At 64.7% G+C, this 56,792-nt stretch carries 54 protein-coding genes and 2 pseudogenes (1 of these 56 running past the window's edge); 30 read left to right on the forward strand and 26 right to left on the reverse strand.

Annotation, left to right across the window (positions count from 1 at the left end; genetic code table 11):
- Both GQ57_RS43945 and GQ57_RS38575 read left to right on the forward strand, forming a co-directional pair.
- Positions 1-88, forward strand: a pseudogene (locus GQ57_RS43945) (OmpA family protein); the annotation flags it as partial.
- Positions 89-232: 144 nt separating this feature from the next.
- The gene (locus GQ57_RS38575) at positions 233-1,039 is read left to right on the forward strand and encodes an EAL domain-containing protein (protein ID WP_063934609.1); all 807 of its coding nucleotides are present in this window, start codon (positions 233-235) and stop codon (positions 1,037-1,039) included.
- Between the two features lie 149 nt (positions 1,040-1,188).
- Here GQ57_RS38575 and GQ57_RS31000 read toward each other — a convergent pair whose 3' ends face one another.
- Positions 1,189-1,875: a GntR family transcriptional regulator gene (locus tag GQ57_RS31000; RefSeq protein ID WP_052001535.1), complete on the reverse strand. Its 687-nt coding sequence runs from the start codon at positions 1,873-1,875 to the stop codon at positions 1,189-1,191.
- 590 nt (positions 1,876-2,465) lie between these two features.
- On the opposite strand from GQ57_RS31000, the gene GQ57_RS31005 reads away from it, so the two are divergent.
- The 3 genes from GQ57_RS31005 (at position 2,466) to groL (ending at position 5,960) form a co-directional block, all read left to right on the forward strand.
- Entirely contained in the window at positions 2,466-3,236 is a 771-nt protein-coding gene (locus GQ57_RS31005) for a response regulator transcription factor (protein WP_034199853.1), read from the forward strand.
- Positions 3,237-3,979: 743 nt separating this feature from the next.
- The gene (gene groES, locus GQ57_RS31010; protein ID WP_004186661.1) at positions 3,980-4,273 is read left to right on the forward strand and encodes a co-chaperone GroES; all 294 of its coding nucleotides are present in this window, start codon (positions 3,980-3,982) and stop codon (positions 4,271-4,273) included.
- A 46-nt stretch (positions 4,274-4,319) separates the two neighbouring features.
- Positions 4,320-5,960: a chaperonin GroEL gene (gene groL / locus GQ57_RS31015; protein ID WP_031402778.1), complete on the forward strand. Its 1,641-nt coding sequence runs from the start codon at positions 4,320-4,322 to the stop codon at positions 5,958-5,960.
- Between the two features lie 109 nt (positions 5,961-6,069).
- Here the strand turns inward: groL and GQ57_RS31020 are convergent, their stop codons facing one another.
- The 4 genes and pseudogenes from GQ57_RS31020 to GQ57_RS31030 form a co-directional block, all read right to left on the reverse strand.
- Positions 6,070-6,519: a hypothetical protein gene (locus tag GQ57_RS31020; protein ID WP_152603395.1), complete on the reverse strand. Its 450-nt coding sequence runs from the start codon at positions 6,517-6,519 to the stop codon at positions 6,070-6,072.
- A gap of 4 nt (positions 6,520-6,523) precedes the next feature.
- The gene (locus GQ57_RS44440; protein WP_407638617.1) at positions 6,524-6,712 is read right to left on the reverse strand and encodes a hypothetical protein; all 189 of its coding nucleotides are present in this window, start codon (positions 6,710-6,712) and stop codon (positions 6,524-6,526) included.
- 106 nt (positions 6,713-6,818) lie between these two features.
- Positions 6,819-6,953, reverse strand: a pseudogene (locus GQ57_RS44190) (type VI secretion system tube protein Hcp); the annotation flags it as partial.
- Positions 6,954-7,336: 383 nt separating this feature from the next.
- A complete protein-coding gene (locus tag GQ57_RS31030) occupies positions 7,337-8,203 on the reverse strand; it encodes a hydroxymethylpyrimidine/phosphomethylpyrimidine kinase (RefSeq protein WP_031402775.1) in 867 nt (288 codons plus the stop codon).
- Positions 8,204-8,457: 254 nt separating this feature from the next.
- Here GQ57_RS31030 and GQ57_RS31035 point away from each other — a divergent pair, with 254 nt between their 5' ends.
- The 8 genes from GQ57_RS31035 (at position 8,458) to GQ57_RS31070 (ending at position 15,064) form a co-directional block, all read left to right on the forward strand.
- The gene (locus tag GQ57_RS31035) at positions 8,458-8,628 is read left to right on the forward strand and encodes a rubredoxin (RefSeq protein WP_004186709.1); all 171 of its coding nucleotides are present in this window, start codon (positions 8,458-8,460) and stop codon (positions 8,626-8,628) included.
- Between the two features lie 104 nt (positions 8,629-8,732).
- Positions 8,733-10,034, forward strand: a complete 1,302-nt coding sequence (locus GQ57_RS31040; protein ID WP_034199855.1) for a hypothetical protein — start codon at positions 8,733-8,735, stop codon at positions 10,032-10,034.
- Positions 10,035-10,216: 182 nt separating this feature from the next.
- Complete coding sequence (locus GQ57_RS31045; RefSeq protein ID WP_006491354.1) at positions 10,217-10,795, forward strand: YqgE/AlgH family protein; 579 nt, start codon at positions 10,217-10,219, stop codon at positions 10,793-10,795.
- Positions 10,792-11,241, forward strand: a complete 450-nt coding sequence (ruvX, locus tag GQ57_RS31050) for a Holliday junction resolvase RuvX (protein WP_031402773.1) — start codon at positions 10,792-10,794, stop codon at positions 11,239-11,241. The genes GQ57_RS31045 and ruvX overlap by 4 nt, the downstream gene beginning before the upstream one ends.
- Positions 11,228-11,740, forward strand: a complete 513-nt coding sequence (gene pyrR, locus GQ57_RS31055) for a bifunctional pyr operon transcriptional regulator/uracil phosphoribosyltransferase PyrR (protein ID WP_034199856.1) — start codon at positions 11,228-11,230, stop codon at positions 11,738-11,740. Before ruvX ends, pyrR begins: the two co-directional genes overlap by 14 nt.
- 73 nt (positions 11,741-11,813) lie before the next feature.
- Positions 11,814-12,845 carry an aspartate carbamoyltransferase catalytic subunit gene (locus tag GQ57_RS31060; protein ID WP_006476735.1) on the forward strand — a complete coding sequence of 344 codons (1,032 nt, stop codon included), beginning with the start codon at positions 11,814-11,816 and terminating at the stop codon, positions 12,843-12,845.
- Between the two features lie 52 nt (positions 12,846-12,897).
- Positions 12,898-14,187 (forward strand): dihydroorotase, encoded by a 1,290-nt coding sequence (locus GQ57_RS31065; protein ID WP_034199857.1) that lies wholly within the window; start codon positions 12,898-12,900, stop codon positions 14,185-14,187.
- A gap of 19 nt (positions 14,188-14,206) precedes the next feature.
- A complete protein-coding gene (locus tag GQ57_RS31070) occupies positions 14,207-15,064 on the forward strand; it encodes a lysophospholipid acyltransferase family protein (RefSeq protein ID WP_034199858.1) in 858 nt (285 codons plus the stop codon).
- A gap of 34 nt (positions 15,065-15,098) precedes the next feature.
- Here GQ57_RS31070 and GQ57_RS31075 read toward each other — a convergent pair whose 3' ends face one another.
- Positions 15,099-15,938: a symmetrical bis(5'-nucleosyl)-tetraphosphatase gene (locus GQ57_RS31075; RefSeq protein WP_031402769.1), complete on the reverse strand. Its 840-nt coding sequence runs from the start codon at positions 15,936-15,938 to the stop codon at positions 15,099-15,101.
- Positions 15,939-16,273: 335 nt separating this feature from the next.
- Between GQ57_RS31075 and rfbB the strand changes: the two genes are divergently transcribed.
- From rfbB to GQ57_RS31140, 13 genes are all read left to right on the forward strand, one after another.
- A complete protein-coding gene (gene rfbB / locus GQ57_RS31080; RefSeq protein WP_034199859.1) occupies positions 16,274-17,335 on the forward strand; it encodes a dTDP-glucose 4,6-dehydratase in 1,062 nt (353 codons plus the stop codon).
- Positions 17,336-17,346: 11 nt separating this feature from the next.
- Positions 17,347-18,240: a glucose-1-phosphate thymidylyltransferase RfbA gene (gene rfbA / locus GQ57_RS31085; RefSeq protein ID WP_031402767.1), complete on the forward strand. Its 894-nt coding sequence runs from the start codon at positions 17,347-17,349 to the stop codon at positions 18,238-18,240.
- The gene (gene rfbC / locus GQ57_RS31090) at positions 18,225-18,770 is read left to right on the forward strand and encodes a dTDP-4-dehydrorhamnose 3,5-epimerase (RefSeq protein ID WP_031402766.1); all 546 of its coding nucleotides are present in this window, start codon (positions 18,225-18,227) and stop codon (positions 18,768-18,770) included. Before rfbA ends, rfbC begins: the two co-directional genes overlap by 16 nt.
- A gap of 92 nt (positions 18,771-18,862) precedes the next feature.
- Positions 18,863-19,774, forward strand: coding sequence for a dTDP-4-dehydrorhamnose reductase (gene rfbD / locus GQ57_RS31095; RefSeq protein ID WP_031402765.1), 912 nt, complete (start codon positions 18,863-18,865; stop codon positions 19,772-19,774).
- A 446-nt stretch (positions 19,775-20,220) separates the two neighbouring features.
- Positions 20,221-21,069, forward strand: a complete 849-nt coding sequence (locus GQ57_RS31100; protein WP_031402764.1) for a glycosyltransferase — start codon at positions 20,221-20,223, stop codon at positions 21,067-21,069.
- Positions 21,066-22,031, forward strand: a complete 966-nt coding sequence (locus tag GQ57_RS31105) for an NAD-dependent epimerase/dehydratase family protein (RefSeq protein WP_034199873.1) — start codon at positions 21,066-21,068, stop codon at positions 22,029-22,031. Before GQ57_RS31100 ends, GQ57_RS31105 begins: the two co-directional genes overlap by 4 nt.
- Before the next feature lie 2 nt (positions 22,032-22,033).
- Positions 22,034-23,029, forward strand: coding sequence for an MraY family glycosyltransferase (locus tag GQ57_RS31110; protein WP_034199860.1), 996 nt, complete (start codon positions 22,034-22,036; stop codon positions 23,027-23,029).
- A 121-nt stretch (positions 23,030-23,150) separates the two neighbouring features.
- Positions 23,151-23,942 (forward strand): ABC transporter permease, encoded by a 792-nt coding sequence (locus tag GQ57_RS31115; RefSeq protein ID WP_031402761.1) that lies wholly within the window; start codon positions 23,151-23,153, stop codon positions 23,940-23,942.
- 14 nt (positions 23,943-23,956) lie between these two features.
- On the forward strand, positions 23,957-24,700 hold the full coding sequence (locus tag GQ57_RS31120; protein WP_031402760.1) for an ABC transporter ATP-binding protein: 744 nt from the start codon (positions 23,957-23,959) through the stop codon (positions 24,698-24,700).
- A gap of 48 nt (positions 24,701-24,748) precedes the next feature.
- On the forward strand, positions 24,749-26,602 hold the full coding sequence (locus GQ57_RS31125) for a DUF4422 domain-containing protein (protein WP_034199861.1): 1,854 nt from the start codon (positions 24,749-24,751) through the stop codon (positions 26,600-26,602).
- Positions 26,603-26,762: 160 nt separating this feature from the next.
- Positions 26,763-27,944: a UDP-galactopyranose mutase gene (gene glf, locus GQ57_RS31130; protein WP_174923248.1), complete on the forward strand. Its 1,182-nt coding sequence runs from the start codon at positions 26,763-26,765 to the stop codon at positions 27,942-27,944.
- Positions 27,941-28,798: a glycosyltransferase gene (locus GQ57_RS31135; RefSeq protein ID WP_031402757.1), complete on the forward strand. Its 858-nt coding sequence runs from the start codon at positions 27,941-27,943 to the stop codon at positions 28,796-28,798. Before glf ends, GQ57_RS31135 begins: the two co-directional genes overlap by 4 nt.
- A 102-nt stretch (positions 28,799-28,900) precedes the next feature.
- On the forward strand, positions 28,901-30,772 hold the full coding sequence (locus GQ57_RS31140; protein WP_031402756.1) for a polysaccharide biosynthesis protein: 1,872 nt from the start codon (positions 28,901-28,903) through the stop codon (positions 30,770-30,772).
- Between the two features lie 37 nt (positions 30,773-30,809).
- Here GQ57_RS31140 and GQ57_RS42350 read toward each other — a convergent pair whose 3' ends face one another.
- The 8 genes from GQ57_RS42350 to GQ57_RS31175 form a co-directional block, all read right to left on the reverse strand.
- Positions 30,810-32,030 (reverse strand): polysialyltransferase family glycosyltransferase, encoded by a 1,221-nt coding sequence (locus GQ57_RS42350; RefSeq protein ID WP_152601935.1) that lies wholly within the window; start codon positions 32,028-32,030, stop codon positions 30,810-30,812.
- Positions 32,031-32,158: 128 nt separating this feature from the next.
- Positions 32,159-33,688 (reverse strand): glycosyltransferase family 2 protein, encoded by a 1,530-nt coding sequence (locus GQ57_RS38360; RefSeq protein WP_031402755.1) that lies wholly within the window; start codon positions 33,686-33,688, stop codon positions 32,159-32,161.
- 14 nt (positions 33,689-33,702) lie between these two features.
- Positions 33,703-34,836, reverse strand: coding sequence for a glycosyltransferase family 2 protein (locus GQ57_RS31150; RefSeq protein WP_034199862.1), 1,134 nt, complete (start codon positions 34,834-34,836; stop codon positions 33,703-33,705).
- Positions 34,837-35,084: 248 nt separating this feature from the next.
- Positions 35,085-36,200, reverse strand: a complete 1,116-nt coding sequence (locus GQ57_RS31155) for an MraY family glycosyltransferase (RefSeq protein WP_031402753.1) — start codon at positions 36,198-36,200, stop codon at positions 35,085-35,087.
- 27 nt (positions 36,201-36,227) lie between these two features.
- Positions 36,228-37,250, reverse strand: coding sequence for a UDP-glucose 4-epimerase GalE (galE, locus tag GQ57_RS31160; protein ID WP_031402752.1), 1,023 nt, complete (start codon positions 37,248-37,250; stop codon positions 36,228-36,230).
- 15 nt (positions 37,251-37,265) lie between these two features.
- The gene (locus GQ57_RS31165; protein ID WP_031402751.1) at positions 37,266-38,402 is read right to left on the reverse strand and encodes a glycosyltransferase family 4 protein; all 1,137 of its coding nucleotides are present in this window, start codon (positions 38,400-38,402) and stop codon (positions 37,266-37,268) included.
- A gap of 42 nt (positions 38,403-38,444) precedes the next feature.
- Positions 38,445-39,269, reverse strand: coding sequence for a glycosyltransferase (locus tag GQ57_RS31170; protein ID WP_034199863.1), 825 nt, complete (start codon positions 39,267-39,269; stop codon positions 38,445-38,447).
- Complete coding sequence (locus GQ57_RS31175; protein WP_031402749.1) at positions 39,266-40,522, reverse strand: lipopolysaccharide biosynthesis protein; 1,257 nt, start codon at positions 40,520-40,522, stop codon at positions 39,266-39,268. The genes GQ57_RS31170 and GQ57_RS31175 overlap by 4 nt, the downstream gene beginning before the upstream one ends.
- 268 nt (positions 40,523-40,790) lie before the next feature.
- On the opposite strand from GQ57_RS31175, the gene GQ57_RS31180 reads away from it, so the two are divergent.
- From GQ57_RS31180 to waaA, 4 genes are all read left to right on the forward strand, one after another.
- Positions 40,791-42,185, forward strand: coding sequence for a phosphomannomutase/phosphoglucomutase (locus GQ57_RS31180; RefSeq protein WP_031402748.1), 1,395 nt, complete (start codon positions 40,791-40,793; stop codon positions 42,183-42,185).
- Between the two features lie 246 nt (positions 42,186-42,431).
- The gene (gene waaC / locus GQ57_RS31185) at positions 42,432-43,427 is read left to right on the forward strand and encodes a lipopolysaccharide heptosyltransferase I (RefSeq protein WP_031402747.1); all 996 of its coding nucleotides are present in this window, start codon (positions 42,432-42,434) and stop codon (positions 43,425-43,427) included.
- 25 nt (positions 43,428-43,452) lie between these two features.
- Positions 43,453-44,337 carry a Kdo hydroxylase family protein gene (locus tag GQ57_RS31190; protein ID WP_031402746.1) on the forward strand — a complete coding sequence of 295 codons (885 nt, stop codon included), beginning with the start codon at positions 43,453-43,455 and terminating at the stop codon, positions 44,335-44,337.
- Between the two features lie 37 nt (positions 44,338-44,374).
- Positions 44,375-45,730: a lipid IV(A) 3-deoxy-D-manno-octulosonic acid transferase gene (waaA, locus tag GQ57_RS31195; RefSeq protein WP_031402745.1), complete on the forward strand. Its 1,356-nt coding sequence runs from the start codon at positions 44,375-44,377 to the stop codon at positions 45,728-45,730.
- Between the two features lie 61 nt (positions 45,731-45,791).
- Here waaA and ureG read toward each other — a convergent pair whose 3' ends face one another.
- From ureG to urtA, 12 genes are all read right to left on the reverse strand, one after another.
- Complete coding sequence (ureG, locus tag GQ57_RS31200) at positions 45,792-46,439, reverse strand: urease accessory protein UreG (protein ID WP_031402744.1); 648 nt, start codon at positions 46,437-46,439, stop codon at positions 45,792-45,794.
- Positions 46,440-46,456: 17 nt separating this feature from the next.
- Positions 46,457-47,137, reverse strand: coding sequence for an urease accessory protein UreF (locus tag GQ57_RS31205; protein WP_031402743.1), 681 nt, complete (start codon positions 47,135-47,137; stop codon positions 46,457-46,459).
- Positions 47,124-47,723, reverse strand: a complete 600-nt coding sequence (ureE, locus tag GQ57_RS31210; RefSeq protein WP_034199864.1) for an urease accessory protein UreE — start codon at positions 47,721-47,723, stop codon at positions 47,124-47,126. The genes GQ57_RS31205 and ureE overlap by 14 nt, the downstream gene beginning before the upstream one ends.
- Before the next feature lie 17 nt (positions 47,724-47,740).
- Positions 47,741-49,447, reverse strand: coding sequence for an urease subunit alpha (gene ureC, locus GQ57_RS31215; RefSeq protein WP_034199865.1), 1,707 nt, complete (start codon positions 49,445-49,447; stop codon positions 47,741-47,743).
- 39 nt (positions 49,448-49,486) lie between these two features.
- Positions 49,487-49,792 (reverse strand): urease subunit beta, encoded by a 306-nt coding sequence (locus GQ57_RS31220; RefSeq protein WP_034199866.1) that lies wholly within the window; start codon positions 49,790-49,792, stop codon positions 49,487-49,489.
- 7 nt (positions 49,793-49,799) lie between these two features.
- Positions 49,800-50,102, reverse strand: a complete 303-nt coding sequence (locus GQ57_RS31225; RefSeq protein ID WP_006491064.1) for an urease subunit gamma — start codon at positions 50,100-50,102, stop codon at positions 49,800-49,802.
- Between the two features lie 234 nt (positions 50,103-50,336).
- Positions 50,337-51,212, reverse strand: a complete 876-nt coding sequence (locus tag GQ57_RS31230) for an urease accessory protein UreD (RefSeq protein ID WP_034199867.1) — start codon at positions 51,210-51,212, stop codon at positions 50,337-50,339.
- Positions 51,213-51,368: 156 nt separating this feature from the next.
- Positions 51,369-52,061, reverse strand: coding sequence for an urea ABC transporter ATP-binding subunit UrtE (gene urtE, locus GQ57_RS31235; protein ID WP_031403707.1), 693 nt, complete (start codon positions 52,059-52,061; stop codon positions 51,369-51,371).
- A gap of 4 nt (positions 52,062-52,065) precedes the next feature.
- Positions 52,066-52,923 carry an urea ABC transporter ATP-binding protein UrtD gene (urtD, locus tag GQ57_RS31240; RefSeq protein ID WP_031403708.1) on the reverse strand — a complete coding sequence of 286 codons (858 nt, stop codon included), beginning with the start codon at positions 52,921-52,923 and terminating at the stop codon, positions 52,066-52,068.
- On the reverse strand, positions 52,920-54,104 hold the full coding sequence (urtC, locus tag GQ57_RS31245; RefSeq protein ID WP_031403709.1) for an urea ABC transporter permease subunit UrtC: 1,185 nt from the start codon (positions 54,102-54,104) through the stop codon (positions 52,920-52,922). Before urtC ends, urtD begins: the two co-directional genes overlap by 4 nt.
- A gap of 1 nt (position 54,105) precedes the next feature.
- Complete coding sequence (gene urtB / locus GQ57_RS31250) at positions 54,106-55,725, reverse strand: urea ABC transporter permease subunit UrtB (protein WP_034199868.1); 1,620 nt, start codon at positions 55,723-55,725, stop codon at positions 54,106-54,108.
- Between the two features lie 113 nt (positions 55,726-55,838).
- Positions 55,839-56,792: the 3' portion of an urea ABC transporter substrate-binding protein gene (urtA, locus tag GQ57_RS31255; protein WP_034199869.1), read on the reverse strand. 354 nt of this gene lie beyond the right edge of the window; only the last 954 of its 1,308 coding nucleotides appear in the window; the start codon falls outside the window, past its right edge; it ends in the stop codon at positions 55,839-55,841.

Raw genomic sequence — 56,792 nt, forward strand, 5'->3', positions numbered from 1 at the left:
CCGCGGCAAGGCCGATCCGGTCGCGACCAACGAGACCCCCGAAGGCCGCGCCAGCAACCGCCGCGTCGAAATCACGCTGCAGCATTGAGCGGGCGGCCGTCGCGCCGGCATGCCGTACCAGTGGAAGTAAGTCGTCGAGCGGTGATACCCCTGGGCGCGGAAACGTCCGGGGCGAGAGCAGGGCAGTGTCAGCGGACACTGGAGAATCTGATGTCGAGCACTGGAGATTGCTGTGGATAGTACGACAGAGTGCCGCAACCTTGACGATCTTGTCAGCGACGCGGAGCTTGGGTTGGCTCGGAAGGAGTTCTTCTTCGTTTATCAGCCCAAGCTTCGCCTTCAGACCGGATTGCTGTCCGGGTTTGAATCGTTGATACGCTGGCATCATCCGGAACATGGCGTATTGATGCCCTCGGTATTCATCGATATTGTCGAAAATTCACATCTGACACGCCGATTTACTGAATATGTCATTGCCGAATCCGTGCGGATACTCGCTGATTGGGCGACTCGTGGATATGATGAACTGTCGCTTTCTGTCAACCTGCCGGCCCATGAAGTGACACGGCCTGGAATGATAAAAAGGCTGTCCGCCATTCTTGATTCTTATGCCGTTCGGGCCGGAAATTTCCAGATCGAGCTCACGGAGTCCATCGATCCGGGCCCGATCGAGGCACTCGTCTCGGCGGTAGCGTCGATCCGGAGGATGGGCGCGAGTGTTGCAATCGACGATTTCGGAACCGGGTGCTGGTCGCTGACCAAACTACATCGCCTGGCGGTAGACACGCTCAAGCTGGATCGGTCGTTCATGCGTGACGTCGATGAACGTGCTGAATCGAGGGCGGTGGTCGAGGCGCTCGTTGAACTCGGCGCTCGCCTGGAGAAGCGCGTCGTGGTCGAGGGTGTCGAAACCGAAACCCAGTTCGAGTGGTTGAGGAAAATGCCCCGGGTTGACTGTCAGGGATACTACATCTCGGCGCCCGTTCGAGAGGAGCAGGTGAGCGGGCTGATCGAAAAATACCGGTTCTGTATCGAGTGAGACGACGGCGCGATCCTCTGCACTCCGGATCGACGCTCGCCGCCTTCTTCGCGATGCTTGATCGAGACCGACGATGTTGCGCCGATATCTGCAGCGTACTGCGAGCCTGCACGACATGAGGCCCGGTGCGGGCTCGATTCATCGAAGGCTTATCGAGCCGCGATTCGTGAATGATTCGGTTCGAAGTCGAGGGTAAAACAGTCCCGCGTAAATGCTTCGATATAGTCCATCATCTTGTCTGCTGCGAGTTCGGCTCCCTGTTCGTCACCGTTGGCTACCGCACGCACGATATTCGTGTGTTGCTGGCTTGCCGCCGGCAAATCGTTTAACCGCTTGTGATACATGAAGTAAAAGCGCCGGGACAAGGCATGCAACGGCGCGATTGCCTCGGAAGCGAATCGGTTTCGTGAGCACTGCGCGATAAGCTGATTGGTGGCGTACACGCTTCTCAAGTAGGCGACGATATCGTGTGATTCGCCTGCCGCGTCGAGTTTGTCCGCGATTTGGCCCAGTTCCTCGCGCTCCTCCGGCGACGCGCGGCGCGCCGCACGTTGCGCGATCAGGCGCTCGAGTTCGCGGCGCGTTTCGAGCACGAGCAACTGATCGTGAATGTTCGGGACAGTGATCATGATGCCGTGACGCGGCACGATCTGAAGGAGATGCGAGGCGGCCAATCGTTGGGCGGCCTCGCGAACCGGTGTTCTCCCGGTATTCAGCTTCTCGGCGAGAGAGGCCTCCGACCAGACGCTGCCGGGCGCGAGCTCCAGCGTCACGATGAGTTCTTCGAGTTTTTCATGAGCCTGTTCGGCAAGGGTGGTACCCGTCAGTCCGTTCATGTGTCTGAGTAGTCTTGAGAAATATTACTAACATACTAGACCGCTCGCCCCCTGTTTTCAACTTGTAGCTAAAAGGGCCGGTGCGGCAGCGTGCCCTTGCCTTGATTTTGTGCAAGCATCTTGACATCCTACTGATATGTCAGTAATATCCAATTAACATGCCTCGGGTGGCGAATGGAAATCGGGCGGGCACCGCATCGCCAGATCCGTTTTTTCGTTGATCGGGGCGTGGGGCGTCTGGATGCCGCAGATTGAGGGGCCCAGGCGCTTGGCGGTCTGTTGGCGTCTGTCAGGGAATTTGCGTCCCTGGAAGCTTTCCAGGGTCAAAGCCGATTCGGGGCAGCACCAACGGAGATGGCAGCGTATGTTCGCGATCTGATATCAGGACACTAATAACATCGGCCGATATGGCCTCTTCAATCCCGGTGAATGCGGTTTCGTTGAAATCGCATCCGGCACTCGCGAATTGACGTTGAATCATGAACGGTTTCAATCGCTCGACACATATTCGAAAAACACGGTGTTGGCGGGGTGGGTCGATTGATTCCAGGCATTTGAAATTGATTGGGTCGATGAAGGCTGGGGGTGTTATGAGTATCTTGTTGGTGGAAGGGGATCCGGGGCAGGCGTCAGCATTTCAACAAGCGCTGCGAGGATCAAATCGTGAAATTTCGCTGGCTTGCGATAGTGCGCGTGCCGTTCAGTTCCTGAGACAGAAGGCCGTGGAGCTGGTGGTGCTCGACTGGCGCATTCCGGATGCCAATGGCTTGAACCTGTTGCACTGGATTCGCGCCCATCTCGGTGACGAGCCCATCGTGCTGTTTTTGGCTGCGAGAACACTCGAGGCGGATATCGCCGCCGCACTGGACGCGGGGGCCGACGAGTACATCGGCAAGCCTTTTCGCGAGATCGAACTGGTGGCCCGGGTCAATGCATTGCTGCGTCGAAATGGCCGGAATAAAAAATCCGACAGCAGAATCGAGGTTGGGGCATACGTGCTGAATCCGCTTTTGCGCACGATAACCCTGCACGGCAAAGTCGTCGACCTGACCGCCAAGGAATATGCGCTGGCATGCTGCCTGTTCGGCAATCTCGGCAACGTGGTCTCTCGGGATTCATTGTCGACGCTGGCGTGGGGGCGAACGCTGGATGGATCGTCACGCAGCCTCGACACGCACATCTATCGGCTTCGGCAAAAATTGGCGCTTCGACCCGAAAACGGAATGCAATTGAACGCCGTATATACGCACGGCTATCGGCTCGACATGATCGACGAGCATTTGATGGCGGACAATTGCGCCGTTCCCGGCCAGTTTGCGCAGCGTGCGATTTCCGGCGGGAGTGCGGCTGGCCTGCTTTAGAAAAAACAGATGACGGGCGCAACAGCCACCGTCGCGACGACGGTGGCTGGCGTTCGCGGGCGCAGCACGTTTGACGTTGATGCGCCGGAAGTCATGAAGAGGGTGGGCGCGCAGCCCTCGTACGGCACGGCATTTCAGGCATGCTGCCAATGGTTGGCGTTTGTGGCGGGTTGCTCCTCGCCCGGCAGCCCGTCGGCCCCGCAACGGATGGATGGCTACCCATTCCCGCGAATGGACGACCGGTAGCGGCGAGCTTTCATGCGTCGGTCGCGAGGCGCAAGGGCGACAAACTGCTCCGATCCTGGCACGACGCCATCGTGACCGGCTGCCTGCGCCGTGAGCGCGATTATGTTGCCGACCCTCATTTATTCGAACCTGGTTTGCCCGGGGTGTCCGGGAATCCCCTGAGTGTGGCTGCCCAGGCCGCATGGCCGCGGCGACGGGTCGCGCACGCGACGCCCGGTATCCTTCCGGTCGGGCCGTTGCCGAACCGAATTATTTCTAAGTTGTTGTTTTTCCTGACTCTTTCATGCCGTGTCAAGGCTTGTCCCCCGCGCGCAAGGTTCGGGGTCGAGCGTTCCCTGGCGCCCTGAAAATTCCTCCGCTTCCCCCTTCTTGAATTTGTCAAAACCCGTCCATATAATTAGCACTCGCTGCACGAGAGTGCTAACAATTCTCTGCCGGGCGATAAGCCGGGCAGATTCCCTAAGCGTTCTTCAATCTCAGTCAAGAGAGGAGTGAATATGAACCTTCGTCCTTTGCACGATCGCGTGATCGTCAAGCGCCTGGATCAGGAAACCAAGACCGCCTCGGGCATCGTGATCCCCGACGCCGCTGCTGAAAAGCCGGACCAGGGCGAAGTCCTGGCCATCGGCCCGGGCAAGCGTGACGACAAGGGCGCACCGATCGCACTCGACGTGAAGGTCGGCGATCGCGTCCTGTTCGGCAAGTACGCTGGCCAGACCGTCAAGGTCGACGGCCAGGAACTGCTGGTCATGCGCGAAGAAGACATCATGGCCGTGGTCAACGCCAAGTAAGCGTCCTCCGACGGTACATATTCCCAAGAATTCAAGGAGTTAGAAGATGGCAGCTAAAGACGTCGTATTCGGCGATTCCGCCCGTTCGAAGATGGTCGAAGGCGTGAACATTCTCGCCAACGCAGTCAAGGTCACGCTGGGTCCGAAGGGCCGCAACGTGGTGCTCGAGCGCAGCTTCGGCGGCCCGACGGTCACCAAGGACGGTGTGTCGGTCGCGAAGGAAATCGAGCTGAAGGACAAGCTCCAGAACATGGGCGCGCAAATGGTCAAGGAAGTGGCTTCCAAGACCAGCGACAACGCAGGCGACGGCACGACGACGGCAACCGTCCTCGCGCAATCGATCGTTCGCGAAGGCATGAAGTACGTCGCATCGGGCATGAACCCGATGGACCTGAAGCGCGGCATCGACAAGGCAGTCGCAGCGGCTGTCGAAGAGCTGAAGAAGATCAGCAAGCCGTGCACGACGAACAAGGAAATCGCACAGGTCGGCTCGATCTCGGCGAACAGCGATTCGTCGATCGGCGATCGTATCGCTGAAGCGATGGACAAGGTCGGCAAGGAAGGCGTGATCACCGTCGAAGACGGCAAGTCGCTGGCTGACGAACTCGACGTCGTCGAAGGCATGCAATTCGACCGCGGCTACCTGTCGCCGTACTTCATCAACAACCCGGACAAGCAAGTTGCCGTCCTCGACAACCCGTTCGTGCTGCTGCACGACAAGAAGGTGTCGAACATCCGTGATCTGCTGCCGGTGCTCGAGCAAGTCGCGAAGGCTGGCCGTCCGCTGCTGATCATCGCTGAAGACGTCGAAGGCGAAGCGCTCGCGACGCTGGTCGTGAACAACATCCGCGGCATCCTGAAGACCGTTGCGGTCAAGGCGCCGGGCTTCGGCGATCGTCGCAAGGCGATGCTGGAAGACATCGCGATCCTGACCGGCGGTCAGGTCGTCGCGGAAGAAACCGGCCTGACGCTCGAAAAGGCAACGCTGGCAGAACTGGGCCAGGCGAAGCGCATCGAAGTGGGTAAGGAAAACACGACGATCATCGACGGCGCAGGCGAAGCCGTGAACATCGAAGCACGCGTGAAGCAAGTGCGCGCGCAAATCGAAGAAGCGACGTCGGACTACGACCGTGAAAAGCTGCAAGAGCGCGTGGCCAAGCTGGCCGGCGGCGTGGCAGTGATCAAGGTCGGCGCTGCGACCGAAGTCGAAATGAAGGAAAAGAAGGCACGTGTCGAAGACGCACTGCACGCAACGCGCGCAGCTGTTGAAGAAGGCATCGTGGCAGGCGGCGGTGTTGCGCTGATCCGCGCTCGCACCGCGATCGCAGGCCTGACCGGCCTGAACGCCGACCAGAACGCCGGCATCAAGATCGTGCTGCGCGCAATGGAAGAGCCGCTGCGCCAGATCGTCACGAACGGCGGCGAAGAAGCCAGCGTCGTGGTGGCGGCAGTTGCTGCAGGCAAGGGCAACTACGGCTACAACGCAGCAACGGGCGAGTACGTCGACATGGTCGAAGCCGGCGTCGTCGACCCGACCAAGGTCACGCGCACCGCACTGCAGAACGCAGCTTCGGTTGCAGGCCTGCTGCTGACGACGGACGCAGCTGTTGCTGAACTGCCGAAGGAAGATGCACCGATGCCGGGCGGCATGCCGGGCGGCATGGGCGGCATGGGCATGGACATGTAATCGACTTCGGTCGAAGGTGTCCGGAGCGCGCAGCAATGCGCGTTCCAGCCAAAAGAAAAGACCCGCAGCGATGCGGGTCTTTTTTTATGTGTGCGCCGGGCGATCGGAATCAGAACCCCGGCAGGTAGCACGAAGCATCGTCGTCTTCATCGTGAAGACCATAACTGCACGCGAATGGGTCGTGCCAGCCGTTGTTGCGGCCGTTGTAGAGATAGGCCGTGGCGCCGTTCGATGCCCATGTCAGTGACGCGGTGCCGCTGGAATAAACGCGCCACCTCGCCGAGCTGCCGTCCGGGAACGATACGGTGCCGCTCGAATTGCAGGGCGAGTAGTAATCTTGGGCCACAAACTTGCCGTCAATCGGCGTCGCCCTGGAAAAGAATCGCTTCAGCTGGTCGACGGTTGGCGTGAAAGTCCTGCAGGCGTCCCTGGTCAGCGGATCGTCCGGGGTCGATGTCTGGCCGGATTGCTCGACTATCACGGTGCTTACCCCTCTCGCCTGGCTGACGGCGATCGGGGCGCACAACGCAACGGCGAAGACACATCGCGCTAGATCCATGGCGTCACTCCCACCGTGCGGTACTTGCTTCGGTCGCGTTCTTGCGCCCGACTTCCGGGTGCCGATAGACCTCTCTCATCTCGACTTTCAGCGTCTCGGACAATTCACGAACCAGCCATTGGAGCGATGCATTTTGTTCGGTTGTGACGCTTTCGTAGACAGGTTCCGCGTTTTTTTCGTCGGGATAGTACATGCCGACAAGCTCGATTCCGATTGCGTCCGAGTTGGATGGATAGCGGTCCGGAAACGCCTTACGAGATTCGTGACGATGGGCTGCGGCGGGGCCGGTATTCAGTGCTGCCTCTACCCGAGCGCGTAGTAAGTGACTGGTCGGCGGACCAATCCCACGCCAATACTTCGATCTCGTCTGGATGAGAGGCGTCTCGAGATTCACCCCTGATGCCGGTCAGTTTCAGGAAAATGTCCTGCGCCATCGCCTACTCCTTTGCATCGGTCACATTGAATGAAATGAACCCTAGCATTGCGTGTGGCGCTCAATCTATTGGACCAGTTCGATTTTCGGCGAGCCTGGACGCTGAAATGTACGACGTTAATTCATCGGTCAGCCGAGACTCGATACGAGTCGGGCAGGCACGAACGCGGATTCGGCAGCGGCGACTGAATGGGCGGGATTTTGCAGGCCGAGGGATCGGCTCCCGGGCTACGCGGGGCGGAAAACCGGAGATTGGGACGGACGCGCCGAGCCGGCGGTCGTGCGTGCATCAGCGTCGATTTGTCGATGCGGGATGTGTACTGCCTGGACGACAAGAGGGGCGGCCGGCGTTCGAGTACTCAAGCGCCGGCCGCCCCAGGTGACTCAATGCCGGTGCGACGTCCGCGGCGCCGGGTCGGCCTTCACTGCCGGCGGCGTGTCCGAGTCTTCGTTGCTGCGCGCCCAGAAGAACCGGTCGGGCAGGTAGGCGCCCATGCCGGGCCGGAACGCGTCGCGCACGGCCTGGTACAGGTACTCCTGCGCCTCGCGAACCGCCTCGGGCGGCTCCTGGCCGTTCGCGAGCAGGGCCGCGATGGCCGCGCCCAGCGTGTCGGTGATGCCCATCAGCCGGTGCGGCGAGCGGTCCCACATGTCTTCGCGGAGCTGGCCTTCCTCGCCGTACAGCGTGTTGACGAGCCGGTGCGACCCCGTTTCGGACGACAGGATGTACTCGCAGCCCTGCGACAGCAGGTGCGAGACGGCCGCGTCGAGGTTCGGCGCCTCGGCGTCGCCGTCCGGCTGCGCGAGCGCGATCAGCGTGGCGTGGTCGGCCACCAGCAGCGTGGTTTGCGGCGCCAGCAGGTCGGCGATCGATTCGCGCAGGTCGTCGGCTGCCAGCACGTGCTCGTCGTCGAGCGTGAAATCCGGTGCGAGCACGAGCGGCACGCCGTCGTAGTCGGCGACGACCTCGGCGATCGCGCTGACGACTTCCGCGCGCGTCGCCGCGCCGATCTTGAACGCGGCAACCGGCATGTCTTCGAGCAGCATGCGCGCCTGGGCCGCGACGACGTCGGGATCGAGGCCGGTCACTTCGTCGCAGGCGGCCGAGTCGCGCACGGTGTAGCCCGTCAGGACGGACACGCCGTGACAGCCCATGCTCGCCAGGGTCATCAGATCGGCTTGGAGGCCGGAGCCGCCGGTGGGATCGGACAGGCCGAAGGTGAGGACGATCGGAGGGGCGTTGCTGGACATGTGGAAATGGGGCAAGAGAAAAACGGAAACGCGACGGAGATGCGGACGGCGAGGCGAAATGGGCATTTTCGGCCCTGTGTTGCCCGGCAGGCCGCACTTTTCAGTCATTATGCGGCGGAATCCGGCCCGGACGACGGATTTTTTAGCGCAGCGCAACGTAGTTGTCTTACTCCAGCGCGATTGCTAGGCAGTCCGGCCCCGACACGGTACCATCATGGCTCCCGAATTTACCGACTTTCCCGACGCGGCTTAAGATGGAATACAAGAGCTGGATGTGCCTGATTTGTGGCTGGATTTACGACGAAGAAGCCGGGCTGCCGGAAGAGGGCATTGCCCCGGGCACGCGCTGGGAAGACGTCCCGATCAACTGGACGTGTCCTGAATGCGGCGCCCGCAAGGAAGACTTCGAGATGGTCCAGATCTGACCGGATCCTTGGCCCACGGACACTCCGCTCAGGCCTCGCGGCCACCCGGCGCCCGCGCGCCGAGGTTCGCGCGAGCGACTTGACGATGACAGGCGCGCGTGTCCATGAGGCCCGAACCGGCGAACGTTCCCCACCCTGACGCACTGCCCAATCCACGCGGCGGGGCCGTGCCTGCGGCCGACGCCTGGCTTGCGGCGGCTGCCGACGCCTTCGAGCGGCGCGACGACGCGGCCGCGCCGCTGTCCGCGGCGGCTGCCGTGCTGGCGGAAGCCGGCTGGTTGCCGGCCGCGCGGTTCGCGGGGCAGTTGTCGTCTGCCGCGCCGCTCGTCGTCGACGAGCCGGCTTCGGCCGACTGGCGTGCCGCGCTGCGCGATTTCCGGGCGGCCGTCGGGCGCCACAATCTGCGCGAGCTCGCCTGCTCGCCCGTTCTCTTCGAACATTTTCGTGCGTTGCGTGCGCAAAGCGCCGCCGACCTGCATGCGGCCGCGCCGTTCGATGCGCTCGCGCTCGTCGGCCGCGCGGTGCCGCCCGCCACGCTGCGCGCATTGCCCGACGCGTTCGCGACCCGGATTCGCGCCCGCTACGAGCAGGCGCTGCTCGGCGTGCTGCGTGCGGAGCCCGGCGCGTCCGGCGCGGCGTTCGACGAACTCGACGCGATGCTGGCCGCACTCACCGACGACGGCCCCTACGATTTCTGGCGGCTCGCGAGCGCGTGCGCACGGGCGCTGCGCGCAAGCGGCGCGCCCGAGCTGAAGCGCTTTCTGGCCCGGACGAACCTGCTGCTCGGCGAGCACGCGCAGGGCCGGCGCAGTGCGCCGCCCGAGCTCGTGCGTGAAACGGTGGCGCTGCTGTGGCGCGATTTCGCGCTGTTCGGCGCGGCGGCCGAGGATGTCGCGTTCGTCGACGTACTGCACGACTACGGACTGACGGTCGACTGGCACGTTGCCGGCACGCCGGCGTCCGAAGCGCTGTGGGAGGCCGACGCCGCGCGGGCCGAGCACGACGCGCTCGCCGTCGCGCCGACCCGCGGGCTCGGCGTCGTGACGGTCAACGCGCATGCCTATGAGGATTTCCTGCAGACGGCCGATGCGTCGATGGCCGATCTTGCGGCCGACCCGGCCAGGGCCGACGCGGGCGCGGCGTGGCGTGCGTCCGGCGCCGCCTACCGGGTCGGAACGGCGGCGTGCGCGCTCGGGCTCGGCCACGCGGCGCTGCTGGCCGACACGCTGGGCCTGGCGTGGCGGCGTGCGGCGCACGGCGTGCCGTTCGCCGACGGCGGCCCGGACGCGCACGGCCATGCGTCCGACATGTTGCGTGCGGCGCTGCTGAAGATTGCGGCCGGCGTCGCGCCGCCGGATCTCACCGCGGCGTCCGGGGTGCTCGGCGCGGCGCTCGGCCGGGCCTGACCGACACGGGGCCGGACACCCGGCGGCGCCCCTTGCCGCACGGGCTCGCAACACGCTGCCGACAGCGCCCGCGCGCGTGTTAGAGTGCCGTGTGATCCGTGCGCGCCGTTGCCAGCGTGGTGCGGCGTTGCTTGTTGATCGCGGCCCGGTCAGGTCGCGGCGTCTTTGCTAAAATTCAAACCATGTCAAAGCCTTCCGATCGCATCAATCTCACCAACCAGTTCCTGATCGCCATGCCGAACATGGCCGATCCGACGTTCTCGGGAACGGTGGTCTATCTTTGCGATCACAGCGAGCGCGGTGCGCTCGGCCTCGTCATCAATCGTCCCACCGACATCGACCTCGAGTCGCTGTTCAACCGCATCGACCTGAAGCTCGACATCGAGCCGCTGCTGCACATTCCGGTGTACTTCGGCGGCCCGGTGCAGACCGAGCGCGGCTTCGTGCTGCACGAGCCGGTCGAGGGCGCGAGCTACAACTCGTCGATGTCCGTCGACGGCGGGCTGGAGATGACGACGTCGAAGGACGTGCTCGAGGCGGTCGCGACGGGTACCGGCCCGAAGCGTTTCCTGCTGACGCTCGGCCATGCGGGCTGGGGCGCTGGGCAGCTCGAGGAAGAAATTTCCCGCAACGGCTGGCTGACCGTGGCGGCCGATCCGCGCATCGTGTTCGACACGCCGGCGGAGGAGCGCTTCGAAGCCGCGCTCGGCCTGCTCGGCGTCAGCTCGTCGATGCTGTCCGGCGAAGCAGGGCACGCATGAGCGGCGCGAGCGCGCGCGATGCGACGCTCCTGGCGTTCGACTACGGCGAAAAACGGATCGGCGTCGCGATCGGCAATGCGCTGACGCGCTCGGCCCGTGCGCTCGTCGTGATCCAGAACCTGAACCGCGAACACCGCTTCAAGGCGGTCGGCGACCTGCTGGCCGAATGGCGGCCCGACGCGCTCGTCGTCGGCCTGCCGATGCATCCGGACGGCACGCCGCACGACATGACGCAGCAGGCGAAGCGCTTCGGCAACCAGCTGAACGGCCGTTTCGGCCTGCCCGTCACGTGGGTCGACGAGCGCTATTCGTCGGTCGAGGCCGAGGCCGGGCTGCGCGAGCGCAACGTGCGCGGCCGTGAGCGGGCCGGGATGCTCGATGCCGAGGCCGCGCGCGTCATCCTTCAACAGTATCTCGATCAATTGTCCGACCATGAGCACCATTGACGCCGAGGCGCTTTACCGCGTCCTGCTCGACCAGATTCGCGCCGCGTACGGCACGGCGTTCGCCGAACCCGGCGGCCCGCGGCTCGCCGGCATTCACAGCGGCGGCGCCTGGCTCGCCGGGCGCCTGGCGAACGATCTCGGCGCGCCGGCGTTCGGCGTCGTGAACGTCGCGCTGCATCGCGACGACTACGCGAAGAAGGGGCTTCACAGCCAGGCCAGCCCGACGTCGCTGCCGTTCGAGGTCGACGGCGCGCGCATCGTGCTCGTCGACGACGTGCTGTACACCGGGCGCACCGTGCGCGCGGCGCTCAACGAGCTGTTCGACTACGGCCGTCCGGCCGCGGTCGAGCTCGCGGTGCTCGCCGATCGCGGCGGCCGCGAGCTGCCGGTCGCCGCGCGCTTCGCGGGCGGCGCGCTCGACGTGCCGGCCGGCGCGACCCTTGTGCTCGCACGCGACGATGCGCAGTTCACGCTGCGCGTCGAGGCGCACGGCGCCTGAACGGCGCGCGAACCGTATCCCGGGCCGCCGGTTTGCACCGCGGCCCGTTTGCATAGTTGGAATCACGCACACCATGACCACCGACACCACTGGCCGCACCGGCAATCCCGCTGCGGCCGCGAGCCCCGACCGGTTCCGCTACGGCTTCCTGAAGGGCAACCCGCAGCTCACGAAAAACGGCGAGTTGAAGCACCTGCTGTCGATCGAGGGCCTGCCGCGCTCGATCGTCAACCATATCCTCGATACGGCCGAGCAGTTCGTCAGCGTGACGGACCGCGAAGTGAAGAAGGTGCCGCTGCTGCGCGGCAAGTCCGTGTTCAACCTGTTCTTCGAGAACTCGACGCGCACCCGCACGACCTTCGAGATCGCAGCGACGCGCCTGTCGGCCGACGTGCTGAACCTGAACATCAACGCGTCGTCGACGAGCAAGGGCGAATCGCTGCTCGACACGATCAACAACCTGTCGGCGATGCATGCCGACCTGTTCGTCGTGCGTCACGCGTCGAGCGGCGCGCCGTACCTGATCGCCGAGCACTGCGCGCCGCACGTGCATGTGATCAACGCCGGCGACGGCCGCCATGCGCACCCGACGCAGGGCCTGCTCGACATGTACACGATCCGTCACTACAAGCGCGACTTCACGAAACTGCGCGTGGCGATCGTCGGCGACATCCTGCATTCGCGCGTCGCGCGCTCCGACATCCACGCGCTCACCACGCTCGGCGTGCCGGAAGTGCGCGCGATCGGCCCGCGTACGCTGCTGCCGGGCGGTCTCGAGCAGATGGGCGTGAAGGTGTTCCACAACCTCGACGAAGGGCTGAAGGGCGTCGACGTGATCATCATGCTGCGCCTGCAGAACGAGCGGATGAGCGGCGCGCTGCTGCCGTCGGCGCAGGAATACTTCAAGACCTGGGGCCTGACGCCCGAGCGCCTCGCGCTCGCCGCGCCCGACGCGATCGTGATGCACCCGGGCCCGATGAACCGCGGCGTCGAGATCGACTCGCAGGTCGCCGACGGCCCGCAGTCGGTGATCCTCAACCAGGTCACGTTCGGCATCGCCGTGCGGATGGCGGTGATGGGCATCGTCGCCGGCAACAGCGACTGAGCCCGCTTTCGCGCCTCCTTATTCACGCAATCAACGCATTCACAGACAGCGCATGAAGATTCATATCAAAGGCGGCACGCTGATCGACCCGGTCGCCGGCACCGAGCGGCAGGCCGACGTATTCGTCGCGGCCGGCAAGATCGCCGCGATTGCCGACGCCGGCACGGCCGCGCCGGCCGATTTCGACGCCGAGAAGACCCTCGATGCAGCGGGCCTGATCGTCGCGCCCGGCCTGGTCGACCTGTGCGCGCGGCTGCGCGAGCCCGGCTACGAACACAAGGCGACGCTCGCGTCCGAGATGGCTGCGGCCGTCGCGGGCGGCGTCACGACCCTCGTGTGCCCGCCGGACACCGATCCCGTGCTCGACGAGCCGGGCCTCGTCGAGATGCTCAAGTTCCGCGCGGGCAACCTGCATCAGGCGAACGTGCATCCGCTCGGCGCGCTGACGGTCGGCCTCAAGGGCGAAGTGATCACCGAGATGGTCGCGCTGACCGAGTCGGGCTGCGTCGGCTTCACGCACGCCAACGTGCCGGTGCGCGACACGCAGGTGCTGCTGCGCGCGTTGCAGTACGCGAGCACCTATGGCTACACCACGTGGCTGCGCCCGCAGGATGCATTCATCGGCCGCGGCGGCGTTGCCGCGAGCGGTGCGCTTGCGTCGCGACTCGGGCTGTCCGGCGTGCCGGTCGCGGCCGAGACGATCGCGCTGCACACGATCTTCGAACTGATGCGCGTGACGGGCGCGCGCGTGCACCTCGCGCGGCTGTCGTCGGCGGCCGGCCTCGCGCTCGTGCGCGCGGCGAAGGCCGAAGGGCTGCCCGTGACCTGCGACGTCGGCGTGAACCACCTGCACCTGATCGACGTCGACATCGGGTACTTCGATTCGCAGTTCCGGCTCGATCCGCCGCTGCGCAGCGAGCGCGATCGCGAAGCGATCCGCGTGGCGCTCGCCGACGGCACGATCGATGCGATCTGCTCCGACCATACGCCGGTCGACGACGACGAGAAGCTGCTGCCGTTCGGCGAAGCGACGCCGGGCGCGACCGGGCTCGAACTGCTGCTGTCGCTGACGCTCAAATGGGCGGAGGAGACGCGCACGCCGCTCGCGCAGGCGCTGCGCCGCATCACGTCCGCGCCCGCCGATGTGCTGCAGTTGCCGGCCGGCCGCCTGAGCGAAGGCGGCGCGGCCGATCTGTGCGTGTTCGATCCGCGCGCCCACTGGCGCGTCGAGCCGGGTGCGTTGAAGAGCCAGGGCCACAACTCGCCGTTCCTCGGCTACGAACTGCCCGCCTCCGTGCGCGCGACGCTCGTTGCCGGGCGGATCGCGTTCGAGCGCCACTGAACCACGCCGGACCCTCGCCATGATCGCCCTTCGCAAGCTGCGTCTCGTCTTTCACCTGTTGCGCGGCATGGTGATCGTCGCGCTGCGTTTTTCGCACGTCACGCCCGCGCGGCGTAACGAGATGACGCGCCGCTGGTCGCTCAAGCTGTTGCGAATCTGCGGGATGCGCCTCGTCGTCCATAACGACGGCGCGCGGCTCGACGCGAGTGCGCTCGTGGTCGGCAATCACGTGTCCTGGCTCGACATCTATACGGTCTACGCGTGGCGGCCGACGCCGTTCGTGTCGAAGGCCGAGGTGCGGCAATGGCCGGTCGTCGGCTGGCTCGCCGAAAAACTCGACACCGTGTTCCTGCAGCGCGAGAAGCGCACCGAGGCGATGCGGGTCATGCACGAGATGGCCGAGCGCCTGCGCAACGGCGGGCTGATGTGCGTGTTTCCGGAAGGCACGACGACCGACGGGCAGGAACTGCTGCCGTTCCATGCGAACCTGTTCCAGTCCGCGGTATCGGCCGGCTGCGCGGTGCAGCCGATCTGCCTGATGTACGAGGACGCGCAGGGGCGGCAGTCGGTCGCGCCGGCCTACACCGGCGAACTGGCGCTGGGCAAGTCGCTCGACATGGTGTTGCGCGGTGGCCCGATCGTCGCGCATCTCTACGTGTGCGAACCGATCGCGCCGGGCGGCGACCGGCGGGCGACGTCCGCGGCGGCGCGCGACGCGATCGCGGCCGCGCTCGCCACGCTGCAGGCAGGCGTCGGCAAGCCGTCGGCCGAGTCGCTCGCGGAACTGGCGAAGCATGCATATCCGGCGACCGAACTCGGCGCCGGCGAGGGCCGCGACGCGGCAGCCGACGCACCGGTGACGGGGCGCGAGGGCTGACACGCCGCTTGCGGTCACGCGAAACGGCGCGTCGTCACTCGCCGCCCGGCGAGCGGCATGCTTCGCATTGCACCTGCGTGACCGTGCGCTGCGCCGGATCGGCCGTCAGCCGCACGGCCGACAGCCGGTTGCCCCACACACATCCCGAATCGAGCGCGACGACGTTGTCGCGCAGCATCAGGCCGAGTGCGGCCCAGTGCCCGAATACGACCGTGACGTCTTCCGTGCGTCGCCCCGGTACGTCGAACCACGGCAGGTAGCCCGGCGGCGCGCTGTCGGGGCCGCCATTCGCCTTGAATTCCATCGTGCCGTCGGGCGTGCAGAAGCGCAGCCGCGTGAATGCGTTGAACGCAACGCGCATCCGGTCGCGTTTCTTCAGGTCCGGGCTCCACTGGTACGGCTCGTTGCCGTACAGTTTCTGCAGCGTGTCGCGCCAGTCGGGCGCGCGCAGCGCGCGCTGGAGTTCGTCCGCGAGTTCGAGCACGAGCGTGGCGTCCCATTGCGGCAGCACGCCTGCATGCACGAGCAGCATCCCGTGCTCCGCGTGCACGAACGGCCGGTGGCGGACCCAGTCGAGCAGTGCGTCGGCGTCCGGTGCGTCGAGGATCTCGCCGATGGTGTCGCCCGGGCGTTCGGTGCGCAGTCCGGCGGAAACCGCGAGCAGGTGGAGGTCGTGATTGCCGAGCACGACGGTCGCGCGCGGGCCGAGGTCGACGAGCGCGCGCAGCGCGGCGAGCGAGTCGGGGCCGCGGTTGACGACGTCGCCGGCGATCCACAGCGGCGTGTCGGCGGGGGCTGAAAGCGTGTCGATCAGTGACTGGAAAGCGGAGTGACAGCCCTGGATGTCGCCGATGGCGATGGGGGATGGGAGCATGAGGGTCGGATCGTGACGGGTCTGGGTGAACGGACAACAGGATAAATGCATGTGCGGTGGAGTGGCCGTTTCACATTGCGCGGCCTGTCTGGCATACGATTAGCCGAGGCTCACCGGCCCGGGGCGCGGTATCGGGGTGTCGGCAGGATGGGGCTGGCGTCGGCCGGATTCCTGTAATCGGTACGCTCGCTCCGAAATTAGCATTTCGAGCCTTTGCCGGCCATGGCGACCGGTTAAAATTCCGGGCCTGACAGGCCGAGACCTGGCCACCGTGATATGGCAAGAAGTGCGGCGGGTGCCTGCGAGGCACGCCGCACGTTACGAGAGGACGCCTCATGATCCTGGTTACCGGCGGCGCGGGTTTTATCGGTGCCAATTTTGTACTCGACTGGCTGCGCGGGTCCGACGAGGCCGTGCTCAACGTCGACAAGCTGACCTACGCGGGCAACCTGCGCACGCTGGCGCCGCTGGACGGGAACCCGGACCATGTGTTCGCGCGTGTCGATATCTGCGATCGCGCAGCGCTCGATGCGCTGTTTGCCGAACACAAGCCGCGTGCGGTGATCCACTTCGCGGCCGAAAGCCATGTCGACCGATCGATCCACGGGCCGGCCGATTTCGTGCAGACCAACGTCGTGGGCACGTTTACGCTGCTCGAGGCGGCCCGCACCCACTGGAACGGCCTGAGCGACGCCGACAGGGCGGCGTTCCGCTTCCTGCACGTGTCGACCGACGAAGTGTTCGGATCGCTGTCGGCGACTGACCCGCAGTTCTCGGAGGCGACGCCTTACGCGCCGAACAGCCCTTATTCGGCGACGAAGGCCGGCTCGGATCATCTGGTGCGCGCGTATCACCATACTTACGGCCTGCCGACGCTCACGACGAACTGCTCGAACAACTACGGTCCGTACCAGTTCCCGGAGAAACTGATTCCGCTGATGATCGCGAATGCGCTCGCAGGCAAGCCGCTGCCGGTCTACGGCGATGGCCAGAACGTGCGCGACTGGCTGTACGTCGGCGACCATTGCAGCGCGATCCGCGAAGTGCTCGCGCGCGGCGCGCCGGGCGAGACATTCAACATCGGCGGCTGGAACGAGAAGAAGAACCTCGACGTCGTGCATACGCTGTGCGATCTGCTCGACACCGCGCGGCCGAAGGCGACGGGTTCGTATCGGGATCTGATCGCGTACGTGACCGACCGCCCGGGCCACGACCGCCGCTACGCGATCGATGCGCGCAAGCTCGAGCGCGAACTCGGCTGGAAGCCCGCCGAGACGTTCGAGACAGGGCTTGCGAAGACCGTGCGCTGGTATCTCGACAATCAGGCATGGGTGGACGAGGTTGCATCCGGCGAATATCGCAAGTGGGTCGAAACGAATTACGCGCAACGCACGTGAGGGTCTGATCGATGACACGCAAAGGCATCATTCTCGCCGGCGGCTCGGGCACGCGGCTGTATCCGATTACGCATGTCGTATCGAAGCAGCTCCTGCCGGTGTACGACAAACCGATGATTTACTACCCGCTGTCGACGCTGATGGTGGCCGGCATCCGGGACGTCCTGATCATCTCGACGCCGCACGATACGCCACGCTTCGAAGCGATGCTGGGTGACGGCAGTCAATGGGGGATGAATATCCGGTTCGCGGTGCAGCCGTCCCCGGACGGGCTCGCGCAGGCCTTCATCATCGGCAAGGCGTTCGTCGGCAACGATCCGTCGGCCCTGATCCTCGGCGACAACATTTTCTACGGACACGATCTCGCGAAACAGCTCGAACGGGCCGACGGGAAAGCGACGGGCGCCACGGTGTTCGCCTACCACGTTCAGGATCCCGAGCGTTATGGCGTCGTCGAGTTCGACCGCGACTTCCGCGCGCTGTCGATCGAGGAGAAGCCGGCCAGGCCGCGCTCGAACTATGCGGTGACCGGGCTGTACTTTTACGACAATCGCGTATGCGATATCGCGGCCGACATCAAGCCGTCACCGCGCGGCGAACTCGAGATCACCGACGTGAATTCGCGCTATCTCGCCGATGGTGCACTCGACGTCGAGATCATGGGGCGCGGATACGCATGGCTCGACACGGGTACGCACGACTCGCTGATCGATGCGGCGATGTTCATCGCGACATTGCAGAAGCGCCAGGGCCTCGTCGTGGCATGCCCGGAAGAGATCGCCTATCGCAAGAAGTGGATCGACGCCGAGCAACTGGGCAAGCTTGCCGCACCGCTGTCGAAAAACAGCTACGGGCGATATCTCCAACACATTCTTTCCGATCAGGTCGCATGGCAATCCAGGTAACGGCATTGCCGGAAGTCAAGATCATCGAGCCGAAAGTGTTCGGCGACGCGCGCGGCTATTTCTACGAGAGCTTCAATGCGCAGGCGTTCGCCGAACAGGTCGAGCCGGGCGTCGAGTTCGTGCAGGACAATCACTCGCGCTCGGCGCGCGGCGTGTTGCGCGGGCTGCACTATCAGATCCAGCATGCGCAGGGGAAGCTGGTGCGGGTGGTCGAAGGCGAGGTGTTCGATGTCGCGGTCGACGTGCGCCGCAGCTCGACAAACTTCGGCAAATGGGTCGGCGTGACGCTGTCTGCCGACAATCATCGGCAGCTCTGGGTGCCGCCCGGTTTCGCGCACGGCTTCCTCGTGCTGTCGGAGGCGGCGCAGTTCCTCTACAAGACGACCGACTACTGGTTTCCCGAGCACGAGCGCAGCATCGTCTGGAACGATCCGGATATCGGCATCGTATGGCCGTTCGACGGCGAGCCGGTGCTCGCCGCGAAAGACGCGGCGGGCCGGCGGCTTGCCGATGCGGAGGTCTATGCGTAAGCAGGCCGGGGGCCGTTGCCGCGCCGGCAGCCGGCTCGACCGTCGAACCGGGCCGCGTGCAGGCGACGGGGCATCAACCAATCCTGAATGCCATGAATGATTCGTTTCACGAAACACAGCCGATTCTCGTGACCGGTGCAAATGGGCAGGTCGGCTTCGAGCTGACGCGATCGCTGCAAGGCCTGGCGCCGGTTGTCGCGCTGGACCGGCGGCGGCTGGATCTTGCCGATCCCGATCGGATCCGCGCCATCGTGCGAGATCTCGGTCCGGCCGTCATCGTCAATGCGGCGGCCTATACGGCGGTCGATCGTGCAGAAAGCGACGAAACGGCGGCGCAACGGATCAACGGAGACGCGCCTGGCGTACTGGCCGAGGAGGCCGTGCGCGCCGGTGCGCTGCTGGTTCACTATTCGACCGATTATGTATTCGACGGAAGCGGCGACCGGCCGTTTCGCGAGGACGACGCGACCGGGCCGCTGAATGTCTATGGCCGCACGAAGCTCGCGGGCGAGCAGGCAATCGCGGCTGTCGGAGGCGATCACCTGATATTTCGCACGAGTTGGGTATACGGCACTACGGGGAAGAATTTTCTCGGGACGATGCTCAGGCTGGGGCGCGAGCGCGATGAATTGAGCGTTGTCGCGGACCAGGTCGGCGCGCCGACCTGGAGCGGTACGATTGCCGCGCTGACCGGCCATGTCCTGGCCCGGTATTGCGCCGACCGCGGCGGCAGGCGCGATTGGTGGCGCAAGCATGCCGGCGTCTACCACCTGACGAATGGCGGCGAAACATCGTGGCATGGCTTTGCCGAGGCCATTTTCGCCCGCGCAGGGATGGAGCGCGTCGTCGTGCACCCGATCACGAGCGATCAATACCCGACACCGGCGGCGCGGCCTCACAATTCACGGCTGTCGGGCGACAAGTTGTCCAGTGTATTCGGGTTGCGTGCGCCTTCCTGGGAGGACGCGCTCGCGCGCTGCTTGAGCGATCCCGGATTCGCGTAACCGGCGGCCGACGGACGAGCGCGCCGCGTTGCGTGCAGGTGTGCGGGACGTGGCGGCAGACCGGTGCATTGCCGGTATCGGTTGAAACGGGGCACTATCATGCGGATAACATAGTATGTTCACCTGCAACAATCTGTAACAGGTTTGCTCATCTATAATGCCGGGTTGCCGAGTCGGGCCCGGCCCGATTGCCCAGGTGATGACGGCATAATCGTTATTGCACGCGGGTGCGTCCGGGTTTTCCCGGCGAGCATGTCCGGAAGGGGCTGGCCGTCTTGTCCGGCCCGGTTGGCAGCGGTGCGGGCAACTTTTACAAATTGATAATATTTCGCGACCCACCTTCAGTACCATCCTGCAGTTGCTGTGACCTGGCGAGGTCATCCCGAGCGGATTCGCATGACAGGTGGTGGCAGTAAGGTGCAAACAGCGAAACCACAATCTGCTCAATGACTCGATCTTCGTCGCCCAGCTATCTGCTATCGATTTCCGTTGTCGCGTATCGACCGGAACCGGTGCTGCTCGAGCGTACGCTGTCGACCCTGCTCGAGGCGCTGCACGCGTTGCGCAAGGCGCCGCAACCGGTGAATTGCGAACGGCTGGCGCGGTTCTATCTCGTTGATAACGGCGACACCGATGTTCCGCAGGCGTGGCGCGACCGGCTGGAGCAGGCCGGCGTCGACTTCGAAGTGCTGCGTGGTCACGGCAACGTCGGCTACGGCCGCGGCCACAATCTCGCCATCGAGCGCAGCGACAGCGTTTTTCATCTCGTCCTGAACCCGGACGTGCTGTGTCAGCCTGATACGCTGGCGGCCGCGAGCGAATTGATGGCTGCGTATCCGGAGATCGGCCTGGTCGTTCCCGAGGTTCGCGATCAGGACGGGTCGATCCAGTACCTGTGCCGCCGCTATCCGAAAGTCCTGGATCTGCTGTTGCGCGGATTTGCGCCGCAGTCGATCCGCCGCCTGTTCAAAGGGCGTCTGGAGCGCTACGAAATGCGCGAAGAGTGCGCGACGGCGCAAGACGTCTGGGGACCCGCCATCGTGAGCGGTTGCTTCATGTTTTATCGAAGCAGCGTCCTGCGGAAACTGGCCGGCTTCGACCCGCGTTATTTTCTCTACTTCGAGGATTACGACCTCAGCCTCCGTACGGCCGAGGTGGCGCGGATCGTCTATTCTCCGCGTGTCCGGATCGTGCACTTCGGCGGCGGGGCAGCCAGGAAAGGCTGGCTGCATATCCGGCTGTTCGTTGCGTCGGCGATCCGGTTCTACAACCGTTTTGGCTGGCGGTGGATCTGATGCGCATCCTTGTTTCCGGTGCGAACGGGTTTGTCGGGCGCGCGGTATGCGCCGCGGCGGTGGCGCGCGGTCACGATGTGACCGCACTCGTCCGCCGCGCGGGCCTCGGCATTCCCGGTGTGCGTGAATGGGTGTCGCCCGAGCCCGATTTCATCTCGGTCGGCGATGCATGGGCCGCGGGCGAGATCGACGCCGTCGTGCATACGGCGGCGCGTGTACATCAGTTCGGGCGCCACGAGGCACAACGCCTCGATGAGTATCGCCGCACCAACGTCGAGGGGACGTTGCGGCTGGCCGAGGCGGCCTATCGGCACGGCTGCCGCCGGTTCGTAAGCATGAGCAGCGTGAAGGCGCTGGCCGAGCAGGACCCCGGCCGGCCTTTGCGCGAGAGCGACATCCCCCGGCCGCTCGATGCGTACGGCATCTCGAAGCGCGAGACCGAGGAGGCGCTGGCGACGCTCGCCGCGCGCTATGGGCGGCAGGGCGTGTCCGTGCGCTGTCCGCTCGTCTACGGTCCGGGCGTCGCCGGCAACTTCGAACGTCTCATGTCAGCCGTCGCACGCCGTATGCCGCTACCGCTGGGGCGGGCGTCCGCACCGCGTAGCCTCGTATTCGTCGGCAACCTCGCCGATGCGTTGCTGGCGCTGGCGGAGCACGCGGGCGCGTGCCAGTCCGTCTATCACGTCGCGGATCGCGAAACGCTGACCGTGCGCGAACTGATCGAGGCGCTGGGGCGCCATCTCGGGCGGCCTGCGCGGCTGCTCGACATTCCCGTGGGGCTGCTGCAAATAGCGGCGCGCGTGACCGGGCGGACCGAGACGGTGCGCCGGCTTGTCGATCCGCTGCGGCTGGATACCGGTGCGATCCGGCAGGATCTCGGCTGGGAGCCGCCGTTCAGTTGTGAAGAGGGCCTGGCACAAACCGCCAGGGCGATTCGTGAATCTCGCGAGGAGGGTCGCTGAACATGCGGGATCTTCCTTCAATCGTCGTGGCCGTGGTACTGGCTGCGCTCGTGTGCATGGCGGTGCTGGCCGGGCTGCTGAAGACCCGGCTTGCATGGCGGCTCGCGATCGACACGCCCAACTGGCGGTCACTTCACACGATACCGGTGCCGCGCGTGGGCGGCTGGGGGGTCGTGCCCGCGGCTGTCGCGGTGTCGCTGGTGGTCGGCGCCGGTTCGCGGATCGGCTATGCGCTGGCCGGCATGGTTGTGTTGGCGGTACTCTCGTTCATCGACGATCGGCGCGGACTGCGGGCCGGTATCCGGTTTGCCGTCCACTTCATCGTTGCCGGGCTGTTCGTCTGGTCGCTCAAGACCGGCGATGGCCTGTGGGTGGCGATCGCGCTGGGCGTGGCGACCGTCTGGATGACCAATCTGTACAACTTCATGGACGGTCTCGACGGCCTGGCGGGCGGCATGGCGTTGTTCGGGTTTGCCGCATACGCATGGGCGGCCGCCGGCCACGCATCGGAACTGGCCGTGGTCGCGGCCGCGCTTGCCGGTGGCGCACTGGGGTTCCTCGTATTCAATTTTCATCCGGCGAAGATCTTTCTCGGCGATGTCGGTTCGATTCCGTTGGGCTTCATGGCCGGCGCGCTCGGCTTGTACGGCTGGCGCAACGACGTCTGGCCGCTGTGGTATCCGGCGATGGTCTTTTCGCCGTTCATTGCGGATGCGTCGCTGACGCTTGCCAAGCGTGCGATCCGGAAGGAAAAGATCTGGGAGGCGCACCGTGAGCATTACTATCAGCGCCTTGTCCGCATGGGCATGGGACATCGTCCGATTGCCGCGGTCTGGTACGGACTGATGGCGGCGGCGGCGCTGCTGGGCAACGGGATGCTGCGATTGCCGGCGTTCGCTCAGTACGCGATCGTGGTGGTGTGGTATCTCGGGTTGCTCGTCGCTTGCTTCAGGCTGGATGCGGCATGGAAGCGCTTCGAGCGCCAGGAACCTGCCTGAGGTGAAAGCGGCTTGCCGTTTCGACGACACCCTGCGTCGAGCGGCCGATGAAAGCGTGCGGTCGCGTCGGCAGGCTGCGACGCGGATGCAAGGGTAAATCAAGGCTGGACAACGGATACGTATGACTCAAATCGATTACCGAAGGAACGAGCTGTTCGACACGGTCAAGGCGCCGCAACTGTGGGGGCTGCTCGCGTGGTACGACATCAAGCAGCGCTACCGCCGTTCGGTGCTGGGCCCGTTCTGGATGACGCTGAGCACCGGGATCATGATCGCGACGCTGGGTGCAGTCTGGTCGCTGATTTTCAACATGCAGATCCATGAGTATCTGCCGTTTTACGCGGCAGGGCAGGTGATATGGTCGTTTTACGCCGCACAAATCAATGAGGCCTGTACAGGGTTCATCCAGTTCGAGGGGTTGATGAAGCAGACGCGTCTGCCTTTGCCGTCCTTCATCCTGCGGCTCGTGATCCGGAACCTGATCATCTTTGCGCACAACTTCCTGGTGGTTGCGGTCGTCATCACGTTCGTTGGACCGGGCTGGTCACCGACGGCACTCATGGCCATTCCCGGATTGCTGGTCGCATCGGTTGCAATCTTCTTCATTTCCCTTTGCGTTGCAATTCCCTGCACGCGTTTTCGCGATCTGCAACCCGTCGTGCAGAATTTGACCATGATCGGTTTCTACGTGACGCCAATTCTGTGGCAGCCGAAAACGCTCGGCGTGAAGTTTGCGTGGCTTGTCGAACTGAATCCGGCGACGCATCTGCTGAACATCGTGCGCGGGCCGCTGCTCGGTCAGATGCCGTCGTTCGCATCGTGGTTGTGGGTTGCCTGCATCATCGTGGTGACAGCAGTCATCGCGTCCCTCCTGCTGTCACGGTACCGCCACCGTGTCGCATATTGGCTTTGATCATGAGTGGAAGAATGGATTCCGTACATATTCGCGCCGAGAAGATCACTGTCGAATTCCCGATCTTCAATGCGTCGCATCGATCGTTGAAAAAGACGATGTTGCGGGCGACGACGGGCGGTCGGGTGGCGCACGACGCTGGCAAGCACGTTGTCGTGCGCGCAGTCAGTGAGGCATCGTTTCAATTCAATCCGGGGGATCGTGTCGCACTGGTTGGACATAACGGGGCGGGCAAGACAACGTTGCTTCGCGTGCTGTCCGGTGTGTATGCGCCGATAGCGGGGAAGCTCGATGTGCAGGGGCGTATCGGTTCGTTGCTCGACATGTCTCTGGGCATGGATCCGGAGGCGACGGGCTATGAAAATATCTTTCTCCGCGGCGTGGTGATGGGCCTCCGACCAAGGGAAATCGAGGAGAAAATCGACGAGATCGCCGAGTTCAGCGAATTGGGCGACTATCTGAATATGCCGACGCGGACATACTCGAGCGGGATGGCATTGAGACTTGCGTTCGCGGTATCCACGGCCGTTCATCCAGACATTCTCTTGATGGACGAATGGCTGTCGGTCGGCGACGAGTCGTTCAACAAGAAGGCATCGAATCGTCTGAACTCGCTGGTCGAGCGCTCGTCGATCCTCGTGATGGCATCCCATTCGCCCGATCTTGTGCGGAAAGTCTGCAACCGCAAAATCATTCTCGAAAAGGGGACTTTGACGGAGGTGCCCGTGGATCAGCCGAACGCGCCGGCTCATCCATAAGCTGAATCCAGGTGCCCGTAAGCGTTCCAATTTTCGTATGTAATCGATATGTCTGATACCACAAGCCCCGTGCATATTTATGTATGCCACCACAAGCCCGGCCCGAGCTTTACTGACGGCTGCTTCCTGCCGATCCAGGTCGGAGCAGAGCAGGCGTCAGTTGATCTCGGCACGCTGCGCGACGATACCGGCGATCACATCTCCGCGAAGAACAAGACATTTTGCGAACTCACGGCTCTTTACTGGGCCTGGAAGAACGACACCGATGCAAAGTGGATCGGGCTGATGCATTATCGCCGCCTGCTCGATTTCACCGGCGCGCACCATACGACTGACGCGCACGGTTGCGTGAACTACGACGTACTCGACGATGCGACGATCCACGCGCTCGGACTCACGGAAGAAGCCGTTACCGCAGTCGTCGAATCGAAACCCGGCCTGCTTGCCGTGTTGCCCGAGAAATGGAGCGTACGCAATGCCGGCAGCCGGAGCCTGCACAGCCATTATGTGAGCGCGGATCATCACTTCGGGAAGGATCTCGATGTGCTGCGCGACGTGATCGGGGCGTTGTATCCGTCCGATGTCAAACAATACGATGAAGTGATGCGGGGGCACGATGGCTATTTCACGAACATCTTCGTGTTGCGTCGTGACGTGTTCGACGAGTATTGCACATGGCTCTTCGCAATCCTGTTCGAAGTGGAGCGCCGGCTCGATCTGACCAATTACTCCGTCGCGGCCCGACGCGTGTTCGGCTATATGTCCGAACGACTCTTCAACGTATTCGCACATCGCAAGTTCGCTTCGGCCGAAACCTATGTCGAACTCGAGCGCGTATTCGTGAAGGATCAGAAACCGCCATATCGCGCGCCGAACTTGCTCGAAGGCGAAGTCGTCAGCATCGTCACGGCATCGGACGGGAACTTCGTTCCGCACCTGGCGGCTTTCATGGCATCGGTTCAGGACAATCTGGCGGTCGGCAAGCAACTCGACCTGATCGTGCTCGACGGCGGCATTCCGGCGGAGCAGCGCGGATTGCTTCAGCGGCAGTTCCGGGATAGTGGGCCGGGGCGCCTGACTTTCGTGGCATGTGTCGAGTTGTTCTCCGACATTCCGGTTCACGCGCATTTTTCCGCTGCGACATTCTATCGGCTCAGCCTCGGTGAGCTGCTGGCGAATCACGATCGCGTTGTCTACGTCGACGCCGATACCATCGTCCTCGATGACTTGTCGACGCTGTACGACATGGACATGGAGGGCAACGCTGCGGCGGCGGTGCCCGACGTCATTATGCGAAGCTTCGCTGCGACGGGCGTGCCGGCCATGAAGGAAGCGGGCGGTGCGCGCGCCGGCGATTATTTGCGCAATTGGCTCGGGATGGGCGATCACGGAGATGACTATTTCCAGGCCGGCTTGATCGTCATCGACCTGCAACGCTTCCGTGAAATGAATATCCGTGACAAGGCATATCAGGATCTTATTTCGAAGCGTTACTGGTTTCTCGATCAGGATGTGCTGAATCGCCATCTGGTCGGGCAGGTGAAGTTCCTCGACCTTGGCTGGAACGTCGTCAATGTGTCGATGGACGTGATCTCCGGCTTGACAAGCAATCTGGCGACCAAGGTGCGGGAGGTTTTTTCCGCACCGAAAATGGTCCACTACGCAGGATTCGAGGCGAAACCGTGGAATAACGCGGCTGCGCCGCTTGCTCATTTTTACTGGTACTACCTGCGCAAGACATTCTGGTACGAGGCTGTCATCGAGCGTCGCCCGCTTTCCGCGCCGACGCTGGATGCCGGGTTGCGCCGTGGGCCGATGTACCGCGGCGCGCGCGCGCTCTGGCGACGCCTGCCGAATCGGCTTCAGCGTCAACTTTTCTGGGTGCGCGACTTGATGATGTGAGCCGCGTGCGATCCCATATCGTGAAAGATAGATGCCTAGTCCATGGTTCGAGGGGTCATCTTTCGTTACATTGTTCTCAGTCTCGGTTGGCGAGTTGGACGGACAATGCAGGCGAATTCACCGGGCGTCATCGCGGGTCATGACATATGAATTGTTGTGAATGCATAATTCATTGAATAGAGGGTTCGAAGTGCAAAAAGTTGGAATTGTAGGTGCCGGTTTTACTGGAGCAGTTATCGCGTACAAACTGGCACGTGCCGGTTATCAGGTCGATGTATTCGATAGCCGCTCGCATCTCGCTGGCAATTGCCACTCCGATCGCGATCCGGAAACCGGCGTGATGGTTCACACTTACGGACCGCATATTTTTCATACGAGCCAGGAGCACGTGTGGAAATTCGTCAACGAATTTGATGAGTTCATGCCGTTTGTCAATCGCGTCAAGGCGGTTGTGAAGGGGCGTGTGTTCACGTTGCCGATCAATCTTCTGACGATCAATCAGTTTTTCGGCAAGGCCATGTCGCCGAACGAGGCGAAGGCGTTCCTTGAATCTATCGGCGACAAATCGATCGTCGATCCGAAGAATTTCGAGGAGCAGGCACTGCGCTTTGTCGGTCGTGACCTCTACGAGGCATTTTTCCTCGGCTACACGACCAAGCAGTGGGGCATGCATCCGACCGAATTGCAAGCCAGCATCCTGAAACGTCTGCCGGTGCGTTTCAATTATGACGATAATTACTACAACAGCAAATATCAGGGTATGCCGAAGAATGGCTATACCTATATTGTCGAAAAGCTCGTCGACCATCCGAACATCAAGGTTCACCTGAACCAGCGGTTCGACCGCAAGGAAGCGGGTGGTTACGATCACGTCTTTTATAGCGGTCCGGTTGACGGCTGGTTCGGTTTCCAGGACGGACGTCTCGGGTATCGAACGCTGGACTTCGAAGCATCACGTCACGACGGCGACTATCAGGGCAATGCGGTGATCAACTATTGCGATGTCGATGTGCCGTGGACGCGCATTTCCGAACACAAGCATTTCGCCCCTTGGGAGACCCACGAGCGGACGCTGATCTTCAAGGAGCACAGCCGCTATTGCGGCGCGGACGACGTCCCGTACTATCCGATTCGTCTTGCAAAGGAAAAGACGATGCTGGCCCATTACGTGGGGCTGGCCAGGAACGAGCGTAACGTGAGCTTCGTCGGCCGTCTTGGTACGTATCGCTATCTCGATATGCACGTGACGATCCAGGAAGCCCTGGACGCTGCCGACGGGTTCCTCGCTGCGCGTGCGGCCGGTTCGAGCGTGCCGCAGTTCTTCGTTGATCCGTTGCAATGAGAATTGCCGCTGTTGTCGTCACCCACAATCGGCCTGCGCTATTGATTGATGCGATCGATGCGCTGCGCGGGCAGACGCGGATGATTGACGCGCTGATTGTGGTGGATAATGCCAGCGGCGAAGAAACGGTCGACGTGCTGAAGCAGGCTCAGGGGATCCACGTGCTCAGGCTCGACGAGAACCTTGGCGGCGCAGGCGGTTTCGCGGCCGGCGTGCACCGCGCGCTGGAGTTGGGCGCGGACTGGATTCTGTTGCTCGACGACGATGCGATCGCAACACCATCGTTGGTCGAGCAACTGCTCGGACCGTTGGGACAGCTTGCTCACGAAAAGGTGGGCGCGATCTGTTCGACGGTTCTTGAGTTCGGCCGGGTTGCGCTGATGCATCGGCGCCGGTTTGACCCAGCCACGCTGAAGGAGCCCGTCGTTGATGAAGCCGAGTATCGTGAATCGCCAGTACGCATTGACTGCGGATCGTTCGTCGGTTTTCTCGTCAGCGCAGCGGCAGTGAGGGCTGTCGGTTTGCCGAACGCATCGTTCTTTCTTGCCTATGACGATACCGAGTATTCGCTGCGTCTTGGCCGGGCAGGTTGGTCGATCTGGCTTGCACCCGGGGCGGTAATCGATCATCGGCGGCCTGCCGGCGGCCGGTTGCGCAGCGGGCCGTATGGTGTGAAGCATTATTACAACCTGCGCAACCAGCTCGCGGTGTTTCGCCATTACGGCACGGCCCCGAAATGGCGCCTGGTCAAGCCGCTCGCGATGCACGGATTTGTCGCGGTAAAGGACGGGCGCATCAGTTCGCTGCGCCGCTGGTTGAAAGCGTGGCGCGACAGCTGGAAGGTCAGAATTTGAAAGTGCTGCATATTGCGGCTTGGCAGCGTCGTCTCGATTTCGAGTCGAGCAGTGCCTGTGGATCCGGATGGCCTCTGAAATGGCTCAAGTGACGAGATGTCGATGATTCGAATCAAGGCCTCATGGCTATCGCTGTGCGCGTTTGTCTTCGACCTCAGCGCGGTTGCCGCGGCGTGGCTGGGTGCTTACATGGTGCGCTTCAACGGCAGCGTGCCGCCCGATTTTCTGCAGGGTGCGATCCACGCGCTTGCGTGGGTGTTGCCGTTGCACGCAATCATTTTCAGGCTCGGGGGGCTGTATCGCGGCATGTGGGTGTTCGCGAGCCTGCCGGATCTGGTTCGCATCGCGAAAGCCCTCGGTGCGGCTGTGGTTCTTATCATGGCCGGAGCCGTGTTGCTTCAACCGGCTCCCGTTATTCCGCGCTCGGTTCTGTTTCTGTTCCCGTTGTTTCTGTTTCTGATGATGGGCGGCGCACGTGCGGCTTACCGCACGGCGAAGGAGTTCTACCAGTACGGCGGCCTCGTCGCGCAGGGAAAGCCGGTTTTGTTGCTCGGCGCAGGAAATGCCGGAGCAAGTCTCGCACGTGAACTGAAGCGGTCGCCGGAGTGGCGACTGGTCGGGTTGCTGGATGACGACCCCGTCAAGAGCGGGCGTGAAATCTACGGTTACAAGGTCCTTGGAACGGTCGCGGACATGTCGGCAATCGCCATGGCGATGAAGGTCGAGAATGTGATCATCGCAATGCCGTCAGCGTCGATCGAAACGCATCGTCGCATTGCCACCCTGTGTGTCCGGGCGGGCGTGAAGGCCATGGTGTTGCCCGCTCTCACCCCTGTCACGCAGGGGCAGGGGTTTCTTTCGCGTGTGCGCCACATCGATCTCGAGGACTTGCTGGGGCGGGATCCCATCCGGATCGACACGCCACATGTCGAAGCGCTGTTGCGGGATCGTGTTGTGATGGTCACGGGGGCCGGCGGTTCGATTGGATCGGAGTTGTGCCGGCAAATTGTTCGTTTCGCGCCAGCGCAGCTTGTCGCATTCGATCTGTCTGAATATGCGATGTATCGCTTGACGGAGGAACTGCGCGAGCACTGGCCAGGGCTACCTGTCATATCGATCGTCGGTGATGTGAAAGATTCGCTTCTGCTGGATCAAGTATTCTCGCGCTATACGCCTCACATCGTGTTTCACGCCGCGGCATACAAGCATGTGCCTCTGATGGAAGAGCACAATGCATGGCAGGCCGTGCGCAACAATGTGCTCGGCACGTACCGGGTGGCGCGCACGGCAATACGCTATGGGGTCAAGCATTTTGTGCTGATTTCGACAGACAAGGCGGTCAACCCGACCAACGTAATGGGCGCGAGCAAGCGACTTGCCGAAATGGTTTGCCAGTCGCTTCAGCAGACGAGCGAGCGCACGCAGTTCGAGACTGTGCGTTTTGGCAACGTGCTCGGCAGTGCCGGTAGCGTGATCCCGAAATTCCAGCAGCAGATCTCGAAGGGCGGACCCGTTACGGTTACCCACCCGGAGATCACGCGCTTTTTCATGACGATTCCGGAAGCTGCACAGCTCGTGTTGCAGGCTTCCAGCATGGGGCTCGGCGGCGAGATATTCATTCTCGATATGGGCGATCCGGTTCGTATTGTCGACCTTGCGCGAGATCTGATTCGTTTATATGGCTTCACCGAAGATCAGATTCGTATCGAGTTCACGGGATTGCGCCCCGGCGAGAAGCTTTATGAAGAGCTGCTCGCGTGCGATGAAACGACGACGCGTACGCCGCACCCGAAACTTCGGATCGCGGCAGCTCGCGAGGTGCGTGAAGGGCTACCTGACGAGCTGTTGCCCTGGCTGATGCAATATCGCGTATTGAGCGACGAGGAAGTACGGCGCGATCTTCGGCAATGGGTGGCGGAGTATCAGCCGGTCAATGTGCCGCCGTTGCAGGCGGTGAGTCGGCCCGCTGCGTAATTGCATTCCATCGTTTTATGGGCAACCCGCCGTATCTTCAAAGGGTCGGCGCCCAACCGATGTTTTGATTGTGAAACGAGTTTGCGATGTGTAGCAACTCATCCGACGATGCATGCAGAAGGCATTCTGCATCGGGTATCGCGGCATCTTGAATCGCTTTCCACCATGCCTGTTTCTCGTCCGGAGGGGCGGCGTGCACGGAGAAGGCGGGAATGCCGAACAACGTGAGAGCGTGCACGGTCAGACTCGAGTAAATCGACACGATTGCCGATATTTTTTCCCGATTATTTACGATGACCGATTCGACCAGAGGTGCATCGGTTTCGATCAGTCGCACACCTGCGCGTGCCAATTCCGATGTCCCGAAAGTATCTCCGAGAGATACCCGGGGATGGGGGTGCAACCAAACGTCAACGCCGGCATTGATCATCGCCTGAGCGATCGGCACGTAGGCCGACAGGGCTGCGAGCGGATCTCCCGTATGATCCGGCGGTGCGCCAGTGGCAAGGATCAGAATGTTTCGCGGATTTTCGAATATCGGGACGCGGTACGATGCATTATTTCGAATGAATATCTCTCGAAATATCGCTCCGGAGACGGGGGGCGTAATTACCGATGAGTTTCTCAGTAGGGACGGAGACAGTGCGTAAAATAAGGTGTCTTGGAGATTTTTAGTTTCCCGCAAAACTTGAAGGTAGCTTGTGATTCCCTCTTCGAAGTAGTGGTGTTTTTTTGCGTGGAAATTCTCTTCTATGAACCCGGTCATTTCGATGAACGGCGAAAATATCGAATCGAATTCTATTTCCGAGAATGGCAGTTTTGAATCATTGTTGTGATTGTAATATTCCGAGTGGGGTATGCATTTGACGTCGATCCAGGAATCGTTCGCCTGATATGCCCATTGAATATTGTCGCTTTCTGATTGGCGATCGATTGGGACGAGGAGGTAGTCGTCATAGCAGGCATCGCCTTGCAGTGCAATCGTCGCGGCAATGGCAGTTGAAAAGAAACCGGTTGAAATAAAAAGCCGCTTGGGGCGGAAGTTTTCGATTGAATTCGTGAGCTTGCCGCCGAGTGTATCAAGGCCGATGGATTGAGCCTTCAATGATTCGGTTACTTGGCCCTGGTATTCGATTAATTGCTGTTTCAGCGAGGCTACTTCATCACGAAGTATCGAGGAATGATGCTGGCGACGCACAAGCGATGCGATTGCACTTTTGAAATATTGCCCGATCCGCGGCTTGTGCGGTTGTTGCATGCTACGCCCTCTTCATTCATGAATTTTTATTCTATTGTAAGGGATCGGGCGGCTAGTGCAAGACACAAAACAATACAAAACGTTACAGGGCGCAAGCTTGCGCCCTGTATCGTCATTGGCCGTCTCGCTTATTTATTAATAGAGCGGACGAAAGTTTCTTTTTCCGAAGAAAGGCCTCGGGCCAGTTTGTAAATGTCCTCATTTTCGAGGAGAAGCAGATTCGAAAAAATATCGCGAGCTGCCTGGGCGCGATATTTGGTTTTCAGATCATTTTCCAGCAGGCTGTCGACCCAGAAGTGGGTGCTGATCTGTATTTGTTTGAAGAGTCTTTCCACGGAAAGAGTACCTAGCGCGGATGCGCGCTCGTGTAGCGCCTTGAATATATCGAAATGGACAAACAGCCTTTCGTCCTTGAATCCGACGGTTTGCCCCGGGCGCTCGAGTCTGTAGTGGTACATATGGCCGCTGGTGGCGACAGTATGTGGACGGCAAAACAGTACCTCGGCATTGAACAGCAGGTCGTCGAATCGTTTGATGTCCGTGTGAAATCGCACTCCGTGGACATCCAGAAAATTTTTGCGGAAAATCTTGCGCCAGATCGTCGGTGCATGAAGTACGACTTCGTCAGGGTCGACGCGATAACAGTCGAACAGTGCCCGTTTGGCCGAGCCGAAATGCTCCTCGACGTTGTGGCTGGTGCCGCTGGCGCTGTATTCTTCGACGTAGCCACACAGAGATACATCGGCGCCAGTATCGATTGCTGCGCCGACGAGTTTCTCGAACATGCCCGGCGTAATCCAGTCGTCTCCGTCGACAAACCCGATATAGGTGCCACGTGCCTCGTCGAGTCCGCGTTGACGAGCGGCCGCACATCCGCCATTGACTTGGGAAATCAAACGGATATTGGAGTATTTTTCAGCGTAAGCGGCTGCAATTGCAGCTGTATCATCTTTAGACCCGTCGTCAACAACCAGGACCTCGGAAGTGATGCCGCTAATCGCTCCTAGCGAATCGAGGCATTGCGGCAGGTAGGCGGAAATGTTGTATGCAGGGACGATGATGCTGACATCGACGGTTTGCGTTTCATTCCAATGAATGACATTCCAGCGTTCAACGCTATAGAGCCGAAACGAGCGTACCAGCGGTTTGAGCAGCTGATAGAGTTGCCTGGCCGGAAGCCGGTGCTCTTCGAAGCCACCGATTAGTGTGTCGATCCTGGCGGAGCGGGACAGTTTTTCGACGGTTTCGAGACTGAAGAAGGCCCAGTCGATGTATGCGGCAATTGTGTCGCATTGCCATGCGGCGACCACGTTCGCAAAATCGTCCAGTCGGTCCAGGCAGACGATCCTGGCGTTGGATTCCTGTGCTATGAGCGCTTTGAGTTCATTGCGCTTTTCTTCGACCGGGTGGTAGACGATCGCGCGACGCCCCAGGTCCGATGCCACAAACTGGAACGCACGCAGCGCGCTGTCGTTTGATATGTGAAACAGCGTGTCTGCACGGCTTGCATAAAGCAAACCTTCCGCGTGATTTGATGCGGCAATCGATGCGCTGGCATGTTGGATTTCATCCATGTTCACATCAGAGGCCAGCCAGCCGGTACGCTCGGTGTCGGCAATCCCGCTGGGGAGAAAATCTGAAATGGCAAGTCTTGTCATGGTGAATTCCTCTACTACTTGAAGCGGCGCATCAGGCTCGCCACCGCGATTTTTGCGCGCCGGCGCATGGCTAATTGAGCATGTTCCCTTCTGCCGGTGTCGAGGTAAAAGCGGAACGATGTCCGTGCATCGGTTTCTTTCGAAAGATAGAGGGAAAGTTCCCGTGCTTTCTTGTTGCAGATCAGCCAGAGTTTGTACGACCGATCATCATTCCGGGAGTTTGCGTCAAGTACTTCGTTGAGCCATGCGCTCGGGAAGAGCTTGAACGCATCGGACAATTCGCTTACGAAGCGTTCTCGCACCGGATGTGCAACGCTTGTGATGCACCAGAAGGCGAAGTCAATCAGGTGTGAGACAATTTTTGCACCAGCGGCGCTCGGAAGGCTGGTAATATCGGAGTCCGATGCAACTGCCTTTATGATGCGAACGAAATCGAGGCGCTTCTCGTCGTTTCGGCTGGTAATTTGCCCTGGACGATTGATGCGATAGAAATAGGCGGGCGCAGAGGTCAGCAGGATTTTCGATGCAATCGCTATGGCACGGAAGTGATTCGGAACATCCTCGTAAATCAGTCCCATCGGGAAGGGGCCGATACGGTTGCGCAGGAAGTCGGACCGGTAGACGCGATTGCATGAAGACGCTTCGAAATGAGCGAGTTGAGGACAATCCTGGATATTCGTGAGAACGAAAGGGTCGCCACCCAGTGCCGAATCGAAAGCGGCTTTGTCGTTAAACGGTGCAAATTCGCCCGATCGCTGGTTGTACACCAACGATCGTAGCCATGCAAAATCGCCGCCGTGGCGATCGAGCAGGCGTACGGCGTTCGCGAAGGCACGCGCGTCGACCCAGTCGTCGCTGTCAATCAGGCTGATATAGCGGCCACGCGCGAGCTGAATACCGGTGTTGCGGGCGGCACTGAGTCCACCGGCTCGATACGCGTCGTAATTCTGGGTGGAGTCGATGACGAGCTGGAGACTCGGATGGCGCGCACAAACGTCGCTCACCTTCTCCATTGTGCGGTCCGTCGATCGATCGTCAATCACGATCAATTCGTAGCTGATGCCAACGTCGCGAATCAGGCTGGTCAGGCATTCCTCTATAAAGGACTCAACGTTGTAGGCTGGAATAATGTAAGACAGATCAATCACGGATTCATTTCTCCGGCTACGCCGCCTTTGGCGTAATGAAGGTAAGCTTGGCACCAACGGCAGAGGCGCAAGCGAAACCGGCTCTCGCTACGAGCAATGGAACACGCGCTGTGTAGTAGGACTGAGCGAACCTGCGCAACGCAGCGAGTAACAGAGGGGGCTGAGAGGGGCGTATTTGCACTCTAGTCCCCGGATTATACAGGAGTGTTGTACATCGTCAGAATGCAGGCCGGTGGCCTGGATGCTGGTCAGCGTGTCGACGAATGGTGCCGCGCCTTCCTCACCACCATCCACCTCGGCGCCCTGAACCGCACGATGCTGAGATACAGCCACACATAGGTCAGCGCGAACAGCACGACGAACACGAACAGATGCACCGTGTGCCGCCAGAACAGCGTCGCGGGTATCACCGCGACGAGGCACAGCAGCCACAGGTACGGCGACGTCAGCGAATTGCGGCGCGTCAGGTCGTGCGCGTGCTTCGTGCCGACGGCCCAGCGCATCAGCCGCTTGTACACGAGCATGTGCAGGTGCACGCCGTCCGGAATGCCGGGCGACATGCCGCGGATGAATTTCTTCCGGTAGATCGAGAAGCACGTCTCGAAGATCGGATACATGAACAGCAGCACCGGGTACCACGCGGACACCTCGCGGTTGCGCATCACGAGCAGGATCGCAAGTTCCGCGAGCATGAAGCCGATGAAATACGCGCCGCCGTCGCCGAGGAAGATCAGCCCGGCCGGGAAGTTCCACAGGAAGAAGCCGAGCACGGCGCCCATCATGATGATCGATGCGGACATGACGACCGGGTCGCCGACCTGGAACGCCACGTAGGCGAGCGACGCGAACATCATGAAGCTGACCATCGACGCGAGGCCGTTGAAGCCGTCGATGATGTTGATCGCGTTCGCGAGCGCCGCGACCGCGAGCACGGTGACGAACGCCGAAATGGCCACGTAGCTGAGCAGGAAATCGAGCGGCGGCACGCTGATGCGCGTGACCGCGATGTGCATCAGCCAGAACGCAAGCGCGGCCGCACCCATCGTGCAGAGCAGCCGCGCGCGCGGCGACACGCGCTTGGTCAGGTCCTCGACGAGGCCGGACAGGAATGCCGGCAGACCGCACGCGGCGATGCCGAGGATGCTGCCGGCGATCGTCGGGTAGCGCCCGAGCAGGATCAGTGCCGACGCGACGACGCCCGCGAGGATCCCGATGCCCCCGACCCGCGGCACGGGCCGCACGTGGAATTTCTGCACGCCGGCCAGATCGCTGTCGACCGAGAATTTCTCGTGAAGGTGCGCATAGCGCACGATGAACAGCGTGACGAGCAGGGAGACGATGAAGCCGGACGCAAAGCTGAGCATGGGATCGCTCTGAAAATGGACAGCGGATTATACAAAACCGCGCGGGTTCCCCTCCTGCCAGCGCCAGTGATCCGCACACATTTCCTCGATGCCGAGCGTCGCGCGCCAGCCGATGATGTCGGCCGCGGCCTGCGGATTCGCATAGCACTCGGCGATGTCGCCCGGGCGGCGCGCGACGAGCTCGTACGGCACCGGGCGGCCCGACGCCTTCTCGAACGCGCGCACGACTTCCAGCACGCTGTAGCCCTGGCCCGTGCCGAGGTTCACGACGAAACTCGCGTCGCGCTTCGCCAGCGCGTCGAGCGCGGCGATGTGCCCCTTCGCGAGATCGACGACGTGGATGTAGTCACGCACGCCCGTGCCGTCCGGCGTCGGGTAGTCGGAGCCGAACACGCGCAGCTTTTCCAGCTTGCCGACCGCGACCTGCGCGACATACGGCATCAGGTTGTTCGGGATCCCGGCCGGATCCTCGCCGATCAGCCCGCTCGCGTGTGCGCCGACCGGGTTGAAGTAGCGCAGCGTCGCGATCCGCCATGACGGATCCGACACCTCGAGATCGCGCAGGATCTGTTCGGCGATCAGCTTCGACTGGCCGTACGGATTCGTCGCGGACAGCGGGAACGATTCGTCGATCGGCGAGCGTTCGGGCACGCCGTACACGGTCGCGGACGAGCTGAACACGAACTGCTTGACGTTGCGCTCGCGCATCACCTTGAGCACGGCGAGCAGGCCGCCGATGTTGTTCTGGTAGTACTCGAGCGGCTTCGCGACCGATTCGCCGACGGCCTTGAGCGCCGCGAAATGAATCGTGCCGGTGATCGGGTGCGCGTCGAACACCTTCGCGAGCGCGGCTTCGTCGCACACGTCGATCGGGTGGAACGCGGGCGCCTTGCCCGTGATCTGCTCGATGCGTCGCAGGGATTCGGCCTTGCTGTTGACGAGGTTGTCGACGATCACGACGTCGTAGCCGTTGTCGAGCAGCTCGACGCTCGTATGCGAGCCGATATAGCCCGCTCCGCCGGTGACGAGGATGGTGCCTTTCGCGGTCATTACTGATGCGCTCCTTCAGAGGGTGATACCGGTTAGCGAATGGATGGTATGCCGGTAGCGTTCGACAACCTGCTGCTCGTCGAATTCCGCCGCGACCTTCTGCCGGCCGCGCGCGCCCATCGCGTCGCGTCCGGCCGTTCCGAGTTCGATCATGCGATTCAGTTGCTCCGCGAGGCTCGCGCTGTCGCGCACGCGGCACAGGAAACCCGTTTCGCCGTCGGCGACGACGTCGCGGCAGCCCGGCACGTCGGTCGCGACGATCGGGCGGCCCATCGCCGACGCTTCCATCAGCGTGCGCGGCACGCCTTCTCGGTACGACGGCAGTACGACGCAGTCGGCTGCCGCGATATGCGGGCGCACGTCGTGCGCCTCGCCGAGATACTCGACGATGCCTTCGCCGACCCACGCGTCGACATCCGCACGGCCGATCGCGCTCGGATTGTCGACGCCGAGCGGCCCGAGCAGCTGGAAACGTGCGAGCGGAAAGCGCTTGCGCACGACGCGCGCGGCCTCCACGTATTCTAGTACGCCCTTGTCCCACAGCAGCCGGCCGATCAGGATGAAGACGGGCGCGTCGCCCGCGGGCAGCGGCACGGGCGCGAACTGTTCGAGATCGACGCCTTCGCCGTGCAGCAGCCGCGCGCGGTCGGGATGCGCGAGCAGGCGCTCCTCGGTGAAGGTCTCGAGATCGTCGCGGTTCAGGAACCACACTTCACGCGGGAAGCGGAACGCGAACCGGTACAGGCGCTTCGCGACGCTCGCCGCGCGGCTTTTCTGGATGAAGACGTAGCCGAGGCCTGTCGTCACCGCGATCGACGGCACGCGGGCGAGCCACGCGGCGACCGAGCCGTAGATGTTCGGCTTGATCGTGTAATGGAACACGAGATCGGGTTCGAGCGCGCGGTAGTGACGCACCAGCGCGGCAAGCGTGCCGAGATCCTCGCGCGGGCTCGTGCCTTTCGATGCGACCGAGAGCGCCACGTAGCGGCAGCCCATCTGCTCCAGCAGGGGGACGGTGCGGTCGTGCGGCGCGATCACGACGACCTCGGCGCCGCGCGCGACGAGCGTGCGGATCAGCCCGTGGCGATACGTGTAGATCGCCCAGGCCGTGTTGCAGACGAGCGCGATGCGCAGCGGGGAGGTGGCGGCCATGAAGAAAAGAAAAAATAAAGCGTCGTAATTGCCGGGCAGGCGTCAGGCGGACGGCCGCGCGGAGAACAGCGTCCGCTTGATCCGCTGCAGCGTGCGATACGGCGTCACGAAATGCAGCAGGTTCTTGGCGAGGCCGGCCCAGTCGTACGGGTTCAACGCGTTGAAGTGGCTCAGCAGCAGCGTCAGGGTGGATATCAGCTGGCGCCGCCGCTTGGTTGCGCTGATCCCGCCCTCGTTGAGCTCGTAATACAGGCCGAGCTCGGGCAGGTTCGCGCAATCGTAGCGTTGCATGAGCCGCAAGAAAAGATCGAGATCCTCGGCTGCGCGGTATTTCTCACGATAGTTGCCGACTTCGCGCACGGCGTCGATGCGCAACATGACCGACGGGTGCACGAGCGGCGAGCGCAGGAAGCGCGTGCGGCGCAGCGTGCGCGGATCGGCGGGCGGCATCAGCATGAAGCGCGGCTCGCCGGCGCGCGATACGACCTGCGTCCACATGCCGACGCAGGCCACGCGCGGGTGGGCGTCGAGATACTCGCGCTGCTTCGCGAGGCGCCGCGGCGCGGCGAGATCGCCCGCGTCGATGCGCGCCGCGTAGCGGAAGCCGCGCGCCGCGAGCGCGTCAATGCCGGCCGCGAGCGCGCGCTCGATGCCGCCGTTCTGCGGCATGCGCAGCACCTCGATCGAGAGGCCCGGCAGGTCGGGCGCGACGATCGGCGGCGTGCTGCCGTCGTCGACGATCAGCACGTGCACGGGCGCGTCCTCGCGCAGCGACGCGAGCGTCCGGACGACGTCGTCGTGCCCGTTGTAGGCCGGCATCAGTACGGCCACGTCGTCGAGCGCGGGCGGGCAATCAGGGGACGTCATGGTCGCAGCTTGAAGCGGATGTAGTAAAAATTCACGGCGGCGGCGGCCAGGTAGCCGGCCGCCAGCCCGACGAGCGCGCCGTACAGGCCGAGCCTCGGGATCGCGAACAGGTTGACGAGCGCGGCGATCGCGAGCGCCAGCAGCCATTTCGACAGCAAGACGAATTTTGCTTGATATTTGAGCACGATAAGATTGCCTATCGCCTCGATGCCGGCCGGGACGGACAGCCAGACGGCCCAGCGGAAGATGTCGACCGATGCCTCGTAGCCGCGGCCGAAGACCTTGCCGACGATCAGCGGGGCGGCGGCGTCGAGCACGAGCGCGCCGGCGGTCATCAGGCAGGCCGTCATCGCGATCAGCCGGACGATGTTGCGGCGCAGCCGCGCGACGTCCTGCACGCGGTAGACGAAGGCGGGCGCGATCGTCTGCGCGAGCATCAGCGCGAGCGTGATCCAGTTCTCGTTGAGCTGCTGCGCGGCCGAGTAGCGGCCGAGATCGGCGAACGACACGTGACGCTCGAGCATCAGGCGGTCGAGCTTCAGGAACAGGTACATGCAGATGAGGCCGAGCCAGAACACGGTGCCGGCCGTTGCAAAGTGCCGGAACAGCGGCCTGTCGAAGGTCCAGCCGAGCGTACCGCCGTGGCGCTGCCGGTAATACAGCAGCAGCGCGAAGCCGATCGCGGCGGCTTCCAGCGCCCACAGCCACGCGAAGCTCGCGGGGCCGGCGGCCGCGCGGACCAGCAGCCAGACCAGCAGCGCCTTCGCCAGCGCGGTGACCATGCTGGTGACGAGCTGCGGCTTGCTGTAGGTCATGCTCTGCAGCCACGCGTTGACCACGCCGACGAACGGCTCGCGGAACACCATCGTGACCGCCAGGCCCGCGAGCATCGCGCCGACCAGCGGATCGAAGGCGCCCGCGGCGATCGCGATCCAGGTCGCGACGAGCGCGGCGGCCGAGACGGCGATGCGCAGCGCGAACGCGCTGCCGAGCACCGCGCCGAGCTGGGCGGGCGGCCGCTGGACGATGGTCGGAACGAGGATTTCCGCGCCGCACACCCAGGTGAGGGGCGCCAGCACCAGGAGGAGCGTATTCGCATACTGCCACTTGCCGAACACGTCGGGCCCGAAATAACGGGCCAGAAGACCGCTGATCGCGATCGCGACGCCGATCTGCGTGAGCCGTTCGAGCCCCAGCCAGACGAGGTTCGCGACCGCCTTCGCGACATCGGGGTTGCCGAAGCGCTTCAGCATGCGCGGCGGCGGCGGCGCGCGCGCGAGGCGGCCGGCAGGACGCCCGGAGGCTGCGGATTGGCGGCGGCGGGACGGCTAGGCATTAAAATGGGCGGGATGCGCGTCATCGAAACCCGCGATTATATAAGTGGGATCGGGTCTGCGTCCGCCATTGCGCAGCGGCAGCGTCGCTCCGTGCCCGGCCACCATGTATCATGCGCGGCACCGGCGAGCGGCGGCCCGGCAAGCCAGACAATTTTCCATGCACGCAACTGAGAGAAGAGAATCGATGATCTCCCAATCCATCTTCAAGGCATATGACATTCGTGGCGTGGTCGGCAAGACACTCGACGTCGATACGGCGCGCGGGATCGGCCAGGCATTCGGCAGCGAAGTGCGTGCGCAGGGCGGCGATGCGGTCGTCGTCGCGCGCGACGGTCGCCTGTCCGGGCCGGAACTCGTCGGCGCGCTTGCCGACGGCCTGCGTGCGGCGGGCGTCGACGTCGTCGACGTCGGCATGGTGCCCACGCCGGTCGGCTATTTCGCGGCGAACGTCCCGCTGGCGCTGAAGGCCGGCGAGCGCCGCGTCGATTCGTGCATCGTCGTCACGGGCAGCCACAACCCGCCCGACTACAACGGCTTCAAGATGGTGCTGCGCGGCGCGGCGATCTACGGCGAGCAGATCCAGGCGCTGTACCGCCGCATCGTCGACGGGCGCTTCGAGACGGGCAGCGGCTCGTACGAGCAGATCGACGTGGCCGATCAGTACATCGCGCGCATCGTCGGCGACATCAAGCCGGCTCGTCCGATGAAGCTCGTCGTCGACGCCGGCAACGGCGTCGCCGGCCCGCTCGCGACGCGCCTGTTCAAGGCGCTCGGCTGCGAACTGGTCGAGCGCTTCACCGACATCGACGGCACGTTCCCGAACCATCACCCCGATCCCGCACACCCGGAAAACCTGCAGGACGTGATCCAGGCGCTGAAGGACACCGACGCCGAGATCGGCTTCGCGTTCGACGGCGACGGCGACCGCCTCGGCGTCGTCACGAAGGACGGCAAGATCATCTATCCGGACCGCCAGCTGATGCTGTTCGCGGAAGAAGTGCTGTCGCGCAACCCGGGCGCGCAGATCATCTACGACGTGAAGTGCACGCGCAATCTTGCGCAATGGGTGAAGTCGAAGGGCGGCGAGCCGCTGATGTGGAAGACGGGCCACTCGCTCGTGAAGGCGAAGCTGCGCGAGACCGGTGCGCCGCTCGCCGGCGAAATGAGCGGCCACGTGTTCTTCAAGGATCGCTGGTACGGCTTCGACGACGGCCTCTATACGGGCGCGCGCCTGCTCGAGATCCTCGCGAAGACGGCCGATCCGAGCGCGCTGCTCAACGGCCTGCCGGACGCGATGAGCACGCCCGAGCTGCAGCTCTGGCTCGACGAAGGCGAGAACTTCCGCCTGATCGAGAAGCTGCAGAAGGAGGCCAAGTTCGACGGCGCCGATGAAGTCGTGACGATCGACGGGCTGCGCGTCGAATACGCGGACGGCTTTGGCCTCGCGCGTTCGTCGAACACGACGCCGGTCGTCGTGATGCGTTTCGAAGCCGAGACGCAGGAAGGGCTCGAGCGCATCCAGGCGGACTTCCGCCGCGTGCTGACGGCGGCCAAGCCGGACGTCAAGCTGCCGTTCTGAGCATCGGCGGCCTGCGGGCCGCCACCGGCGCGACGTCGAAGCGTCGCGCCACCCCCGGGAAGCGGCGCGCGCGAAAGCGTGCGGCCGCTTTTTCGTCTTCGGCGCACGTGCCCCCGACCGGACGATGCCTGCCCGTGGCGGGCCGCCGAAAGCCCGTTGTGAGCGGGAACAGGCCCCTGGTGCGCCGGGCGCGATAAAATCGCTCCTTTATGCCTGTCGCCGGCTGCCAGCCGGCGTTTTTTCAGCGTGCAAAAGATCCTGATCGTGCGCGTGTCGTCGCTGGGCGACGTCGTGCACAACATGCCGGTGATCGCCGATATCCGGCGCCGCCACCCCGATGCGCAGATCGACTGGCTCGTCGAGGAAAGCTTCGTCGACCTCGTGCGGCTCGTCGACGGCGTGCGCGACGTGCTGCCGTTCTCGCTGCGCCGCTGGCGCAAGAAGCCGTTCTCGGGCGCCACGTGGCGCGAAATCCGTGCATTCCGCCGGCGTCTCGCGGCCGAGCAGTACGACCTCGTGATCGACTGCCAGGGCCTCATCAAGACGGCCTGGGTCGCGAGCTGGGCGCGCGGCCCGCTCGTCGGGCTCGGCAACCGCACCGACGGCGCCGGCTACGAATGGCCGGTGCGTTTCTTCTACCGCAAGCGCGTGCCGATCGCGCCGCGCACGCACGTCGTCGAGCGGTCGCGGCAACTCGTCGCGGCGGCGCTGGGCGATCCGGCGCCGACGCCGGCCGACCCGGTCGATTTCGGCCTCGACACGCGCGCGGCGGCGAGCGCGGTGGCCGCGCTCGGCCTGAACCTGCCGGTGCCGTACGTGGTGTTCGTCCACGCGACGTCGCGCGCCGACAAGCAGTGGCCGGACGCCGCATGGATCGAACTCGGCCAGGCGCTGGTGCGGCGCGGCGCGTCGCTCGTGCTGCCGTGGGGCAACGACGCGGAGCGCGCGACCAGCGAGCGGCTCGCCCAGGCGTTCGGCGAGGCGGCGATCGTGCCGCCGAAGCTGTCGCTGCCGGCCGTGGTCGGGCTGGTCGAAGGCGCGGCCGCCACCGTCGGGGTTGATACAGGTCTGGTTCACATCGCGGCCGCGCTGAAGCGTCCGACGGTCGAACTGTACAATTTCGCGACGGCCTGGCGGACCGGCGGCTACTGGTCGCCGAACGTCGTCAATCTCGGCACCGCGGGGCAACCTCCGTCGATCGCGCAGGTGAAGTCGGCACTCGCGGGCTTCGGCCTCCTGTAACGCCTGTCAATGACGCGAACCGATCATGAGTGAATCCCAGATCATCGAAGTCTCGTCCGCCGACTGGAGCGGACACAACCTGTCTGCGCCGCGCGAGCAGCTGCTGGCCGCCGTCGAGGAGGGCAAGGTGCTGTATTTCCCGCACCTGCGCTTCGCGATCGAAGGCGGCGAGGAAGCGCTGCTCGATCCGGCGCTGGCCGATCCGAAACGCAAGAACATCAGTCTCGCGCCGAACGGCGGCGCGCTGGCCGGCGTGCTCGGCGACAGCGTCACGCAGTCGGCCGTGCGCGCGCTGGTCGCGCGCTTCCAGCAACAGGCCGGCACGCTCGTCGACGGCCTCTTTCCCGAATACCACGGCAAGCTGCGCGTCGCGCCGACCAGCCTGCGGCTGATGCAGGTCGAGACGCGCCAGACGTCGTGGCGCAAGGACGACAGCCGGCTGCACGTCGACGCGTTCCCGTCGCGGCCGAATTACGGCGAGCGCATCCTGCGCGTGTTCACGAACGTGAACCCGGCCGGCGTGCCGCGCGTGTGGCGCGTCGGCGAGCCGTTCGAGGACGTCGCGAAGCGCTTCCTGCCGCGCATCAGGCCGCAACTGCCGGGCGCCGCATGGCTGCTGAACCTGCTGCACGTGACGAAGTCGCCGCGCAGCGCGTACGACCACCTGATGCTGAACCTGCACGATGGCATGAAGGCGGATCTCGACTACCAGAAGACGAGCCCGCAGGAGACGATGCCGTTTCCGCCGGGCTGCGTGTGGATATGTTTCTCGGATCAGACTTCGCACGCTGTGATGTCGGGGCAGTTCATGCTCGAGCAGACGTTCTTCCTGCCGGTCGATGCGATGGTGCGCCGCGAATGCGCGCCGCTCGGCATTCTCGAGCGCCTGCAGGGCAGGGCGCTGGTTTGAGCGCGCACCTTCCCCGCTGCAACACGAGGGGCGCTGCATGCTGAGGGCGATCTATCGCGCGCTGTGGTGGCTCGTCGCGCCCGTCGCCGTCATCCGGCTCTATGTGCGCTCGCGCAAGGAGCGCGGCTATCGCGAACACATCGGCGAACGCTTCGGCCGCGTGGCGGGCCGCTCGCGGGACGACCGGGCGCCGCTGATCTGGGTGCACGCGGTATCGGTCGGCGAAACGCGCGCGGCGCAGCCGCTGATCGACGCGCTGATGCACGCGCGTCCCGATGCGCGGATCCTGCTCACGCACATGACGCCGAGCGGCCGTGCGACCGGCGAACAGATCTTCGGCGATCGCGTGCTGCGCTGCTACCTGCCGTACGACATGCCGGGCGCGGTGCGGCGCTTCCTGCGCGCCTGGCGGCCGACGCTCGGCCTCGTGATGGAAACCGAGGTGTGGCCGACGCTGATCGACGAGTGCCGCCGCGCGGACGTGCCGCTGGTGCTGACCAATGCGCGGATGTCCGCCCGTTCGTTCCGGCGCGCGGCGAAGTTCGGCGCGGCGGCGCACGACGTGTTCGGCGGCTTCTCGCGCGTGCTCGCGCAGAGCCCGGCCGACGCGGAGCGGCTGACGTCGCTCGGCGCGCGCAACGTGGCCGTGCTCGGCAACCTGAAATTCGACATGACGACGCCGCCTGAACTCGCGGCGCGCGGCCATGCGTGGCGCGACGCGATCGGCGCGCGGCCCGTGTGGGTCGCCGCGAGCACGCGCGAGAACGAGGAGGCGCTGGTGCTGCAGGCGTTCGCGGCGATGCGCACGCCGGGCGCGCTGCTGGTGCTCGTGCCGCGTCATCCGCAGCGTTTCGCCGAGGTCGAGGCGCTCGTCGAGCGCGGCGGGCTCAAGTGCGTGCGGCGCTCCGCATGGGCGGCCGGCACGGCCGCGCCCGCGGCGGGCCGGCCGGCGGCCGCGCCGCTGCCGGACGACGTCACGGTGCTGCTCGGCGATTCGATGGGTGAACTCGGCGCGTATTACGCGGCGGCCGACGTCGCGTTCATCGGCGGCAGCCTGCTGCCGCTCGGCGGCCAGAACCTGATCGAAGCGTGCGCGGTCGGTGTGCCGGTGCTGATCGGGCCGCACGTTTTCAACTTCACGCAGGCGACCGTCGACGCGGTCGCGGCCGGCGCGGCGCTGCAGGTGGCGGATCCGCTCGATCTCGCGCACGTGCTTGACGCGCTGTTCGCCGACAAGGCGCGGCGCACTGCGATGGGCGCGGCCGGCTCGGCCTTCGCGTCGCGCCATCGCGGCGCGACCGCGCGCACGGTCGACGTGCTCACGGCGCTGCTGCCGCCCGCCGAGCGCGACGCGCGCACGCCGCGGGACGCGCAGGACACGTCCGACGACTAGACGGCGGGAGGCGGCGCGATGCCGCCCGGGCAGGCGTGGCGGCGGCATGCCGCCGCGTCGCTCAGACCGTCAGCAAGCCCTTCTTCTCGATGAACGCGACCACGTCCGCGACGCCGTCGAGCGCTTTCAGGTTCGTCATCACGTAAGGCCGCTCGCCGCGCATCTTCTTCGTATCGGCAGCCATCACGTCGAGGTTCGCGCCGACCAGCGGCGCGAGATCGGTCTTGTTGATCACGAGCAGGTCCGACTTCGTGATGCCGGGGCCGCCCTTGCGCGGAATCTTCTCGCCGCCGGCGACGTCGATCACGTAGATCGTGAGATCCGACAACTCGGGGCTGAAGGTCGCCGCGAGATTGTCGCCGCCGGATTCGATGAACACGATGTCGGCGTCGGGGAAGCGCGACAGCATCCGGTCGACGGCCTCGAGATTGATCGACGCATCCTCGCGGATCGCCGTGTGCGGGCAGCCGCCCGTCTCGACGCCCATGATGCGTTCCTCGGGGAGCGCGCCCGCGACCGTCAGCAGCCGCTGGTCTTCCTTCGTATAGATGTCGTTGGTGATCGCGACGAGGTCGTAGCGGTCGCGCATCGCCTTGCACAGCATTTCGAGCAGCGTGGTCTTGCCGGAGCCGACGGGGCCGCCGATGCCGACGCGCAGCGGCGGCAGCTTCTTCGTACGGCGGGCGGAGGAGGGAGCGAGTGTGTTCATGGCGGAGTGCGTCGGGTTCAGGAGCGGAACAACCGCGAATACTGGGTTTCGTGCCGGGCCGACAGGATGCCGAGCTGCGGCGCGAACGTGTTGACGGCGTCGGGCGGCGTCGCGAGCGCGCGGCGCACGGCCGCGTCGATCGCGCCGCGCAGCGCGACGATGATGCGTTGCCCGGCGAGCTGGCCGAGCGGCACGGCCTTCAGCGCGGCGGACGTCTGGTTCTCGACCCAGCCGAACGCGTATGCGGCGAGCACGGCGTCGGCGCTCGCCGCGTGTGCGGCGGCCGCATACGCGAATGCGGTGGGCAGCGCGACCGGCGACATCGCCGCGAGCGTCGCGCGGCGCGCGGCATCGCCCCATTCGAGCGACGCGCAGAGCTGCGCGAGCGACCAGCCCATCTGTTCGGTCTCGCGGCGCAGTTCGGCCGATTCGCGGCTCGCGACGAACCACGCGTTCGCCGTGGCCAGCGCCGGCGCGTCGTGCGCGTGCCAGCGCGCGAGCTGGTGCGCGAGGAACGGCAGCTCGCCGTGCGCGAGCACGTCGCTCAGGCCGCTCGCGATCCAGTCGCGCGCGGTATCCGCGTCGTGGATCAGGTTCGCGTCGAGCGCCGCTTCGAGCCCCTGCGAATAGCTGAACGCGCCGATCGGCAGCGCCGGCGACGCGAGGTGCAGCAGCGCGACGAGTTCAGTGGTGGTCATGGCCGTGGCCGTGCGCGCAACCGGGACCATGCTGGTGGTCGTGGTCGTGGTCGTGCGAGTGCGAGTGGCCGTGGTGTTCGCCGAATACCTGTTGCGCAAGCGCGTAATCCTCGGCGAACGTCGCATCGTGCCCGTGCTTGTGGCCGCCGCCGTACGCGCCGGCTTCCGGCTGGAACGGCGCGAGCGTCTCCTCGACCTGCGTGCCGAGCCGGCGCAGCATGTCCGCGAGCACCGGATCGGCTTCGAGCTTCAGGTAACCGGCGCCGATCTCGACCGGGGTGTGACGGTTGCCGAGGTGGTACGCGGCGCGCATCAGCGTGAGCGGATCGGCCGCCTGCACGCGCAGCACGGTCTCGGGCGCCGCGGCCACGCGCACGAGCGCGCCGTCGTCGGCGACGAGCACGTCGCCGTCGCGCAGGATCGTGCCGCGCGGCAGCAGGACCGCGACATCCTCGCCGGTGTCGAGCGTCGCCGCGAGGCGGCTCTTGCAGCGGGCGTCGTAGGCGAGCGTGAGGGTCGGCGCGCGCGCGACGAGCGACGCGGCGAGTTTCACGTTCGGGGCAATGCGTTTGTCGAGGGTGCGCATGAATCGGGGACCGGAAATCAGAACAGGAAATAGCGCTGCGCCATCGGCAGCACCGTGGCCGGCTCGCAGGTGAGCAACTGGCCGTCGGCGATCACGTCGTAGGTCTCGGGATCGACGCTGATCGACGGGCGCCACGCGTTGTGGATCATGTCGGCCTTCGTCACGGTGCGGCAGTTGCGCACGGGCACGATCCGCTTCGCGAGGCCGTAGCGTTCCGCGATGCCCGCGTCGGCGGCCATCTGCGACACGAAGGTCAGCGACGTGCGCGCGAGCGCGCCGCCGCGCGTCGCGAACATCTCGCGGTAGTGGACCGGCTGCGGCGTCGGGATCGATGCGTTCGGGTCGCCCATCTGCGCCATGGCGATCATCCCGCCCTTCAGGATCATCGACGGCTTGATGCCGAAGAACGCCGGCTCCCACAGCACGAGGTCGGCCCACTTGCCGGGTTCGATCGAGCCGACCTCGTGCGCGATGCCGTGCGTGAGCGCCGGGTTGATCGTGTACTTCGCGACGTAGCGCTTCGCGCGGAAGTTGTCGTGGCGCGCGCCGTCTTCCGGCAGCGCGCCGCGCTGCACCTTCATCTTGTGCGCGGTCTGCCAGGTGCGGATGATCACTTCGCCGACACGGCCCATCGCCTGCGAATCGGACGACAGCATCGACAGCGCGCCGAGATCGTGCAGGATATCCTCGGCCGCGATCGTCTCGCGGCGGATCCGCGATTCGGCAAAGGCGAGATCCTCCGCGATCGACGGATCGAGGTGATGGCACACCATCAGCATGTCGAGATGCTCGTCGAGCGTGTTGATCGTGTACGGGCGCGTCGGGTTGGTCGAGGACGGCAGCACGTTCGACTCGCCGCACACCTTCAGGATGTCGGGCGCATGCCCGCCGCCCGCGCCTTCGGTGTGGTACGTGTGGATCGTGCGGCCCTTGAACGCGGCGACCGTCGATTCGACGAAACCGCCTTCGTTCAGCGTGTCGGTGTGGATCGCGACCTGCGTGTCGGTGTCGTCGGCGACCGACAGGCAGTTGTCGATCGCGGCGGGCGTCGTGCCCCAGTCCTCGTGCAGCTTCAGCCCGATCGCGCCGGCCGCGATCTGCTCGACCAGCGGCTCGGGCAGGCTCGCGTTGCCCTTGCCGAGGAAGCCGAGGTTGATCGGCCAGCCGTCGGCGGCCTGCAGCATCCGCTCCATGTGCCACGGGCCCGGCGTGCAGGTCGTCGCGTTGGTGCCGGTGGCCGGCCCCGTGCCGCCGCCGAGCATCGTCGTGACGCCCGATGCGAGCGCCTCGTCGATCTGCTGCGGGCTGATGAAGTGGATGTGCGTGTCGATGCCGCCGGCCGTCACGATCAGCCCTTCGCCGGCGATCACTTCGGTCGCGGCGCCGATCGGAATCGTCACGCCCGGCTGGATGTCGGGGTTGCCGGCCTTGCCGATCGCGGCGATGCGGCCGTGCTTGATCGCGATGTCGGCCTTCACGATGCCCCAGTGATCGAGGATCACCGCGTTCGTGACGATCGTGTCGGGCACCTCGGCGGCCACGCGTTGCGACTGGCCCATCCCGTCGCGGATCACTTTCCCGCCGCCGAATTTCACCTCCTCGCCGTAGGTCGTGAAGTCGCGTTCGATCTCGATCAGCAGTTCGGTGTCGGCCAGCCGGACGCGGTCGCCCGTCGTCGGCCCGAACATTTCCGCGTAAGCGCGGCGGCTCAAGCGCAGTGTCATGTGGTGCTGTTCCTGAAGACTGAAGGGCAGGGCAGGCGCTTAGAGCGGCCCCATCACCTTGCCCTGAAAACCGTAGACGGCGCGCGCGCCCGCGAGTGCGACCAGCTCGACGGTGCGCGTCTGGCCCGGCTCGAAACGCACGGCCGTGCCGGCCGCGATGTTGAGCCGGAAGCCGCGCGCGGTCGCGCGATCGAACGACAGCGCATCGTTGACTTCGAAGAAGTGATAGTGCGAGCCGACCTGCACCGGGCGGTCGCCCGTGTTCGCGACGACGAGCGAGAGCGTCGCGCGGCCCGCGTTCAGTTCGTGTTCGCCGTCGTCGGTGAGGATTTCGCCCGGGATCATCGTGGCCTCACGGAATCGGGTGGTGGACGGTCACGAGCTTCGTGCCGTCGGGGAAGGTCGCCTCGACCTGAATGTCGGGAATCATTTCCGGCACGCCGTCCATCACGTCGTCGCGCGTGAGCAGCGTCGTGCCGTAATGCATCACCTCGGCAACCGTCCTGCCGTCGCGCGCGGCTTCCATCAGCGCGGCGGTGATGAAGGCGACCGCCTCCGGATAGTTGAGCTTCAGGCCGCGCGCGCGCCGCCGTTCGGCCAGCAGCGCCGCCGTGAAGATCAGCAGCTTGTCCTTCTCTCGGGGAGTCAGTTTCATGAAGGCATGCGTTCAGGAAAACGTAATTTTTATCGGTGCGCGCGCAACCGGCGAACGCACCGACGATCGTAGCACCGTGCCGTTTGGCGTGTGTCGTGTTTCGGTTATGTAAGGAGCAAGGCGTATGCCATGTGCATGGAGCACGTGGCCCTGCGCGCCGGTGGTGCGTAGCGCACGGGCGGCGTGCGGTGCACCGCCGGCGTTGCGCCGGGACGGTGCGCGGCGCAACGCCGCTCAGGTTCGCCAGAGGCGCAGCGGCCGCGCGTCGACACCGTGCACGATCGGCCGCAGATGCAGCCAGCAGTCGGTGAAATGGCGTTGCAGCGCTTCCATCGACGTCGACAGCGCGCGCACGAGTACGACGCCGGGCGTCACGCAGGTCGCGCCCGCGCGCAGCGTGGCGTCGAACGGCATCCGTGCGGCAAGCGACTCGGCGAGCGCGGCGTCGCACGCGGCGCCGGCCGCCCACAGCGTGCCGTAGACGGGAAAGCCGGCGAGCCCTTGCCGCGCGTCGCGCAGCGGGTCGTGCGCGTCGAGCAGCGCGCGTTCGGTCCACAGCGGCCGGCCGTCGGCATCGACGAGCGCCGAGGTCGACGCGATGCGGCCCGCCGACCAGGTTTCGCCGGCGGCCTGCCGCCCGAGCTGCGTCGCGTCCCAGCCGATCGCACTCGCGCCCGCGCCGAGCGTCACCCTGAAGTCGAGCGACGCGTGCGCCGCGTCGAAGAACAGGTTGTTCTGCGGCAGCCAGTCGAGCTTCGCGTGCGCGCCGACCGCGATGCCGATACGCTGCGTCGCATCGAGGCCGTTCGACTTGTACCACTTGGTCGCGCCGGGCGTCGTCAGCACCGCGTGCGTGTTGTCGCCGAGCACGACGTCGATGTCGAGCCGGTCGCCGCCCGCGACGCCGCCCGGCGGGTGGACGATCACCGCGTGGCAGATCGCGTCGCCTTCCGGATACAGCGGCCGCTGCACGCGCAGCGGGCCGTCGTGCAGCCGGTGCGCGAGCGTCGTGCGCGCGCCGTGCCGCCGGAAGCCCAGCTCGAGGCGGCCGCGCCACGATTTGGCGACGGCGGGGCGGGACAGCGGGGCATGGGAATCGGGGGCGGACATCGGCGGCGAACGGGGAACGGGTGGAACGGGCGCGAAGAACGTGGATGCTACCGGAACAATAATCCAGATGCCGCGTTCGTCGATAGCGCCGGTTTCGGCCGGGCCGTGTCCGGCCGGCCGCGAACCGGGCGCCGACGCCTGCCGCCGCGCCGCGCGTCACACCGCGATCAGCTCGCGCACGCCGTTCGTTTCCATGTCCCGCGCGTCGCCGCCCGCGACGATTTCGCCGCGGCTCATCACCCAGTAGCGATCCGCGATCGAACGCGCGAAGTCGTAATACTGTTCGACGAGCAGCACGGTCATCTTCGATTCGTCGACGAGCTGGCGCAGCGTGCGGCCGATGTCCTGGATGATCGACGGCTGGATGCCCTCGGTCGGCTCGTCGAGAATCAGCAACTGCGGCTCGCTCATCAGGGCCCGGCCGATCGCGAGCTGCTGCTGCTGGCCGCCCGACAGGTCGCCGCCGCGCCGCGCGCGCATGTCCTTCAGCACCGGAAACAGGTCGTAGATGCGGTCGGGCACTTTCGAGGGCGCCTTGCGGCTCGCCGCGCCGACGAGCAGGTTCTCCTCGACGGTGAGCCGCGGAAAGATGTCGCGGCCTTGCGGCACGTACGCGAGCCCGGCCGCGACGCGCGCATAGGGCGGCATCGCGCCGAGCGCCGTGCCGCGCCACGACACGCTGCCGCTTTTCGCGGCGACGACGCCCATCAGGCAGCGCAGCAGTGTGCTCTTGCCGACGCCGTTGCGGCCGAGCAGCACGGTGAGCTTGCCGTCGTCCGCCGCGAGGCTCACGTTGCGCAGGATATGGCTGCCGCCGTAGTACTGGTTCAGTGCATCGATCTTCAGCATCGCATCATCGTCCAAGGTAAGACTCGATCACCGCATCGTCGCGCTTGACCTGGTCGAGGGTGCCTTGCGCGAGCACCGCGCCCTCGGCCATCACCGTCACGCGGCCCTTGTCGCCCGCGAGCGCCGCGACGAATTCCATGTCGTGCTCGACGACCATCATCGAGCAGGTGCCGCGCAGCGTGTTCAGCAGCTCGGCGAGTTCCATCGTCTCGTGGTCGGTCATCCCGGCGGCCGGCTCGTCGAGCAGCAGCAGCGCGGGGCGCTGCATCAGCAGCATGCCGATCTCGAGCCGCTGCTTCTGCCCGTGCGACAGCTCGCCGGCCGCGCGGAACGCGTGGGCTTCGAGGCCGATCAGCGCGAGCGTTTCCTCGATCTTCGCCTGCGCGGCGCGGTCGAGCCGCGCGCGCAGCGACGCGAGCCAGCCCTTGTCGGTCTGCATCGCGAGCTCGAGGTTCTCCCACACCGGATGCTGCTCGAACACGGTCGGCTTCTGGAACTTGCGGCCGATGCCCGCGCGCGCGATCTCGGGTTCGTTCATCCGCGCGAGATCGAGCGTCTGGCCGAGAAACACCTTGCCCGCGTCGGGGCGCGTCTTGCCGGTGATCACGTCCATCATCGTGGTCTTGCCCGCGCCGTTCGGGCCGATCACGCAGCGCAGCTCGCCCGCGTCGATCGCGAGCGACAGCTTCTTCAGCGCGCGAAAGCCGTCGAAGCTCACCTCGATATCCTCGAGGTAGAGGATCGTGCCGTGCGACGTGTCGATGCCCGGCGGCACGACGCGCCCCATCGACGCGGTGCCGCTGACGGCCAGCAGTTCGTCCTCGGGCGGCGGCGCGAATTGGTAGAGGGGCGTTCCGTTCATGCGCGTTTCCCCTTCGAGAGCACGGTTTCGACGAGGCCCATGATCCCGCGCGGCAGCAGCAGCGGCACGAGCACGAAGATCAGGCCGAGGAAAAACAGCCAGTATTCGGCGAAGTACGCGGTAAACAGGCTCTTTGCGCCGTTCACCGCGAACGCGCCGACGATCGGCCCGATCAGCGTGCCGCGCCCGCCCACCGCGACCCAGATCGCCATCTCGATCGAGTTGCCGGGCGACATCTCGCCGGGGTTGATGATGCCGACCTGCGGCACGTACAGGGCGCCGGCAATGCCGCACAGCACGGCCGACACGGTCCACACGAACAGCTTGTACGCGAGCGGGCTGTAGCCGAGGAACATCAGCCGCGTCTCGCCGTCGCGCACCGCGGTGACGACGCGCCCGAGCTTGCTCGTGACGATCGCGCGCGCGGCGACGAACGCGAGCACGAGCGTCGCGAAGGTCAGCAGCAACAGCACCGTGCGCGTGCCGGGCGACGTGATCCCGAAGCCGGCGATGCGCTTGAAGTCGGTGAAGCCGTTGTTGCCGCCGAAGCCCGTCTCGTTGCGATAGAACAGCAGCATCGCGGCGAACGTCAGCGCCTGCGTGATGATCGACAGGTACACGCCCTTCACGCGCGAGCGGAACGTGAAGAAGCCGAACACCCACGCGAGCACGGCCGGCACCAGCACGACCAGCAGCAGCGCCCACGCGAGATGCTGCGTGCCGCTCCAGTACCACGGCAACTGGTGCCAGTCGAGGAATACCATGAAGTCGGGCAGGTCGCTGCCGTACTTGCCGTCGCGGCCGATCTCGCGCATCAGGTACATGCCGATCGCATAACCGCCGAGCGCGAAGAACAGCCCGTGGCCGAGGCTCAGGATCCCGCAGTAGCCCCACACGAGATCGAGCGCGAGCGCGGCGATCGCGTAGCACATCAGCTTGCCCGCGAGCGTCATCGCATAGGCGGACAGGTGCAGCGCGCTCGATTCGGGCACGACGAGCGCGGCGAGCGGCACGCCGATGCCGATCGCGACGCACAGCGCAACGAGCGCGAGCCACGCGCGGCGCGACAGCAGCGCGGGGCGCGGCGGCAGGCCGAGCGCGAAGCCGCCGTCCGCGCGCGGGGCGGCGGGCGCCGGCGCGTCGGCCACCGGGTTCGACAGGGAATCGGTTATCGAAGTCATCTCATGCCTCCGCGCTGCGCCCCTTCGGGGCGAACATGCCCTGCGGGCGTTTCTGGATGAACAGCACGATCATCACGAGCACCGCGATCTTCGCGAGCACGGCGCCCCAGAACGGTTCGATCGCCTTGCTCGCGAGGCCGAGCCCGAAGCCGCCGAGCACGGTGCCGGCGATCTGTCCGACGCCGCCGAGCACGACCGCCATGAACGAATCGATGATGTAGTTCTGGCCGAGGTCGGGGCCCACGTTGCCGATCTGCGACAGCGCGCAGCCGCCGAGGCCCGCGATGCCCGCGCCGAACGCGAACGCGTACGCATCGACGCGCGCGGTCTTCACGCCGACGCAGGCGGCCATCCTGCGGTTCTGCGTGACCGCGCGCACGAACAGGCCGAGCCGCGTCTTCGTCAGCACCGCCCACGCGACGAATACCACCGCGAGCGCGAAGCCGAGGATCACGAGCCGGTTGTACGGCAGGATCAGGTTCTGCATCACGGTCACGCCGCCGCTCATCCACGACGGGTTCACGACCTGCACGTTCTGCGCGCCGAACAGCATCCGGGTTGCCTGGATCAGGATCAGGCTCACGCCGAACGTCGCGAGCAGCGTTTCGAGCGGGCGGCCGTACAGGTGCCGCAGCACGAGCCGTTCGAGCACGATGCCGACGAGCGCGGCCGCCGCGAACGACACGGGCACGGCGACGAGCGGATACCAGTCGAACGCGCCGGGCGCGTAGCGCTGGATCAGCGTCTGCACGACGTAGGTGGCGTATGCGCCGATCATCAGGAATTCGCCGTGCGCCATGTTGATCACGCCGATCAGCCCGTACGTGATCGCGAGGCCGAGCGCGGCGAGCAGCAGCACGCTGCCGAGCGACAGGCCCGCGAACAGGGTGCCCGCGATCTCGCCGCGGCGCTGCAGCGTGTGCAGCGCGTCGAGCCCCCGCTGCGCGGCGTCGCGCACGCGCGCGTCGGGTTCCACATAGCTGCCGTCGGCGTTCTTCGCGACGAGCGGGCGCAACTGCTCGATCATGTCGAGGTCGCGGCGGGCGGCCACCACCTGCACGGCGTCGAGGCGCCTCGCCGGATCGGCGTCGTGCAGCGCGGCGATCGCCCACAGCGCGTCGAGGCGGCGCTTCAGCGCAGGGTCGGTTTCCTTCGCGCGGGCGCGGTCGATCATCGGCTTGAGCGCCGGGTCGGGCGATTTCAGCAGCGCGTCGATCGCGTCGCGGCGCGCGGCGACGTCGGGGGACGCGAGCGCGAGCCCGGACAGCGCGCCCGCGATCTTCGTGCGCAGCAGGTTGTTCAGCATCACCGGCTGCGCGTCGCCGGCCGGCGTCGCGGCCTGCGTGAGCGCGTCGTGCGCGGTGTCGCCGGTCTGGATCAGCAGGCGGCCGTCGCCGGTCGCGAGCGCGTCGCCGCTCGACAGCGCGTTGAGCAGCGCGACGGCGCGCGGATCGGGGTCGGTGGCGAGCCGGTCGATCGCGGCCGTTTTCGCGTCGAAGTCGTCGCCGGCGAGCGCGGCCGTGTCGGCGGCGCCCAGCGCGAAGGCGGCGCGCGGCAGCGCCCCCGCGAGGGCGGCGCACGCGACGATCGCGACGGCGGCTCGGCGTAAGCGTGTAGGCATCGGGAAATCCTGTCGGGCGTAGGGTGGGCGGATTCGTGCGGCGATGCGCCGGCGCGGGCGGTGGAGCACCGCGCGCGCGGCCGGCGCATCGCCGCCTGCAGGCGCGCGTCGCGTCAGGCGAGCGCCGCGCGCTGCCGGCGCAGGAAGGCCGGGATCGACGAGACGACGTCCGGCTTGCCCTGGTTGCCCGCGATGAACGGGCTCCACGGTTGCGCGCGCACCGCGGTCTTGGTCTTCCACACGACGTTGAACTGCCCGTCGCCGCGGATCTCGCCGATCATCACCGGCTTGTGCAGATGGTGGTTGCCGTCCATCGTCAACGTGAAGCCCGACGGCGCGGCGACGGTCTGGCCGATCATCGCGACGCGCACCTTGTCGACGTCGGTGCTCTTGGCCTTCTCGACGGCCTGCTTCCACATGTGGATGCCCACGTAGGTCGCTTCCATCGGGTCGTTGGTCACGCGCTTCGCGCCGCCCGGCAGGTTGTTCGCCTTCACCCACGCGGCGAACTGGTCCTTGAACTTCGTGTTGGTCGGGTTCTTCACCGACATGAAGTAGTTCCACGCGGCGAGGTGGCCGACGAGCGGCTTCGTGTCGATCCCGCGCAGCTCTTCCTCGCCGACCGAGAAGGCGACGACCGGCACGTCGGTCGCCTTGATCCCCTGGTTGCCGAGTTCCTTGTAGAACGGCACGTTCGAGTCGCCGTTGATCGTCGAGATCACGGTCGTCTTGCCGCCTTGCGAGAAGTTCTTGATGTTCGCGACGATGGTCTGGTAATCGCTGTGGCCGAACGGCGTGTAGACCTCCTGAATGTCGGCGTCCTTCACGCCCTTCGATTTCAGGAACGCGCGCAGGATCTTGTTGGTCGTGCGCGGATACACGTAGTCGGTGCCGAGCAGGAAGAAGCGCTTCGCGCCGCCGCCTTCGGCGCTCATCAGGTACTCGACCGCCGGAATCGCCTGCTGGTTGGGCGCTGCGCCCGTGTAGAACACGTTGCGCGACATTTCCTCGCCTTCGTACTGCACCGGGTAGTACAGCAGGCCGTTCAGCTCCTCGAACACCGGCAG

Source organism: Burkholderia sp. MSh2 (genome assembly GCF_000731655.1).
Classification (GTDB): domain Bacteria; phylum Pseudomonadota; class Gammaproteobacteria; order Burkholderiales; family Burkholderiaceae; genus Burkholderia; species Burkholderia paludis.

Bases quoted from the DNA above. Each gene is read 5' to 3' on its own strand.
- GQ57_RS31170 (WP_034199863.1), bottom strand. From the start codon at position 39,269: ATGACGTCCCCTGATTGCCCGCCCGCGCTCGACGACGTGGCCGTACTG.
- ureE (WP_034199864.1), bottom strand. From the start codon at position 47,723: ATGCGCACCCTCGACAAACGCATTGCCCCGAACGTGAAACTCGCCGCG.
- rfbA (WP_031402767.1), top strand. From the start codon at position 17,347: ATGACACGCAAAGGCATCATTCTCGCCGGCGGCTCGGGCACGCGGCTG.
- GQ57_RS31070 (WP_034199858.1), top strand. From the start codon at position 14,207: ATGATCGCCCTTCGCAAGCTGCGTCTCGTCTTTCACCTGTTGCGCGGC.
- GQ57_RS31135 (WP_031402757.1), top strand. From the start codon at position 27,941: ATGAGAATTGCCGCTGTTGTCGTCACCCACAATCGGCCTGCGCTATTG.
- GQ57_RS31100 (WP_031402764.1), top strand. From the start codon at position 20,221: ATGACTCGATCTTCGTCGCCCAGCTATCTGCTATCGATTTCCGTTGTC.
- GQ57_RS31190 (WP_031402746.1), top strand. From the start codon at position 43,453: ATGAGTGAATCCCAGATCATCGAAGTCTCGTCCGCCGACTGGAGCGGA.
- GQ57_RS31205 (WP_031402743.1), bottom strand. From the start codon at position 47,137: ATGACCACCACTGAACTCGTCGCGCTGCTGCACCTCGCGTCGCCGGCG.
- GQ57_RS31035 (WP_004186709.1), top strand. From the start codon at position 8,458: ATGGAATACAAGAGCTGGATGTGCCTGATTTGTGGCTGGATTTACGAC.
- ruvX (WP_031402773.1), top strand. From the start codon at position 10,792: ATGAGCGGCGCGAGCGCGCGCGATGCGACGCTCCTGGCGTTCGACTAC.
- rfbD (WP_031402765.1), top strand. From the start codon at position 18,863: ATGAATGATTCGTTTCACGAAACACAGCCGATTCTCGTGACCGGTGCA.
- GQ57_RS38360 (WP_031402755.1), bottom strand. From the start codon at position 33,688: ATGACAAGACTTGCCATTTCAGATTTTCTCCCCAGCGGGATTGCCGAC.
- GQ57_RS31045 (WP_006491354.1), top strand. From the start codon at position 10,217: ATGTCAAAGCCTTCCGATCGCATCAATCTCACCAACCAGTTCCTGATC.
- ureC (WP_034199865.1), bottom strand. From the start codon at position 49,447: ATGACACTGCGCTTGAGCCGCCGCGCTTACGCGGAAATGTTCGGGCCG.
- GQ57_RS31175 (WP_031402749.1), bottom strand. From the start codon at position 40,522: ATGCTGAAGCGCTTCGGCAACCCCGATGTCGCGAAGGCGGTCGCGAAC.
- GQ57_RS31230 (WP_034199867.1), bottom strand. From the start codon at position 51,212: ATGTCCGCCCCCGATTCCCATGCCCCGCTGTCCCGCCCCGCCGTCGCC.
- GQ57_RS31030 (WP_031402775.1), bottom strand. From the start codon at position 8,203: ATGTCCAGCAACGCCCCTCCGATCGTCCTCACCTTCGGCCTGTCCGAT.
- GQ57_RS42350 (WP_152601935.1), bottom strand. From the start codon at position 32,030: ATGCAACAACCGCACAAGCCGCGGATCGGGCAATATTTCAAAAGTGCA.
- urtB (WP_034199868.1), bottom strand. From the start codon at position 55,725: ATGCCTACACGCTTACGCCGAGCCGCCGTCGCGATCGTCGCGTGCGCC.
- GQ57_RS31040 (WP_034199855.1), top strand. From the start codon at position 8,733: ATGAGGCCCGAACCGGCGAACGTTCCCCACCCTGACGCACTGCCCAAT.
- GQ57_RS31005 (WP_034199853.1), top strand. From the start codon at position 2,466: ATGAGTATCTTGTTGGTGGAAGGGGATCCGGGGCAGGCGTCAGCATTT.
- GQ57_RS31110 (WP_034199860.1), top strand. From the start codon at position 22,034: ATGCGGGATCTTCCTTCAATCGTCGTGGCCGTGGTACTGGCTGCGCTC.
- GQ57_RS31125 (WP_034199861.1), top strand. From the start codon at position 24,749: ATGTCTGATACCACAAGCCCCGTGCATATTTATGTATGCCACCACAAG.
- GQ57_RS31165 (WP_031402751.1), bottom strand. From the start codon at position 38,402: ATGGCCGCCACCTCCCCGCTGCGCATCGCGCTCGTCTGCAACACGGCC.
- galE (WP_031402752.1), bottom strand. From the start codon at position 37,250: ATGACCGCGAAAGGCACCATCCTCGTCACCGGCGGAGCGGGCTATATC.
- GQ57_RS31140 (WP_031402756.1), top strand. From the start codon at position 28,901: ATGATTCGAATCAAGGCCTCATGGCTATCGCTGTGCGCGTTTGTCTTC.
- GQ57_RS31180 (WP_031402748.1), top strand. From the start codon at position 40,791: ATGATCTCCCAATCCATCTTCAAGGCATATGACATTCGTGGCGTGGTC.
- waaA (WP_031402745.1), top strand. From the start codon at position 44,375: ATGCTGAGGGCGATCTATCGCGCGCTGTGGTGGCTCGTCGCGCCCGTC.
- GQ57_RS31155 (WP_031402753.1), bottom strand. From the start codon at position 36,200: ATGCTCAGCTTTGCGTCCGGCTTCATCGTCTCCCTGCTCGTCACGCTG.
- GQ57_RS31065 (WP_034199857.1), top strand. From the start codon at position 12,898: ATGAAGATTCATATCAAAGGCGGCACGCTGATCGACCCGGTCGCCGGC.
- urtC (WP_031403709.1), bottom strand. From the start codon at position 54,104: ATGACTTCGATAACCGATTCCCTGTCGAACCCGGTGGCCGACGCGCCG.
- GQ57_RS31220 (WP_034199866.1), bottom strand. From the start codon at position 49,792: ATGATCCCGGGCGAAATCCTCACCGACGACGGCGAACACGAACTGAAC.
- GQ57_RS31115 (WP_031402761.1), top strand. From the start codon at position 23,151: ATGACTCAAATCGATTACCGAAGGAACGAGCTGTTCGACACGGTCAAG.
- rfbC (WP_031402766.1), top strand. From the start codon at position 18,225: ATGGCAATCCAGGTAACGGCATTGCCGGAAGTCAAGATCATCGAGCCG.
- GQ57_RS31225 (WP_006491064.1), bottom strand. From the start codon at position 50,102: ATGAAACTGACTCCCCGAGAGAAGGACAAGCTGCTGATCTTCACGGCG.
- groES (WP_004186661.1), top strand. From the start codon at position 3,980: ATGAACCTTCGTCCTTTGCACGATCGCGTGATCGTCAAGCGCCTGGAT.
- GQ57_RS31020 (WP_152603395.1), bottom strand. From the start codon at position 6,519: ATGGATCTAGCGCGATGTGTCTTCGCCGTTGCGTTGTGCGCCCCGATC.
- urtD (WP_031403708.1), bottom strand. From the start codon at position 52,923: ATGAACGGAACGCCCCTCTACCAATTCGCGCCGCCGCCCGAGGACGAA.
- GQ57_RS31000 (WP_052001535.1), bottom strand. From the start codon at position 1,875: ATGAACGGACTGACGGGTACCACCCTTGCCGAACAGGCTCATGAAAAA.
- rfbB (WP_034199859.1), top strand. From the start codon at position 16,274: ATGATCCTGGTTACCGGCGGCGCGGGTTTTATCGGTGCCAATTTTGTA.
- pyrR (WP_034199856.1), top strand. From the start codon at position 11,228: ATGAGCACCATTGACGCCGAGGCGCTTTACCGCGTCCTGCTCGACCAG.
- glf (WP_174923248.1), top strand. From the start codon at position 26,763: ATGCATAATTCATTGAATAGAGGGTTCGAAGTGCAAAAAGTTGGAATT.
- GQ57_RS44440 (WP_407638617.1), bottom strand. From the start codon at position 6,712: ATGTACTATCCCGACGAAAAAAACGCGGAACCTGTCTACGAAAGCGTC.
- ureG (WP_031402744.1), bottom strand. From the start codon at position 46,439: ATGAACACACTCGCTCCCTCCTCCGCCCGCCGTACGAAGAAGCTGCCG.
- GQ57_RS31120 (WP_031402760.1), top strand. From the start codon at position 23,957: ATGGATTCCGTACATATTCGCGCCGAGAAGATCACTGTCGAATTCCCG.
- groL (WP_031402778.1), top strand. From the start codon at position 4,320: ATGGCAGCTAAAGACGTCGTATTCGGCGATTCCGCCCGTTCGAAGATG.
- GQ57_RS31060 (WP_006476735.1), top strand. From the start codon at position 11,814: ATGACCACCGACACCACTGGCCGCACCGGCAATCCCGCTGCGGCCGCG.
- urtE (WP_031403707.1), bottom strand. From the start codon at position 52,061: ATGCTGAAGATCGATGCACTGAACCAGTACTACGGCGGCAGCCATATC.
- GQ57_RS31075 (WP_031402769.1), bottom strand. From the start codon at position 15,938: ATGCTCCCATCCCCCATCGCCATCGGCGACATCCAGGGCTGTCACTCC.